General features: G+C 75.2%; 52 protein-coding genes, 1 tRNA gene, 1 pseudogene and 1 riboswitch (1 of these 55 cut by a window edge). Of the genes and pseudogenes, 35 read left to right on the top strand and 19 right to left on the bottom strand.

Annotated features, from left to right (window positions below; genetic code table 11):
* Positions 1 to 11 precede the first annotated feature (11 nt).
* A tRNA-Met gene (locus K353_RS20375) sits at positions 12 to 85 on the top strand.
* Positions 86 to 353: 268 nt separating this feature from the next.
* Here K353_RS20375 and K353_RS20380 read toward each other — a convergent pair.
* The gene (locus tag K353_RS20380) at positions 354 to 1637 is read right to left on the bottom strand and encodes an MFS transporter (protein WP_233533705.1); all 1284 of its coding nucleotides are present in this window, start codon (positions 1635 to 1637) and stop codon (positions 354 to 356) included.
* A 78-nt stretch (positions 1638 to 1715) separates the two neighbouring features.
* Between K353_RS20380 and K353_RS20385 the strand changes: the two genes are divergently transcribed.
* Positions 1716 to 2087, top strand: a complete 372-nt coding sequence (locus K353_RS20385) for a MerR family transcriptional regulator (RefSeq protein ID WP_111555005.1) — start codon at positions 1716 to 1718, stop codon at positions 2085 to 2087.
* Here the strand turns inward: K353_RS20385 and K353_RS20390 are convergent.
* From K353_RS20390 to K353_RS20400, 3 genes are all read right to left on the bottom strand, one after another.
* Positions 2045 to 2809, bottom strand: a complete 765-nt coding sequence (locus K353_RS20390; protein WP_111555006.1) for a class I SAM-dependent methyltransferase — start codon at positions 2807 to 2809, stop codon at positions 2045 to 2047. The genes K353_RS20385 and K353_RS20390 overlap by 43 nt on opposite strands.
* A gap of 348 nt (positions 2810 to 3157) precedes the next feature.
* Complete coding sequence (locus K353_RS20395; protein WP_111555007.1) at positions 3158 to 3856, bottom strand: sensor domain-containing protein; 699 nt, start codon at positions 3854 to 3856, stop codon at positions 3158 to 3160.
* Between the two features lie 219 nt (positions 3857 to 4075).
* Complete coding sequence (locus K353_RS20400; protein ID WP_111555008.1) at positions 4076 to 4645, bottom strand: GNAT family N-acetyltransferase; 570 nt, start codon at positions 4643 to 4645, stop codon at positions 4076 to 4078.
* A gap of 50 nt (positions 4646 to 4695) precedes the next feature.
* Here K353_RS20400 and K353_RS20405 point away from each other — a divergent pair, with 50 nt between their 5' ends.
* Positions 4696 to 5508, top strand: a complete 813-nt coding sequence (locus K353_RS20405; RefSeq protein ID WP_111555009.1) for a hypothetical protein — start codon at positions 4696 to 4698, stop codon at positions 5506 to 5508.
* 86 nt (positions 5509 to 5594) lie between these two features.
* On the opposite strand, the gene K353_RS20410 is transcribed toward K353_RS20405, so the two are convergent.
* Positions 5595 to 6416 carry a M23 family metallopeptidase gene (locus K353_RS20410; protein WP_233533706.1) on the bottom strand — a complete coding sequence of 274 codons (822 nt, stop codon included), beginning with the start codon at positions 6414 to 6416 and terminating at the stop codon, positions 5595 to 5597.
* Positions 6417 to 6426: 10 nt separating this feature from the next.
* A riboswitch (cyclic di-AMP (ydaO/yuaA leader) is annotated at positions 6427 to 6576 on the bottom strand.
* A gap of 241 nt (positions 6577 to 6817) precedes the next feature.
* Here K353_RS20410 and K353_RS20415 point away from each other — a divergent pair.
* The 16 genes from K353_RS20415 (at position 6818) to K353_RS20485 (ending at position 20535) form a co-directional block, all read left to right on the top strand.
* Complete coding sequence (locus tag K353_RS20415) at positions 6818 to 7108, top strand: YiaA/YiaB family inner membrane protein (protein ID WP_100836888.1); 291 nt, start codon at positions 6818 to 6820, stop codon at positions 7106 to 7108.
* A gap of 164 nt (positions 7109 to 7272) precedes the next feature.
* A complete protein-coding gene (locus K353_RS20420) occupies positions 7273 to 8142 on the top strand; it encodes an alpha/beta fold hydrolase (RefSeq protein WP_111555010.1) in 870 nt (289 codons plus the stop codon).
* Complete coding sequence (locus K353_RS36585; protein WP_111555011.1) at positions 8142 to 8726, top strand: TetR-like C-terminal domain-containing protein; 585 nt, start codon at positions 8142 to 8144, stop codon at positions 8724 to 8726. The genes K353_RS20420 and K353_RS36585 overlap by 1 nt, the downstream gene beginning before the upstream one ends.
* Positions 8727 to 8756: 30 nt before the next feature.
* On the top strand, positions 8757 to 8948 hold the full coding sequence (locus tag K353_RS20430) for a hypothetical protein (protein ID WP_111555012.1): 192 nt from the start codon (positions 8757 to 8759) through the stop codon (positions 8946 to 8948).
* A 175-nt stretch (positions 8949 to 9123) separates the two neighbouring features.
* A complete protein-coding gene (locus K353_RS20435) occupies positions 9124 to 9348 on the top strand; it encodes a hypothetical protein (protein ID WP_158585443.1) in 225 nt (74 codons plus the stop codon).
* Between the two features lie 137 nt (positions 9349 to 9485).
* Positions 9486 to 11663, top strand: coding sequence for a SpoIIE family protein phosphatase (locus K353_RS20440; RefSeq protein ID WP_158585444.1), 2178 nt, complete (start codon positions 9486 to 9488; stop codon positions 11661 to 11663).
* A 103-nt stretch (positions 11664 to 11766) separates the two neighbouring features.
* Entirely contained in the window at positions 11767 to 13113 is a 1347-nt protein-coding gene (locus tag K353_RS20445) for a sensor histidine kinase KdpD (protein ID WP_146616522.1), read from the top strand.
* On the top strand, positions 13097 to 13504 hold the full coding sequence (locus K353_RS20450) for a roadblock/LC7 domain-containing protein (RefSeq protein WP_111555016.1): 408 nt from the start codon (positions 13097 to 13099) through the stop codon (positions 13502 to 13504). Before K353_RS20445 ends, K353_RS20450 begins: the two co-directional genes overlap by 17 nt.
* Positions 13501 to 13845, top strand: coding sequence for a DUF742 domain-containing protein (locus K353_RS20455; RefSeq protein ID WP_111555017.1), 345 nt, complete (start codon positions 13501 to 13503; stop codon positions 13843 to 13845). Before K353_RS20450 ends, K353_RS20455 begins: the two co-directional genes overlap by 4 nt.
* Positions 13823 to 14419 (top strand): ATP/GTP-binding protein, encoded by a 597-nt coding sequence (locus K353_RS20460; RefSeq protein WP_111555018.1) that lies wholly within the window; start codon positions 13823 to 13825, stop codon positions 14417 to 14419. Before K353_RS20455 ends, K353_RS20460 begins: the two co-directional genes overlap by 23 nt.
* The gene (locus K353_RS35810) at positions 14416 to 15831 is read left to right on the top strand and encodes a cytochrome P450 (RefSeq protein ID WP_233533707.1); all 1416 of its coding nucleotides are present in this window, start codon (positions 14416 to 14418) and stop codon (positions 15829 to 15831) included. The genes K353_RS20460 and K353_RS35810 overlap by 4 nt, the downstream gene beginning before the upstream one ends.
* Positions 15828 to 16916, top strand: coding sequence for a cytochrome P450 (locus K353_RS20465; RefSeq protein WP_233533708.1), 1089 nt, complete (start codon positions 15828 to 15830; stop codon positions 16914 to 16916). The genes K353_RS35810 and K353_RS20465 overlap by 4 nt, the downstream gene beginning before the upstream one ends.
* 71 nt (positions 16917 to 16987) lie before the next feature.
* On the top strand, positions 16988 to 17245 hold the full coding sequence (locus K353_RS20470) for a hypothetical protein (protein ID WP_111555020.1): 258 nt from the start codon (positions 16988 to 16990) through the stop codon (positions 17243 to 17245).
* 75 nt (positions 17246 to 17320) lie between these two features.
* Entirely contained in the window at positions 17321 to 19054 is a 1734-nt protein-coding gene (locus K353_RS20475; RefSeq protein WP_255410745.1) for a pyruvate dehydrogenase, read from the top strand.
* Positions 19055 to 19703: 649 nt separating this feature from the next.
* Positions 19704 to 20309, top strand: coding sequence for a helix-turn-helix domain-containing protein (locus K353_RS20480; RefSeq protein ID WP_111555021.1), 606 nt, complete (start codon positions 19704 to 19706; stop codon positions 20307 to 20309).
* 46 nt (positions 20310 to 20355) lie between these two features.
* Positions 20356 to 20535, top strand: a complete 180-nt coding sequence (locus K353_RS20485) for a DUF6126 family protein (RefSeq protein ID WP_318551985.1) — start codon at positions 20356 to 20358, stop codon at positions 20533 to 20535.
* A 7-nt stretch (positions 20536 to 20542) separates the two neighbouring features.
* On the opposite strand, the gene K353_RS20490 is transcribed toward K353_RS20485, so the two are convergent.
* Positions 20543 to 21967 (bottom strand): PLP-dependent aminotransferase family protein, encoded by a 1425-nt coding sequence (locus K353_RS20490; protein ID WP_111555022.1) that lies wholly within the window; start codon positions 21965 to 21967, stop codon positions 20543 to 20545.
* 50 nt (positions 21968 to 22017) lie between these two features.
* On the opposite strand from K353_RS20490, the gene K353_RS20495 reads away from it, so the two are divergent.
* The 6 genes from K353_RS20495 to K353_RS20520 all read left to right on the top strand — a co-directional run bounded on the left by K353_RS20495 (position 22018) and on the right by K353_RS20520 (position 28271).
* The gene (locus K353_RS20495) at positions 22018 to 22485 is read left to right on the top strand and encodes a carboxymuconolactone decarboxylase family protein (RefSeq protein ID WP_111555023.1); all 468 of its coding nucleotides are present in this window, start codon (positions 22018 to 22020) and stop codon (positions 22483 to 22485) included.
* Between the two features lie 60 nt (positions 22486 to 22545).
* On the top strand, positions 22546 to 23163 hold the full coding sequence (locus K353_RS20500) for an SDR family oxidoreductase (RefSeq protein ID WP_111555024.1): 618 nt from the start codon (positions 22546 to 22548) through the stop codon (positions 23161 to 23163).
* A gap of 56 nt (positions 23164 to 23219) precedes the next feature.
* Entirely contained in the window at positions 23220 to 23687 is a 468-nt protein-coding gene (locus K353_RS20505; protein WP_111555025.1) for an SRPBCC domain-containing protein, read from the top strand.
* 74 nt (positions 23688 to 23761) lie between these two features.
* Positions 23762 to 24505, top strand: a complete 744-nt coding sequence (locus K353_RS20510) for an HAD family phosphatase (RefSeq protein ID WP_111555026.1) — start codon at positions 23762 to 23764, stop codon at positions 24503 to 24505.
* Positions 24502 to 26904 (top strand): glycoside hydrolase family 65 protein, encoded by a 2403-nt coding sequence (locus K353_RS20515; RefSeq protein ID WP_111555027.1) that lies wholly within the window; start codon positions 24502 to 24504, stop codon positions 26902 to 26904. The genes K353_RS20510 and K353_RS20515 overlap by 4 nt, the downstream gene beginning before the upstream one ends.
* A 164-nt stretch (positions 26905 to 27068) precedes the next feature.
* Positions 27069 to 28271, top strand: a complete 1203-nt coding sequence (locus tag K353_RS20520) for a S8 family serine peptidase (protein ID WP_111555028.1) — start codon at positions 27069 to 27071, stop codon at positions 28269 to 28271.
* 79 nt (positions 28272 to 28350) lie between these two features.
* On the opposite strand, the gene K353_RS20525 is transcribed toward K353_RS20520, so the two are convergent.
* Entirely contained in the window at positions 28351 to 30117 is a 1767-nt protein-coding gene (locus K353_RS20525) for an ABC transporter ATP-binding protein (protein WP_111555029.1), read from the bottom strand.
* A gap of 221 nt (positions 30118 to 30338) precedes the next feature.
* On the opposite strand from K353_RS20525, the gene K353_RS20530 reads away from it, so the two are divergent.
* Together K353_RS20530 and K353_RS36590 are read left to right on the top strand one after the other, a co-directional pair.
* The gene (locus K353_RS20530; protein ID WP_100836909.1) at positions 30339 to 30851 is read left to right on the top strand and encodes a SigE family RNA polymerase sigma factor; all 513 of its coding nucleotides are present in this window, start codon (positions 30339 to 30341) and stop codon (positions 30849 to 30851) included.
* A 29-nt stretch (positions 30852 to 30880) separates the two neighbouring features.
* Positions 30881 to 32227 carry an LCP family protein gene (locus K353_RS36590; protein ID WP_146616523.1) on the top strand — a complete coding sequence of 449 codons (1347 nt, stop codon included), beginning with the start codon at positions 30881 to 30883 and terminating at the stop codon, positions 32225 to 32227.
* 83 nt (positions 32228 to 32310) lie between these two features.
* Here K353_RS36590 and K353_RS20540 read toward each other — a convergent pair whose 3' ends face one another.
* Positions 32311 to 33189 (bottom strand): phosphotransferase family protein, encoded by an 879-nt coding sequence (locus K353_RS20540; RefSeq protein ID WP_111555031.1) that lies wholly within the window; start codon positions 33187 to 33189, stop codon positions 32311 to 32313.
* A 156-nt stretch (positions 33190 to 33345) separates the two neighbouring features.
* Here K353_RS20540 and K353_RS20545 point away from each other — a divergent pair, with 156 nt between their 5' ends.
* The 3 genes and pseudogenes from K353_RS20545 (at position 33346) to K353_RS35830 (ending at position 35791) form a co-directional block, all read left to right on the top strand.
* Positions 33346 to 33894 carry an RICIN domain-containing protein gene (locus K353_RS20545; RefSeq protein WP_146616524.1) on the top strand — a complete coding sequence of 183 codons (549 nt, stop codon included), beginning with the start codon at positions 33346 to 33348 and terminating at the stop codon, positions 33892 to 33894.
* A 217-nt stretch (positions 33895 to 34111) separates the two neighbouring features.
* Positions 34112 to 34624 (top strand): annotated as a pseudogene (locus K353_RS35825) (carbohydrate binding domain-containing protein); the annotation flags it as partial.
* A 246-nt stretch (positions 34625 to 34870) separates the two neighbouring features.
* On the top strand, positions 34871 to 35791 hold the full coding sequence (locus K353_RS35830) for a chitinase (protein WP_233533720.1): 921 nt from the start codon (positions 34871 to 34873) through the stop codon (positions 35789 to 35791).
* Positions 35792 to 35866: 75 nt separating this feature from the next.
* On the opposite strand, the gene K353_RS20555 is transcribed toward K353_RS35830, so the two are convergent.
* The 5 genes from K353_RS20555 to K353_RS20575 all read right to left on the bottom strand — a co-directional run bounded on the left by K353_RS20555 (position 35867) and on the right by K353_RS20575 (position 42078).
* Positions 35867 to 37315: an ATP-binding protein gene (locus tag K353_RS20555; RefSeq protein ID WP_111555034.1), complete on the bottom strand. Its 1449-nt coding sequence runs from the start codon at positions 37313 to 37315 to the stop codon at positions 35867 to 35869.
* A 177-nt stretch (positions 37316 to 37492) separates the two neighbouring features.
* A complete protein-coding gene (locus K353_RS20560; protein WP_111555035.1) occupies positions 37493 to 38836 on the bottom strand; it encodes a GH1 family beta-glucosidase in 1344 nt (447 codons plus the stop codon).
* Positions 38837 to 38934: 98 nt separating this feature from the next.
* Positions 38935 to 39777 carry a carbohydrate ABC transporter permease gene (locus K353_RS20565; RefSeq protein WP_111555036.1) on the bottom strand — a complete coding sequence of 281 codons (843 nt, stop codon included), beginning with the start codon at positions 39775 to 39777 and terminating at the stop codon, positions 38935 to 38937.
* Positions 39774 to 40766: a carbohydrate ABC transporter permease gene (locus K353_RS20570; RefSeq protein ID WP_233533709.1), complete on the bottom strand. Its 993-nt coding sequence runs from the start codon at positions 40764 to 40766 to the stop codon at positions 39774 to 39776. Before K353_RS20570 ends, K353_RS20565 begins: the two co-directional genes overlap by 4 nt.
* Before the next feature lies 1 nt (position 40767).
* Positions 40768 to 42078: a sugar ABC transporter substrate-binding protein gene (locus K353_RS20575; protein ID WP_111555038.1), complete on the bottom strand. Its 1311-nt coding sequence runs from the start codon at positions 42076 to 42078 to the stop codon at positions 40768 to 40770.
* Between the two features lie 143 nt (positions 42079 to 42221).
* Between K353_RS20575 and K353_RS20580 the strand changes: the two genes are divergently transcribed.
* From K353_RS20580 to K353_RS20600, 5 genes are all read left to right on the top strand, one after another.
* Positions 42222 to 43457 (top strand): ROK family transcriptional regulator, encoded by a 1236-nt coding sequence (locus K353_RS20580; protein WP_100836919.1) that lies wholly within the window; start codon positions 42222 to 42224, stop codon positions 43455 to 43457.
* Positions 43458 to 43737: 280 nt separating this feature from the next.
* A complete protein-coding gene (locus K353_RS20585) occupies positions 43738 to 43932 on the top strand; it encodes a hypothetical protein (protein WP_111555039.1) in 195 nt (64 codons plus the stop codon).
* Between the two features lie 166 nt (positions 43933 to 44098).
* On the top strand, positions 44099 to 44299 hold the full coding sequence (locus K353_RS20590; protein WP_111555040.1) for a hypothetical protein: 201 nt from the start codon (positions 44099 to 44101) through the stop codon (positions 44297 to 44299).
* A gap of 163 nt (positions 44300 to 44462) precedes the next feature.
* Positions 44463 to 46352 (top strand): AfsR/SARP family transcriptional regulator, encoded by a 1890-nt coding sequence (locus tag K353_RS20595; RefSeq protein WP_111555041.1) that lies wholly within the window; start codon positions 44463 to 44465, stop codon positions 46350 to 46352.
* 151 nt (positions 46353 to 46503) lie between these two features.
* A complete protein-coding gene (locus K353_RS20600; protein ID WP_111555042.1) occupies positions 46504 to 47499 on the top strand; it encodes a helix-turn-helix transcriptional regulator in 996 nt (331 codons plus the stop codon).
* Between the two features lie 25 nt (positions 47500 to 47524).
* On the opposite strand, the gene K353_RS20605 is transcribed toward K353_RS20600, so the two are convergent.
* The 6 genes from K353_RS20605 to K353_RS36915 form a co-directional block, all read right to left on the bottom strand.
* Positions 47525 to 49249, bottom strand: coding sequence for a DHA2 family efflux MFS transporter permease subunit (locus K353_RS20605; protein ID WP_111555043.1), 1725 nt, complete (start codon positions 49247 to 49249; stop codon positions 47525 to 47527).
* A gap of 49 nt (positions 49250 to 49298) precedes the next feature.
* Positions 49299 to 50471 (bottom strand): hypothetical protein, encoded by a 1173-nt coding sequence (locus tag K353_RS20610; RefSeq protein ID WP_111555044.1) that lies wholly within the window; start codon positions 50469 to 50471, stop codon positions 49299 to 49301.
* Positions 50468 to 51121, bottom strand: coding sequence for a hypothetical protein (locus K353_RS20615; RefSeq protein WP_199528183.1), 654 nt, complete (start codon positions 51119 to 51121; stop codon positions 50468 to 50470). Before K353_RS20615 ends, K353_RS20610 begins: the two co-directional genes overlap by 4 nt.
* A gap of 794 nt (positions 51122 to 51915) precedes the next feature.
* Positions 51916 to 54246: a beta-ketoacyl-[acyl-carrier-protein] synthase family protein gene (locus K353_RS20620; RefSeq protein ID WP_111555045.1), complete on the bottom strand. Its 2331-nt coding sequence runs from the start codon at positions 54244 to 54246 to the stop codon at positions 51916 to 51918.
* A complete protein-coding gene (locus K353_RS36910) occupies positions 54246 to 55274 on the bottom strand; it encodes an aminomethyl transferase family protein (protein ID WP_111555046.1) in 1029 nt (342 codons plus the stop codon). Before K353_RS36910 ends, K353_RS20620 begins: the two co-directional genes overlap by 1 nt.
* 35 nt (positions 55275 to 55309) lie before the next feature.
* Positions 55310 to 56176, bottom strand: partial view of a GNAT family N-acetyltransferase gene (locus K353_RS36915; RefSeq protein WP_111555047.1) — the 3' end only. Its footprint extends 1155 nt past the window's final position; only the last 867 of its 2022 coding nucleotides appear in the window; its start codon lies off the right edge, out of view; it ends in the stop codon at positions 55310 to 55312.

Genomic DNA, 56176 nt, shown 5'->3' on the forward strand with positions numbered 1-56176 from the left:
GTGTTCACCGACGCGGGGTGGAGCAGCTCGGTAGCTCGCTGGGCTCATAACCCAGAGGTCGCAGGTTCAAATCCTGTCCCCGCTACTCAGTAGCACGAAGGCCCGGAGGCAACGCCTCCGGGCCTTCGCCGTGTCCGCCCGGAGGTCGTCCGGAAGGTCGGCCGGATAAATCCGTTGCCTCTTCCGGCGGGCGGTGCCTATGGTGGCGGCACACTGAAAGGAGGTGATCCTGAGTTGAGTTCTTTCAGGATGCGTGAGGTGGCTGCTCGCTAGAGCCGCCCCTGCCTGCGCAGCGGTGAGGCCGTTCGGTCTCCGGCTCAGGCGAATTTCCAGCAGTCACCCGGCCCGTGGGCTCACCGGTACATCCCCGGTGCCTCGGTCGCCGTCCCCAACGGGGCGGTCCGAGGAGCAGCCCGCGGGCCGTCTGCGTTCTCGGGGGTCCCGGGGGTCCCGGGAGTCCCGGGGGCCGTCGCCCCGCGCCGGGGCGGGAAGCCGTGGCGGCGGGCCGCCGCGGTGACGGCGAGGACGGGCAGCAGCAGGGCGAGGGCGAACGGGGGCAGTGCGCCGGGGCCGCCCAGGTCGAGCAGCAGCCCGCCGACGGCGCCGCCGAGGCCCATCGCGGTGTTCCAGGTGGCGACCAGCAGGGTCTGGCCGCGTTCGCCGCCGGCGTCGGCCACCGCGGTCTGGAACAGCGGGGCGGCGCCGCCCCAGCCGAGGCTCCAGAGCGCGGCGGCGAGCAGCACCAGGGGTGCGGCGGGCGCGGGCAGCAGCAGGAGGGCGACGGCGGCGAGGAAGGCGGCGCCGGCGGCCAGCGTGAGCCGCCGCAGCCGCCGGTCGACCAGCGCGCCGGTGGCGGCGAGCCCGACGACGGCGGCCAGGCCGAGGACGAGCAGCAGCAGGTCGCGGCGGTCGGCCGCGCCGTAGTGGCCGAGCAGCGCGGCGATGTAGGTGTAGAGCACGTTGTGGGCCAGGACGTACGCGGCGGTGACGAACAGCACGGGCCGCACGCCGGGCAGGCGCAGGGCGGCGCGGACGGGTTCGGGGCGGCCGGAGCGGTGTCCGGTGGCGTCGGGGACGGCGGCGGCGATCCACAGCAGCAGGGCGGCGGCGAGGACGGCGACCAGCGCGAAGGTGGGCCGCCAGCCGATCAGCCGGCCGGACCAGGTGCCGAGCGGGATGCCGAGGGAGAGCGCGAGCGGGACGCCGATGCCGGTGACGGCGATCGCCCGGCCGTGCAGGGCGGGCGGGGTCAGGCGGCGGGCGTAGCCGACGAGTTCGGCCCAGATCGCGGCGACGGCGACCCCGGCGGCGATCCGGACGGCCATGGTGAGCGGGTAGGACGGGGAGAGCGCGGTGACGGCGTCGGCCAGCAGCAGCACGGCGACGGCGGCCAGCACCAGGCGCTTGCGGGACCAGTGGGCGGTGGCCCGGGCCAGCGGGATCGCGGACAGGCCGGTGGCCAGGGCGTAGCCGGTCAGCGACTGGCCCATCGCGGATTCGCCGACCCGCAGGTCGTGGGCCATCTCGGGGAGGACGCCGGCGGGCAGCGCCTCGGTGACGATGCCGAGGAAGGCCGCGGTGGCCAGGGCCAGCAGCGGGGACCAGCGCAGCCGGGGCGCGGACGGGGTGGTTGCCATGCGGGTATGGTCGAACTCTGACATCGATGTGAGAGTCAAGTCCTTCCGGCGGGCCGGGGACGGCGGACGGAGGAGCCGGTGCGGATCGGTGAACTGGCGGCCCGGACGGGGGTGGCGCCCCGGCTGCTGCGCTACTACGAGGAGCAGGGGCTGCTGGAGCCGGGCCGCTCCGCGAACGGCTACCGGGAGTACCGGGAGCCGCTGGTGGAGCGCGTCCGGCAGATCCGCTCGCTGCTGGCCTCGGGCCTGTCCACCCGCACCATCCGCACCGTGCTGCCCTGCCTGGCGGACGGCCAGTTCCACGTCCGGGACGCCGCGCCGGAGACGCTGGCGGTGCTGGAGCACGAGTACCGGCAGCTGGCGGAGCGGGCGGAGTGCCTGGCCCGCAGCCGGGACGCGGTGGGCGCCTACCTGGGGGCGGTGCGCTCGCTGCGGGCGGCCGGGCGGTAGCCGGGGCGCGGCGGGTGGGCCGGGCGCAGCACCAGCACCCGGCCGGTGGAGCCGGTGCGCAGGACGCGGCTGGCGATCCGGTGGTGGCGCAGCGCGGCGCGCAGTTCGGTCAGGTGCGGGCAGCGCCGGCCGCGTTCGTCGTACAGCGGGAAGACCCGGACCTCGCCGTCGGGGGCGGTGACCCGGACGAGTTCGCGCAGCGCGCGGAGCTGCTCGACGGGGCCGAAGACGGCCGGGTAGGCGAACAGCAGGTAGGAGCTGAGGGTGAGCGCGAAGGTGCCGTCGGCGAACGGGAGCCGGGGCAGCGCGGCGGCCACGTAGCGGTCGGGGTGGGCGGTGGCGTCGGCGGTGAACAGCCGGCGGGCGCGGTCCCAGCTGCGCAGGTACTTCTCGGGGCGGCGCAGGGCGGGCAGGTGGCTGCGGGGGTCGCGGCGGATGGCGGCGGCCATGGTCGCCCGACCGTCGGCGGCGAGCGCGGCGAGGCGGTGCGGGCCGAGCGCGTAGCCCGGGTCGGCGGCGACCACCTCGCAGCCGAGCGCACGGGCCTCGGCGGCGAGCGCGGCGGCCCCGCCGGGACAGTCCAGGACGGGGCCGGGCAGTCGGGCCAGTTCGACCCGGGTGAGGCCGAAGCAGGCGCAGTACTCGTCCAGCGGCCGGGAGGTGACCAGCACCGGCGGAGCCTCCGCGGGCCGGGAGGGCCGGGTGAGGGTGGTCGGGCGCATGCGGGGCCTCCGGACGTTCGACGGGCCCGGGGTGCGGCCCGGGCCCGAGGTCATCCGACCACGGGCCCGGGGGTGTCGCACGTCCAGTCGGTGCCGGGGATGCGGCCGACGCGGAGGAGATCCGCCCGTCGACCGGTCGGCGGCGGAGGTCCGCCCGTCGACCGGTCGGCGGCGGAGGTCCGCACGACCCCGGGGGACCGGGCCCCGGCCGGGGAGCCGACCGACGACCACCGGCTCAGCCACCGGCGAAGAACTCGACCGACGGCAGAGCCCCGGCCGTTCCCGGGAGGACCGGGCCCCGGCCGGGGCATCCGCCGACGGCCGCGAGGGCGAACGGCGGCCGCGGGCTCAGTCGTTGGCGGAGAGGAGGGCCCGGGCGGCGAAGCGGTTGATGCCGGTGAGGCCGCGGATCAGCTGCGGGGTGAGGAGGACGAAGACCAGGCCGAGCACGCAGACGCCGGCGATCTGCCAGGGTTCGGTGAGGTCGTAGACGTGCTGGACGCCGTGGGAGTCGCGCCAGTCGGCGACCCGGTAGCCGTCCCAGGGGGTGTAGCGGCCGAACACCCACTGGTAGGCCGGGAACAGGGCGAGCGACCAGCCGAGGCAGAAGAAGGTCACCGAGAGCGTGAAGCTGAGGATCGCCCAGGGGAGCATGACGAACTGGTGCAGCGCGGCCTTCCAGCCCGCCGGGTCGGCCAGCCGGGCGGTGATCCGGCCCCAGACGCCCTCCCGGCGGACGGTAGTCTCCGGCGGGGCGGGCAGTTCCTCGCCCAGCAGGGTGCGGATCCGCAGCCGCTCGGCGGCGCCGAGGCCGCGGGCGACGGCGAGCAGCAGGGCGAGGACGGGCAGGCCGATCGCGGTGAGGGAGAGGCCGAGGCCGGCGCAGAACAGCGGCACGACCAGGGCGAAGCCGAGCACCGCCATCGGCAGCCCGCTGAGCACGTAGCCGAGCTGCCGGAAGGTGCGCCGGGAGAACGGGGCGCGCCAGAACCCGGGCCGGTCGAGGTGGCCGCCGGGACTGGTGAGGGGGTACGCAGCGGTGGACATCCGGGGTCCTTCGGGTCGTCGGGCGGCCCCGCCGGTCGGCGGTGCCGGGCACGTGCTCCAATCTGCCGCAGCGGCCCGGCCGGGGTAATGACGCCTGCTGCCGAATCCGTGGTGGGGTTAACCCCCGCCCCGCCTGGTAGCCCGCTCCACCGGGCGCGACGAACGCGACGGACGCGACGGACGCACCGAACGCGGCAGGCGCTATGGCCGCGGCAGGCGCTACGGACGCGGCGGTCCGGCCCACGGCGGGCCCGGCCACTCGGGGGCCAGCAGCGAGTACTGGAGCGCGTCGTGCCACCCGCCGTCCCGGTGCGACTCGGCCCGGATCCGGCCCTCGTACCGGAACCCGGCCCGGGCCAGCACCCGGGCCGAGGCGGTGTTGGCGGGGTCGCAGCGGGCCGCCAGCCGGTACAGGCCCAGGGTCTCGAAGCCGAGCGCGCACAGCAGCGCGGTGACCTCGCCGGCGTACCCGCGGCCCCAGGTGTCGCGGCGCAGGACGCAGCCGAGCCGGGCCGCGTGCCCGTCCTCGCGGGTGAGCGCGGCCTGGCCGACCGGCTCGCCCGACGGGTCGTCGACGGCCAGCCGGTAGTGCGTCCGGGGCTCCTCCTCGGCGGCCTCCAGGTACAGCTCGACCTGGTCGGCGCAGTCCTCGAAGTCCCGCACCCCGAACGGGAGGTGGCGGACCGTCTCGGGGTCGCCGTGCACCGCGTGCAGGGCGGCCACCTCCTCCGGGGTGTGCCGGTACTCCCGCAGGGTGAGCCGGGGGCCGCGCAGCCGGAGGGTCTCCATGGCCGCCGACCCTACCGGGCGCCGGTCCGGGGACCGGCTACCGTACCGGGGTGGACGACGACGACCTGCACCTGCTCCCCCGCACCCGTGCCGCCGATCTGCTGAGCTGGGCGGACGGGGCGGGGCTCGACCCGGTGCCCGAGCCGGCGGTGCGGACCGTGCTGACCCTGCTGGAGCTGGGCGGGGCCCGGCTGCACGAGGGCCTTCCCGAACTCACCTCCCCGGTGCTGGAGCACCTGCTCTACGAGCAGCTCCACCTGTACGTGCAGCCGGACGGCGACCCGGCGGCGTACCCGGCGGCGGTGCGGCTGCTGATCGAGTGGCAGCGGGCGGCCCGGCGGCTGAACGCCAAGCGCGCGGAGAAGCTCCGCGCGGAGGCCGACTGGCAGGGCGAGGTGCTGCTCTCCCTGCTGCGCCGCTCCGACCTGGTGACCTGGCCCCGGCTGTACGCCCTGCTGCTGCGCGCGGACGGGGTGCCGACCGCGGACCCCGGCGCGGTCCGGGCCTGGCTGGCGGCGTTCCGCGAACTCCCGGAGGAGGAGCGCTTCGCCGCCTTCGACCGGGTGCCCGGCCTGGACGGGGACGGCCACTGGGACCAGCCGGGACGGCCGCTGCTGATCGGCGTCTCCACCGACGGGGCCCGGCGGCTGCTGGAGCAGGGCCTGATGCGGCGCAGCTACCGCAACCTCGCCGAGCTGAACGCCCGCGGGCTGCCGATGCCCGCCGAACTGACCGGCGCGTTCGAGGAGTTCGAGGAGGCTGTGGCGCAGGCCGCGATCGACCTGTGCGGCGAGTGGACCGTCCCGGGGCTGCCGCGGCTGCTGCTGGAGGAGTTCCCGGAGCTGGCCCCCGAGGAGTACTGAGCCGGTCCGGGGAGGGCTGGGCGGGCCGGGGAGGCCGGGCGCGGGAGCGCCGCGCACCGCCCCGGGCGGCCGACCGGCCGGACGGGCTACGGCCGGAGGCCGAGGTGGTGCAGCCAGGGGAGGGGGTCGACGGGGGCCGCGCCGCCCGGGCGGACTTCGAGGTGCAGGTGGGGGGCGGTGGCGTTGCCGGTGGCGCCGACGGCCCCGAGGACGGTGCCGGGGGCGACCCGGCCGACGGGGGCGGCGATCCGGGAGAGGTGGCAGTACCAGAGCTCGGTGCCGTCGGGGAGGGTCTGGATGACCCGGTAGCCGTAGGTGCCGGACCAGCCCGCCGAGGTGACGGTGCCGGCGGTGACGGCGGTGACGGGGGTGCCGGTGCGGGCGGCGAAGTCCAGGCCGGTGCGCAGGTGGGCCCAGTGCGCGCCGGACCGGGCGGACGGGTCGGTGAGCCGGTGGCCGGCGACCGGCAGGACGGCTCCAGTTCCGGCCCCGGTCTCGCTCCCGGCCTCGGTGGCCGCGGGGTCGGTCGCGGCCGCGGTCTCGGCCCGGCGGTCGGCGTGCCTGGCTTCCGCCTCCTGCGCGGCGGCGACCCGGGCGGACTCCTCGGTGACGGTGCGCTGTCCGTCGGCCTGCTGGAGGATGCGGGCGGCCAGGGCGAGGCCGGGGTCGGCGGCGAGCAGTCCCTCGGAGGCTTCGTCGGCGGCGGCGACGGGGGCCGGGGCCGGTGCGGCGGCCTGGGCGGGGGCGGCGGTGAGGCCGGTGGCGCCGAGGGCGGCGGTCATCGCGGTGACGCCCAGCAGCGGTGCGCCGACGCGGGCCTGGCGGGGCAGCCGGGGCCGGGCGGGTTCGGTCTCGACCGGGTGGTCGAGCAGCTGGGTGCCGGTGCTCTCGGTGTAGGTCGACGCCACGGGGGCGTGCTCCTTCCTTCCCTGCCGCCGACCGGGTTAGCTGACGGGTTCGGAGGTGGAAGGTCTCCTACGGTCGGGCCCAGGGCCGTCCCGATTCACCCCGGTGGAACGTGGTTCCCCGGCTCCCGGGCCCGACCGCGGGGGTGGGCCCGATGGATTAGGCGTGGCGCACGGTGCCGCATGGTTACGGCGTTGCCGACCGCGCTGCGTTATCAAACGTTAATCCTATGGACCCCATGATTCCAAGCGCCTACCGAGGTGCAGTGAAACTTTCCTGACGCCCTATGGGCGATTTGTGACGGTTCGCCAAGGGGCCCGGTTCCGGACATGACGGACCGTGACGGCGCGGTTGAGTATCCGTACTCACGACCCCCCGCCGCCCCCGGCGGGACCCTGGCCCCATGACCGCATCCGTGCCGCACCGCACCACCTCCGCCTACTACCTCCAGGCCGTCGCCTCCTTCGCGTTCGCCACGGCCGCCCTCGTCCTCGGGATCGCCTACCTCCCGGTCAGCGCCTGGATGCGCGCCTTCCTCGGCGTCGGCCTGCTCTACGAGATCACCTCCGCGTTCACGCTGGCCAAGGTGATCCGCGACCGCCAGGACGAGGGCGCGCTCACCAGCCGGGTCGACCAGGCCCGGCTGGAGAAGCTGCTCGCCGAGCACGACCCGTTCAAGGTCGACGGGATCTGACGGGGGCGGAGCCCGGCGGGTTTCGGACGCTCGACCGGTGGGCGGCCGGGGCGGGCCGGTGGCCGGGAGTTGACGGCTAAGGCTATTAGCCTTAGCTTTATGGCTATCGGCAGCAGCCGGGCCCGAAGCGCCCGGAGCGCCGGACGCCCGCCAGGAGGCCCGCGATGAACAGCACCCTCGGCACCACCACCCGGTACCTCGACGTCACCGGCGGCCGGATCGCCTACGACGACGCCCCCGGCCCCGGCGTCCCGGTCGTCCTGCTGCCCGGCATGCTCGACAAGCGGGCCGTCTACCGCCACCTCGCCCCGCTGCTGGGCGCCGCCGGGCACCGGGTGGTCAGCATGGACCTGCGCGGCATGGGCGAGTCCTCGACCGGCTTCACCGACCACAGCCCGGCCGCGATCGCCGAGGACCTGGCGGCCCTGCTGGACCACCTGGACCTGCGCGGCGCCGTCCTGGTCGGCAGCTCGTACACCGGCGCCAGCGTGGTCCGGGCCGCCGCGCTCGCCCCCGGGCGCACCGGCGGCGTGGTGCTGATCGACGCGTTCGTCGAGAACCTGCCGCTGAACGGCTTCCAGAAGGCGCTGTTCGGCCTGGCCGCCCCGCTGGTCACCGCGTTCCCCGGGCTGTGGAGCGCGATGCAGAAGTTCTACTACCCGGGCGAGCGGCCCGCCGACTTCGACGCCTACCGGGCCGGACTGGCCGCGATGCTCCGCGAGCCCGCCCGCAGGGCCGCGCTGCGCGGCTACCTGCGGGGCGACTCCGCGCCGGTCGGCTGGTGCGCGGCGGTCGACGCGCCCGCGCTGGTGCTGATGGGCGACAAGGACCCGGACTTCCCGCGGCCCGGGCTGGTCGCCGACCGGCAGGCCGCCGCGCTGCGCGGCCGCACGGTGATGATCGGCGGCGCCGGCCACTACCCGATGGCCAGTCACCCGCAGGCCGTCGCCGATGCCCTGCTGCCCTTCCTGGCCGGACTGGGCGAGCCGGCCGGGCAGGCCGGGCAGGCCGACGAGAACGGGAACGCCCGCTGATGCCCCGCGCCGGACTCTCCACCGCCGCCGTGGTGGACCACGCCCTCGAACTGATCGACGAGCGCGGCGCCGAGGCGCTCACCCTGGCCGCCGTCGCCGCCCGGGCCGGCGTCGCCACCCCCTCGCTGTACAAGCACGTCGCCGGGGGCCTGCCCGAACTGCGCCGGCTGGTGGCCGTCCGCACCACCGAGGAGCTGGCCGACCACCTGGCCGCCGCCGTGCTCGGCCGCTCCCGGGACGCGGCGGTCCGCGCCCTGCTCGCCGCCTACGCCGGGTACGCGCTGCGCCACCCCCGCCGGTACGCGGCACTGCCGCAGGCGCCGGACCCGGAGCCGGACCCGGCGCTGGCCGCGGCGGCCGAACGGCTGGTGGGGGTGCTGTTCGCGGTGCTGCGCGGCTACGGGCTGGCGGGCTCGGAGGCGGTGCACGCGGTGCGGACGCTGCGGGCCGCGGCCCACGGGTACGCCTCGCTGACCACGGCGGGGGCGTTCCGGCTCGCCGAGGGCACGGACGTCACGCTGGAGCGGCTGACCGGCGTGCTGGTCGAGGGCCTGGCCAACTGGCCCGGCGCGGAAGGGGCGTGACCTCCGGGGCGCTGCCGCGTTCTACCCGGTATGAAGAAGCGCAGCCTGCTCGCCTTTGCCTCGCTCGCCGTCGGCGTGGTCGCCTCCCTCACCGCCCCCGGCGCGCACGCGGCGCCGGAGCACGGGGCCGGGCCCGGTCCGCTCAGGGACGCCGTCTCCGCCCCGGACCTGCCGCTGGACGGGGACACCGTGCGGCCGGACGCCGAGCAGCCCGGGGCGTGACCCGGGCGGCCACCGGTCCGCGGGGGAACGCGCCGGTGGCGTGACGTCCACACCTTTTCGCAACCTGACGCCCACCATTCCGACACCACTGGTGGGTCAGACTGTCCTTCGGTCGGGAAGTCGTACCGCGTGGAGACCTTCCACGGGTGTGACCGACGAGCACGGAGGACAGGACATGCCGCAGGCGACCCAGCGCACCGAGCCCGGCACCGGGCTGATCCCCGTTCCCCGGACGGCGCCGGACGGCGCGCCCGGCGCCGCGCGCCCGACGGCCGCCCCGCCGCGGGAGGGCTGGGGCGCCGCGCTGCTGCGCGGGATCGCGGTGGCGCGTTCGCTGCGCTCGCTGCGGCCGGTCGCCGCGCGCCCGCAGCGCGGGTACGGCGAGGTCGACGGCCAGTAGCCGCGGGCGGTACCGGCAGCGACCGAATGCCGGAAATGCCGGTGGTGTCCCCCGTGTCGTGAAAGCGCCCGGTTGTCCGGTGCGTCCATAAGATGGGCAGCACTGGCACGTCGACCGGAAGGGCCGGGCGCCTCCCCATGGACCAGGACCAGAGCTCCCCGCGCCGCGCCAGCCGGTCCGAGCTGCGGTGCGTACGGGCGCTGCTGCGGGCGTCGAGCGCGGCGGAGCTGCTGGCGGCGCTGCTGGCCGAGGGCCCGGCCTGGATCACCGGCGAGGGCTCGGCGCTGTACCTGCTGGACGACGGCGGGGCGCTGCGGCTGACCGCCTCGCACGGACTGCCCGCGTGGGCGCACCGCAAGTACGCCGTGGTGGACCCGGCGGGCGGGCTGCCGGCGGCGCTGGCGCTGCGGCGGCGGGAGCCGGTGCTGCTGAGCCCGCAGCGGACCAGCGCGGACTACCCGAACGCGGCGGTGGGCCTGGGCACCGGCCTGGTCGCGCTGGCGGTGCTGCCGCTGGTGGTGGACGGGGACCCGGTGGGTTCGCTGGCGCTGGCGCTGGCCCACCGCGGGGCCGTCCCGCGCCGGGACGTGGAGCTGCTGGAGACCTTCGCCGACGTGGTCGCGCACCGGCTCGCGCACCTGCTGGACCACGTGCGGGCGGCCGATCCGGCGGCGGCCGGGCCCCGGCCGGAGATCCCTCCCGCCGACGGGCAGTTGGTGTCGCTGGCGGTGCGCTCGGCGGGGGCCGGGGCGTTCGAGCGGGACCTGGTGACCGGCGAGACGGTGTGGGACGCCCAGGCGTACCGGGTGGTGGGCCTGCCTCCGCCGGGGGCGACCGGGCGGGCGCCGGACCTGGCGGACGTGGTGCACCCGGAGGACCTGCCGGACGTGCAGGCCGCCCTGGCGGAGGCGCTGGCGGCCGGCGGCCCGTACCGGGTCTCGTACCGGGTGGTGCGGCCGGACGGCACCACCTGGCAGGTGGACGAGGCCGGCGAGGTGATGCTGGACGTGCACCGCCGGCCAGTGCGGACGGCGGGGCTGGTGACCGGGCGGGAGTGGCGGCCGGGCCCGGCGGGCGGTCCCGCGGCGGCCGCGGCGGCGGGGGCCCGGTCGACCCTGCTGCTGGCGCTGACCCGGGCGCTGTCCCGGGCGGTGACGGTGCGGGAGGTGACCACGGCGCTGACCGACGTGGCCCGGCCGGCGCTGGGCGCGGCGGGGGTGGTGCTGGACCTGGTGGACGAGGGCCGGCTGACGCCGGTGTCCCCGGCGGTGTTCGGCGGCCCGCACCGGGCGGAGCTGAACCGGCTGCACGACCTGGCGGGCGGGGTGATGGAGCACGTGCTGGCCCGGGCCGCGCCGCTGTTCAGCGAGCCGGGCCGGGAGCGCCGGGGGCCGGAGGAGCCGGCCGCCTGGACGGTGCTGCCGCTGGTGGCCTCGGGCCGGCAGGTCGGCTCCTGCCTGATCACCTTCGCCACCGAGCGGGCGTTCAGCCGCGAGGACCGCACCATGTACTCGGCGTTCGCGGGCATCCTGGCGCAGTCGCTGGAGCGGGCCCGGCTGTACGACGTGCACCACGAGCGGGCCAGCGAGCTGCAGCGGGCGATGCTGCCGCGCTCGCTGCCGGCGCTGCCGGGGATCGCCTCGGCGGCGCGCTACCTGCCGTCCACCGAGGGGATGCGGATCGGCGGCGACTGGTACGACCTGCTGCGGCTGCCGGGCGGCCTGGTCGGGCTGGTGATCGGCGACGTGCAGGGCCACCACGCGGAGGCCACCGCGGTGATGGGGCAGCTGCGGTCGGTGCTGTGGGCGTACGCGACGGAGGGGAACGACCCGGCGGCGGCGCTGGAGCGGACCGGCCGGCTGCTGGCCGAGATGGAGACCGAGCTGTTCGCCACCTGCCTGTACGTGGTGCTGGACCCGGCGAGCGGCCTGCTGCGGGCGGCCCGGGCCGGGCACCCGCCGCCGGTGCGGATCGGGGCGGCCGGGGCGGCCGAGCTGGAGCTGCCGGGCGGCCCGCCGCTGGGGGTGCTGCCGGAGGTGCGCTACCCGCTGGTGGAGGCCCGGTTGGAGCCGGGCGAGACGCTGCTGGCCTACACGGACGGGCTGGTGGAGGTCCGGGACGAGGACTACGACGAGTCGGTGCAGCGGATGCTGGGCGGGCTGGAGCTGTGGACGGCGGAGGCCGGCGGGGCCCGGCGGCTGGGGCGGCCGGGGGCGCTGGAGCGGCTGGCCGACCTGCTGACGCTGAACGTGACCGAGCGCGCGGTGCGGCAGGACGACGTGGCGCTGCTGCTGCTGCACCGGATGGCTAGCTGAGTTCCGCCCGGACCCGCCCGGCTTGTCCGAAATTGACGGAATCTGAACGGCGGAAGTGGGAACCGTTCATACGCAAGTAGTAACACCACCATAAACTCCGCGTGTGACGACCACTCAATGGTGCCTGGCAGCAGCTTCCTTGCTCGCCCTCCTCGCCCTCGCGGCGGCTGCCCGCTCCCGCGCCGTCACCCGGGCCCTGCGCTCCCGGCTGTCCCACACCGAGAACGAACTCGCGGCCGTCCAGCAGCAGTTGGCCGCCGAGCTGGCCGACCGCCGGGCCGGGGCCGAGGCCGCCCTACAGGAACAGGAGATGAACGCGGCGACCCGCCGGGCCTTCCTCAACGTGGCCCGCCGGATCCTGGTGATGGCGCACGACCAGCAGGCCGGGCTGGACGAGATGGAGCGCACCCACGACGACCCGGTGCTGCTCGACGGCCTGCTGCGTGCCGACCACGCCGCCGCCCAGCAGGCCCGCCTCGCCCAGACCCTGGCCGTGCTCTGCGGCTCGCGGGCCGGCCGGACCTGGCCCGAGCCCGTCCCGCTGGAGGACGTGGTGCGCGGCGCCCAGGGCCGGATCCTGCCGTTCCAGCGGGTGGTGGTGCACAGCCGGGTGGACACCGCGGTGCTCGGCGCCGCCGCCGAGGCGCTGATCCACGCGGTGGCCGAACTGCTGGACAACGCCACCCGCTACTCGCCGCCCAGCTCACAGGTGTACGTGACGCTGATGCCGGTGCACAACGGCGCGGTGATCGAGATCGACGACTGCGGCGTCGGCATGACCGACGTGACGGTGGCCAAGGCCGCCGCCGCGCTGGCCGGCGGCGACTCGCTGGAGGTCTCCCGGATCGGCGAGGTCCCGCAGCTGGGCCTGGCCGCGGTCGGCCGGCTCGCCCAGCAGTACGGCTTCCGGGTCACCGTGCACTCCACCCCGTCCCCGTACGGCGGCGTGCGGGTGGTGGTGCTGCTGCCGAACGCGCTGCTCACCGACCCGCTGCCGCACGGCCTGCCGGGCGCCGCGGCCCGCCCGGCGGTGGCGGCGCCCGAACCGCGCCGCGCCGCGCCCGAGCCGCGCCACCGCACGTCCGAACCGCGCCACCGCGCGCCCGAACCGCGCACCCGCGCCACCGACCCGCTGCCCGTCCGCCCGGTCACCCCCCGGACCGCGGCGGCCCAGCCACCCGCGGCGGCCCAGCCCCCCGAAGGGCCGCCGCTCGGCGGCGCCCTGCCGCGCCGCACCAACCGGCGGGGCAGCGCCCCGCAGCACCAGTTCCCCGCGGAGCCGGCGGTCTCGCCGCGCTCCGCCCGCGAGGCCCAGGCCTTCATGTCGCTGTTCCAGAGCGGTACCGCTGACGGCCGCACCGCCGCCCGGCAGGACCGGTGGTCCGACCCGGACCGCCCCGACGTATTCCCCGCTTCCCCCCAGGGAGACTCCCATGACGACCAACCCTGATCTCGGCTGGCTGCTGGCCGACATCGTCTCCGTACCGGAGGTCCGGCACGCCCTCGTGGTGTCCAACGACGGACTGGAGATCGGCCGCAGCCCGCGGATCGACCGGGACGACGCCGAGCGACTGGCCGCCGCCTGCTCCGGGCTCCAGTCGCTGTCCCGGGGGGTGGCGACCGGCTTCGGCGACGGCAGCACCCGGCAGATCGTCATCGAGTACGGCGGCGGCTACCTGTTCGTGGTCGCCGCCGGGGCCGGGGCGCACCTCGCGGTGGTGGCCGGGGAGGCGGTGGACGCGGGCCTGGTGGCCTACCAGATGCAGATGCTGGTCGGGCGGATCGGCGAGCACCTGACCGCCGCGCCCCGGCAGGAGAGCGCCGCCGGGGACCTGCGGTGAGCCGCGGACCGGTACGCCCGTACGTCATCACCGGCGGACGCAGCCGGACCGGCCGGAGCGTGCTGGAGTTCGAGAGCCTGGTGCGGACCGTGCCGGGGGTCGCGGTCGACCCGATGGTGGTGAACCGGGAGCAGTTGGAGATCCTGGAGATCTGCCGCCAGCTGCTGTCGGTCGCCGAGGTGGCGGCCCACCTCGGCCTGCCGATCAGCGTGCTGAAGGTGCTGGTGGGCGATCTGTGGGAGCTGGGCGCGGTCCAGGTGCTGCCGCCCCTACGTCCGGCCGAGCGGGCACCGCTGGCCCTGATCGAGGAGGTGCTGGTTGGGCTCCGTCAGCTCCGTTGAGCCGGCCTACCTGCCGCCCGGCGTGCAGGGCGCGGTGAAGATCCTGGTCACCGGGCCGTTCGGGGTCGGCAAGACCACCCTGGTCGGCGCGCTGAGCGAGATCGACCCGCTGCGCACCGAGGAGACGATGACCGCGGCCGGCGAGGACGTGGACGACCTGACCGGCCGTCCGCACAAGTCGACCACCACGGTGGCGCTGGACTTCGGCCGGATCACGCTCAGCGGCCGGCTCGCGCTGTACCTGTTCGGCACGCCCGGGCAGCAGCGGTTCTGGCCGCTGTGGGAGGACCTGTCGCGCGGGGCGCTGGGCGCGATCGCGCTGGTCGACTCGCGCCGGATCGAGGAGTCCTTCGACGTGCTCGGGCTGCTGGAGGAGCAGCGCATCCCGTTCGCGGTCGCGGTCAACCTGTTCCCCGACACCCCGTCCTACCCGGAGGAGGAGCTGCGGGCCGCGCTCGACCTGCTGCCCGGGGTGCCGATCCTCACCTGCGACGTCCGTGACCAGGGCGCCGCCCACCGCCTGCTGATCGATTTCGTCGACCACCTGCGGGTGGGCGCCCTGGAGCTGTCATGACCGTTCCCGAACACCTGGCGGCCACCACCGGCTGTCCCCACGCCGGCCGCCCGGCCGGTGCCGCGCTGTACGGCTCGGCGGTCGCCGCCGACCCGCACGGCCTGTACGCCCGGCTGCGCGCCGAGCACGGCCCGGTCGCCCCGATCGAGCTGGAGCCCGGGGTGGAGGCGTGGCTGGTCATCGGGTACCAGGAGATGCTCGAACTGACCCGCAACGAGCAGCAGTTCTCCAAGGACTCGCGGGGCTGGCGGGTGCCCGGGGAGGGCCGGCTGCGCCCGGACTCGCACCTGGTGCCGATGACCATGTGGCGGCCCACCCTGCAGAGCATGGACGGCGCCGAGCACCAGCGGCTGAGCAGCGCGGTCGCCGACACCCTGGCCCGGATCGACCACAAGCGGCTGCGGGAGACCACCGAGGCCGCCGCGATGGCGCTGATCGAGAGCTGGGGGCCGGACGGCACCGCCGACCTGGTCGGCCAGTTCACCCGGCGGCTGCCGCTGCTGGTCTTCACCCAGCTGCTGGACCTGCCCGAGGAGGACGGCCCGCACCTGCTCGAACTGATCACCGGGGTGGTGGACAGCAACGCCGACTCGCAGCGGGCCTCCGCCGCGCTGGCCGCGCTGCTGGCCTCGCTGGTGCGGCAGCGGCGCGAGCGGCCCGGCGAGGACCTGACCTCCTGGCTGCTGACCCACCCGGTCGGGCTGACCGACGAGGAGGTGGTGCACCACCTGGTGGTGATCCTGATCGCGGGCAACGAGCCGACCATCAACTGGATCGGCAACACGGTGCGGCTGCTGCTCACCGACCGCCGCTTCCGGACCAGCCTGACCGGCGGCCGGGCGACCGTCGCGGACGCCCTGGAGGAGGTGCTCTGGCGCGACCCGCCGGTGCAGAACTTCCCCGGCCGGTGGGCCACCTCGGACACCGTGCTGGGCGGCCAGTACATCAGCGCGGGCGACCTGCTGGTGCTCGGCCTGGCCGGGGCCAACGACGACCCGTCGGCGCACGGCCCGGACGGCCTCAGCGGCAACCGGGCCCACCTGGCCTGGGGCGCGGGCCGGCACGTCTGCCCGGCCAAGGACCCGGCCCGGCTGATCGTCGAGACCGCGATCGAGACCCTGCTGCACTGCCTGCCGGACCTCCAGCTCGCCGTCCCCGCACACGAGTTGACCTGGCGCCCGTCGCCCTGGTCGCGCGCCCTGACCAGCCTGCCGGTGCTGTACAGCGCCTTCACCCCGCCCCGCCCCGCACCGCCCGAGAGGACCGCATGGACGCCGCAGCCGCAGACCGGGTCTGCCCCTACAGGCTCGACCCCGTCGGAGCAGACCAGCACGCCGAGAACGAGCGGCTCCGCGCTCGCGGACCTGCGACGCAGGTTGAGCTCCCTGGTGGGGTGGTGGTCTGGGCGGTGACCCGGCACGACGCCCTCCAGCGGGTGCTGGCCGACCCCCGGGTCGGCAAGGGCGTCGGGCACTGGTCGCTGTATCGGGAGGGCGGGCTGCCCGAGGGCTGGCCGCTGCTGACCTTCGTCACCGTGCCCGGGATGACCACCTCCGACGGCGCCGACCACCGGCGGCTGCGCGCCCTGTCCGCGCAGGCGCTCACCCCGCGCCGGATCGCCGAGCTGGCCCCCGCCGTCCGGCAGCGGGTCGCCGAGCTGCTGGACGCGCTGCCCGCCGCGCAGGACCCGGCGGCCGGGGTCGACCTGCGCGCCCGGTTCGCCTACCCGCTGCCGATGCACGTCATCGGCCGGCTGCTGGGCCTGGACCCGGACCGGCAGGACCGGCTGCACGAGCTGTCCGACATCGTGGTCAGCTCCTCCGGCGCGCCCGGCGCCAGCGCGGCCGCCGCCCGGGACATCGGCGTGCTGCTGGCCGGCGTGGTCGCCGCCAAGCGGGCCGAGCCCGCCGACGACCTGACCACCGCGCTGATCGCCGCCCGCGAGGACCAGGACCGGCTCAGCGAGCCCGAACTGATCGGCATCCTGCTCCAGCTGGTGGTGGCCGGCCACGAGACCACCCTCAACCTGATCTGCAACGCGGTGCACGCCCTGCTCACCCACCCCGAGCAGCTGCGGCCGGTGCTGGACGGCACCGTGCCGTGGTCGGCGGTGGTCGAGGAGACGCTGCGCTGGAACTCCCCGGTCGGCCAGTTCCCGATGCGCTACGCGCTGGAGGACATCGACCTGGGCGAGGGGGTGGTGATCCGCGCGGGCGACGGGATGCTCGCCTCGTACGCGGCGGCCGGGCGCGACCCGGAGCAGTGGGCGGACGCGGACCGCTTCGACCCGACCCGCTCCCCGCTGCGGCACCTCTCGCTCGGGCACGGGCCGCACTTCTGCATCGGCTCGGCGCTGGCCCGGCTGGAGGCGGAGACCGCGCTGCGCGAGCTGTTCGCGCGCTTCCCCGGGCTGCGGCTCGCCGAGGGCGCGGACCCGCGGCCGATCCCGTCCTTCGTCAGCAACGGCATCAGCAGCCTGCGGGTCCGGCTCGGCTGACGCACCGGGGCGGGCTCCCCCGCCCGGCCGGTCCACGTGACCGGGCGGGGGTCGCCCTCGTTGCACCTGCCATGAAGAAGCTCACCGCACTCGCCGTCCTGTCCGTGGCCGGGCTGGCGCTCGCCCAGGCCCCCGCCCAGGCCGACCCGATCGCCTCGGCCGGCGGCCTCGGCCAGGCCCAGGGCCTGGACACCGGCTACCACGGCGCCCTGCCCTCCACCACCGAGCTGTGCCACCGCGACCTGGCCCAGTACCCGGTGGTCGGCCCGCTCACCGACTCCGCCACCGGCGCCTGCGAGACGCTCGGCGCGGCCGTCGACGGGCAGTAGCCACGCCCCGGACATCCAGAACCGTTATGGTGCGAATGTCCGTTTCTTCCGTGGTTCCTGGCGTGAGGTGATCCCGTGGGCAGCGTGGCCGACCAGATGGTGGAAGTGCTCCGGCAGGCCGGGGTCGAACGCGTCTACGGAGTGGTCGGCGACAGCCTCAACCCGGTCGTCGACGCGATCCGCCGCGCCGAGGGCATCTCCTGGGTGCACGTCAGGAACGAGGAGGCCGGGGCGTTCGCGGCCGCCGCCGAGGCCGAGCTGACCGGGCGGCTCGCGGTCTGCGCGGGCAGCTGCGGCCCCGGCAACACCCACCTGATCCAGGGCCTGTACGACGCCCAGCGCAGCGGCGTACCCGTGCTGGCCCTGGCCTCGCACATCCCGTCCGGGCAGATCGGCACCGGCTTCTTCCAGGAGACCCACCCCGAGCGGGTGTTCACCGACTGCAGCACCTGGTGCGAGATGCTCTCCAACCCCGCCCAGCTGCCCCGGCTGCTGCGGATCGGCATCCAGCACGCGCTCGGCGCCCCGGGCGTCTCGGTGCTGGTCTTCCCCGGCGACGTCGCCGCGCTCACCGCCCCCTCCCCCACCGGGAGCAGCGCCTTCCTCACCGAGCAGGCCGTCGCCGCCCCGCCCTGGTCCCAGGTCCAGGCCCTCGCCGAGGCGCTCAACTCCGCCCGCACCGTGACCGTCTTCGCCGGCGCGGGCGTCCGCGGCGCGCACGAGGAGCTGATGCACCTCGCCGAGGTGCTCCAGGCCCCGGTCGGGCACTCGCTGCGCGGCAAGGAGTGGGTGCAGTACGACAACCCGTACGACGTCGGGATGAGCGGCCTGCTCGGCTACGGCGCCTGCCACGAGGCGCTGCACGAGGCCGAGTTGGTCCTGCTGCTGGGCACCGACTTCCCCTACGACTCCTTCCTCCCGCAGGCCCGCACCGTCCAGGTCGACCACGACGCGACCCGGCTCGGCCGCCGCACCCCGCTGGAACTCGCCGTGCACGGCGACGTGGCCGCCACGCTGCGGGCCGTGCTGCCGCTGCTGGAGCGCAAGACCGACCGCCGCTTCCTGGACGGGATGCTGGACCGGCACTGCAAGGCCCTGGAGACGGTGGTCGGCGCCTACACCAAGGGCATCGAGAAGCACCGGCCGATCCACCCCGAGTACGTCGCCTCGGTCCTCGACGACGTCGCCGACCAGGACACGGTGTTCACCGTCGACACCGGGATGTGCAACGTCTGGGCCGCCCGCTACCTCACCCCCAACGGGCGCCGCCGGGTGATCGGCTCCTTCCTGCACGGCTCGATGGCGAACGCGCTGCCGCACGCGATCGGCGCCCAACTCGCCTTCCCCGGACGGCAGGTGGTCTCGATGTCGGGCGACGGCGGGATCGGCATGCTGCTCGGCGAACTGCTCACCGTGGCGAAGTACCGGCTGCCGGTGAAGACCGTGGTGTTCAACAACGGGGCGCTCGGCATGATCAAGCTGGAGATGCTGGTCTCCGGCTTCCCCGAGGCCGAGATCGACAACGGCGACGTGGACTACGCCGCGATCGCCCGCGCCTGCGGCATCCCCGCCAAGCGGGTCACCGACCCCGCGAAGGTCCGCGAGGTGCTCGTCGACGCCCTGGAACGCCCCGGCCCCGCGCTCGTCGACGTCGTCACCGACCCCAACGCCCTCTCCATCCCCCCGCACATCACCGCCGCCCAGCTCAAGGGCTTCGCCCTCGCCGCCGGCCGCACCGTCCTGACCGGCGGAGTCGGCAAGATGATCGACCTGGCCCGCTCCAACCTCCGCAACATCCCGCGCCCCTGAGAGACCCCCTCCGGGGCGGCGGGGAACGGCGGAGGCCCCGGCCGGGCGAGGAGGGGCGGGCAATCCGGTCTCCTCCGGGGGCAGCGGGCGGAGAACGGGAGCCCTGGCCGGGCGGGCTTCGGAGGGGAGGCGGGGAAAGCCCGGCCCCTCCGGGGCGGCGGGGAACGGCGAAAGCCCTGGCCGGGCGGGCGAGGAGGGGCGGGCAACCCGACCCCCACCGGGGCAGCGAGCGGAAAACGGAAGCCCTGGCCGGGCGGGCCCCGGCGGGCAGGCGGGGAAAACCCGGCCCCTCCGGGCAGGAGGGGGGCGGGGAACGGCGAAAGCCCTGGCCGGGCGGGCGAGGAGGGGCAGGCGACCCGACCCCCACCGGGGCAGCGGGCGGAAAACGGAAGCCCTGGCCGGGCGGGCCCCGGCGGGCAGGCGGGGAAAGCCCGGCCCCTCCGGGCAAGAGGGGAACGGCGAAGGCCCCGGGAGGGCGAGGAGGGGCGGGCGGTCCGGCCCCCGCCGGGGAGCGCGGGGGCGGCGGGAGGGTGGTGGGGTCGGTCGGCCCTGGTGCCGGGGGGCGGGGGGGGAGACTGGGGGCAGGAGGCCGGTTTGCCTGTGGGGCAAGTTTGTTGCCTGCGGGGCACGGAGGGTGTCCACTGGGGGCATGACGGACAGTCCACTCGGTGAGGACCAGGAGGTCGCGGGCCTCGGTGCGCGGCTGCGGGAGCAGCGGGTCTCCAGCCGCTTGACGCTGGAGGCCGCGGCGGCCCGGGTCGGCCTCTCGCCAGCTTACTTGTCGCGCCTGGAGACCGGGCGGCGGCAGCCCTCGCTGCCGGTGCTGCTGGGCCTGGCCCGGGCGTACGGGACGAGCGTGGCCGGGCTGCTCGGGGAGCAGCCCGGCGAGCCGGACCCGGTGATCCGGGGCGGCGGGATCGAGCCCGGGCGGGCCGGCGGCTGGGGGTACCGGCGGGCCGGTGCGCCGGGCCGGGCGATGCAGGCGCTGCGGGTGCACGTGCCGCCGAGCACGCAGGACGCGGTGGTGCGGGTGCACCCGGGCGAGGAGTGGCTGTACGTCACCGAGGGCCGGATGCGGCTGACCCTGGGCGACCGGGTCCACCTGCTGGAGCCGGGCGACTCGGCGCACTTCGACTCGATGACCCCGCACGTGATCGCCGCGGACACCGCCGACGGCCTCGACCTGATCTTCGTCCACACGCTGTTGCAGAGCCCGGCCGGCGAGCTGTGCCTGGGCGACGCCCCCCGCATCTAGGGCCCGTCTTCACACCCCCGTCCGCCACCACCGTCAGGAGACCGCCATGGCCGACACCGCGAAGCACCCCGCCCACGCCCCCGTCCCGAAGTACGCCGAGACCATCGACGCGGGGTACCGCGCCTCGAACCGGGTCTGGATCCGGGTGTGGATCTACATCGTGTCGGGCCACGTCTTCGTGGGCTTCCTGTTCCTGCTGTTCTACGTCGGCAGTCACAAGGGCTGACCGCCCGTCAGGCCGCCAGCAGGGCGCAGAGCGCGTCGAGGGCGGGTTCGAAGGCGTGCTCGGGCGGGGTGCCGTAGCCGATCACCAGGCCGGGGGCCCGGCCCGGGGCGGGGGCCGCGCCGGGGGCCAGGCTCCAGCCCAGGGTGTTCAGGGCGAGGCCGGACGTCCTGGCGCGGCGCAGGAGTTCGTCCTCGCCGGGGCCGTCCGCGGGCAGTTCGAGGACGGCGTGCAGGCCGGCGTTGAGGCCGGTGACCCGGACCTGCGGGGCGCGGGCGGCGAGCACCTCGACCAGTCGGTCGCGGCGGCGGCGCAGCAGGTGCCGGCTGCGCCGGACGTGCCGGTCGTAGCCGCCGGAGTCGATCAGTTCGGCCAGGGTGAGCTGTTCGAGGGCGCCGCTCTGCCCGTCGGCCAGCCGCTTGTGCCGGGCCACCGGTTCGACCAGGGCGGCGGGCAGGGCCAGCCAGGCCAGCCGCAGGCCGGGGGCGAGCGACTTGGCGGCGGTGCCCGCGTACACCACGCGTTCGGGGTCGAGGGCCTGCATGGCGCCGATCGCGTGCCGGTCGTAGCGGAACTCGCCGTCGTAGTCGTCCTCCAGCAGGTAGCCGCCGGTCTGCCGGGCCCAGTCGACGGCGGCGGCCCGCCGGGAGGCCCGCAGCGGGACGCCGGTGGGGAACTGGTGGGCGGGGGTGAGCACGGCCAGCCCGGCGCCGGTGCGGTCGAGGCCGGTGGTCAGGGCGCCGCCCTCGTCCAGCGGCAGCGGGCGCAGGGCCAGGCCGCGGGCGGCGATCGCGGCGTGCTGCGGCGGCAGGCCGTACTCCTCGACGGCGACCTCGGTCAGGCCGTGCTCGCGCAGGGCGGCGCAGAGCAGGCCCAGGCCCTGGAGGTAGCCGGTGCAGACCAGCAGCCGCTCCGGGTCGGTGCGCACGCCGCGGGCCCGGGCCAGGTAGCCGGCCAGGGCGCGGCGCAGTTCGATCCGGCCGCGCGGGTCGCCGTAGCCGAACGCCTCGTGCGGGGCGGTGGCCAGGGCCCGGCGGGCCGCCGCGAGCCAGGCGCCGCGCGGGAAGCGGCTCAGGTCGGGCGAGCCGGGGCGCAGGTTGTGCACGGGCGCGGGCCGGACGGGCAGGCCGGGCGGCGGCGCGGCCGGGGCCGGCTGCGGGCCGCGTTCGGCGACCACGGTGCCCGAGCCCTGGCGGGAGGCCAGCCAGCCCTCGGCGGCGAGCTGGGTGTACGCCTCGGCGATCGTGTTGCGGGCGATGCCGAGGTCGGCGGCGAGCGCCCGGGAGGACGGCAGCCGGGTGCCGGCGGCCAGCCGGCCGTCGCGGACGGCGGTGCGCAGCGCGTCCTCCAGGGCGGCGCGCAGGCCCAGGCCGCGGGCCCGTCCGGCGTCCAGGTCGAGGTGCAGGTCGCCGCCGAAAGTGGCCCAGGAATCCATGCCCCCAATGAACCACGCCGCCGGTCCACCGCGCGCCTACGGTGGGCGGCATGACCGACGAATCCACCGTTCCCGCCCCTGCTCCCCGCATCCTGCTGCACCGCAGCGCCCCCGACTTCCACCGCGCCCTGCTGGAGGCCTCCCGGGCCGCCACCGCCGGCCTGGCCGACCCGGTGGTCACCGAACTGGTCAACCTGCGCGCCTCGCAGATCAACGGCTGCGCGTTCTGCCTCGGCGTGCACGCGCGGGACGCCCGCGCGAACGGCGAGCGCCCGCACCGCCTGGACACCCTGGCCGCGTGGCGGGAGACCCCGTACTTCACCGCCCGCGAGCGCGCCGCGCTGGCCCTCACCGAGTCGGTCACCCTGCTCGCGCAGACGCACGTCCCGGACGGGGTGTTCGACGAGGCCGCCGCGCACTTCTCGGAGACCGAACTGGCCCACCTGATCGGCCTGATCAGCGCGATCAACGCGCTCAACCGGGTCGGCGTGACCAGCCGGCTGACCCCCCGCCCGTAGCGGGGCGGGCGGCGCGTCCCGGCGTGCCGGGGCCCCCGGCCGGAGGTAGCGTCGCGTTCCATGGACGTGGTGATCGCAGGTGGGCACGGAAAGATCGCGCTGCGGCTCTCGAAGCTGCTCTCGGCCCGGGGCGACACGGTCGCCGGGCTGATCCGGAACCCGGCGCAGGCCGGGGACCTGGAGGAGGCGGGGGCCCGGCCGGTGGTGTGCGACCTGGAGCGGGCCTCGGTGGAGGAGCTGGCCGGGCACCTGGCGGGGGCGGACGCGGTGGTGTTCGCGGCCGGGGCCGGGCCGGACAGCGGGGCGGCCCGCAAGGAGACCGTGGACCGGGCCGGGGCGGTGCTGCTGGCGGACGCGGCGCAGCGGGCCGGGGTGCGGCGGTACCTGCTGGTCTCCTCGATGGGGCTGGACCGGATCGGGGACCCGGAGGTCACGCCGGAGTTCGACGCGTACCTGAAGGCGAAGTGGGCGGCCGAGGAGGCCGTGAAGGAGCGCCCGCTGGACTGGACGGTGCTGCGCCCCGGCGGCCTGACCGACGGGCCCGCCGAACGGCACGCGCACCTCGCGCCGCCGCCGAACCGGCCCGGCCGGGTGTCCCGGGACGAGGTGGCGCACACCCTGGTGCGGCTGCTGGACGACGACACCACGGTGCACCAGACCCTGGAGCTCACGACCTGACCGCGGTTGCCCGGCGCCGGGCCGGGCGGGATCGTGGAGGGGGTGAGGTGAGTGCGATGGCCGAGATCGCCCTACAGGTCGACGTCGCGGCGTCCCGGGAGCGCCTGCTCGCGGCGCTGGACACCCGCGAGGGGCTGGCGTCCTGGTGGACCACCGGGGTGGAGCGGGACGGCGAGGACCTGCTGTTCCCGGTGCCGGACACCCCGGGGCCGTTCCGGCTGCGCCGGGAGCGGGCCGACCTGGAGCGGGTGGCCTGGCGCAGCGTCGGGGTGTTCCCGCCGGCCTGGCAGGGCACCACGGTGACCTGGGACTTCTTCGACCACCCGGACGGTCCGCGGCAGTCGGTGCTGCTGCTGCGCCACCTGGGCTGGGCCGCGGACACCGGCCCGGCGGTGGCGGTGGCGGCGGGCCGGTGGGCGGAGCTGCTGGTCCGGCTGAAGGACTACGCGCAGAGCGGCCGCCCGCAGCCGCTGTTCGTCCCGGCCGGCCACCCGCACCCGGGGGCGCACGCGCAGGCGGAGTGAGGGCCCCGCCGGTGCGACGCGCCGGATCGGGCGATGACCGGCATGGAGCGGGCCGGACGGGTGAGACTGGCTGCATGTTGGGACTTCCGGACCGCATCACGGCCTTCCTGTTCGACCTGGACGGGGTGCTCACCCAGACCGCGAAGGTGCACGCCGCGGCCTGGAAGGACATGTTCGACACCTTCCTGCGGGCCGAAGCGGCGCGCACCGGCGGCGAGTTCAGGCCGTTCGACCCCGGCGACTACGACCGGTACGTGGACGGGCGGCCCCGGCTGGACGGCACCCGGCAGTTCCTGGCCTCGCGCGGGATCGACCTGCCCGAGGGCACCCCGCAGGACTCGCCGGGCACCCGGACGGTCAACGGGCTCTCCAGCGCGAAGAACGAGACGGTGCTGCGGCTGATCCGCGAGCAGGGCGTGCAGCCCTACGCGGGCTCGGTGGCGTACCTGCACCGGCTGCGCGAACTCGGGCTGCCGCGCGCGGTGGTGTCCTCCAGCGCGAACTGCCGGGACGTGCTGCGGGCCGCCGGGATCGACGACCTGTTCGAGGTGGTGGTGGACGGGGTCGTGCTGGCCCGTGACCACCTAGCGGGCAAGCCCGCGCCGGACACCTTCCTGGCCGCGGCGCGGCAGTTGGGCGTCGCCCCGGAGCACGCGGTGGTGTTCGAGGACGCGCTGGCGGGCGTCGCGGCCGGGAAGGCCGGCGGCTTCGGCGCGGTGGTGGGCGTGAACCGCACCGGCCAGGCCGACGCGCTGCGCGAGCACGGCGCGAGCATCGTGGTCGACGACCTGTCGGAGCTGATCGAGGAGCACCGGTGAGCCCGTCCGAACTGTTCACCGTCGACCCGTGGGGCATCAGCGAGCACGGCCTGGACCTGCCCGGGCAGGCCCGCGCCGAGTCGGTGTTCGCGCTGTCCAACGGCCACATCGGGCTGCGCGGCAACCTGGACGAGGGTGAGCCGCACGGGCTGCCCGGCACGTACCTGAACGGCGTGTTCGAGCTGCGTCCGCTGCCGTACGCGGAGAGCGGCTACGGGTTCCCGGAGTCCGGGCAGAGCGTCATCAACGTCACCAACGGCAAGCTGATCCGGCTGCTGGTCGACGACGAGCCGTTCGACCTGCGCTACGGCGAACTGCGCAGCCACCGGCGGACCCTGGACTTCCGGGACGGCGTGCTGCGCCGGGAGGCCGAGTGGACCTCGCCGGCCGGGCGGACGGTGCGGGTCAGCTCGTCCCGGCTGGTGTCGCTGACCCAGCGGGCGGTCTGCGCGGTCGACTACACGGTGGAGGCCGTGGACGGGCCGGTGCGGATCGTGCTCCAGTCCGAGCTGGTCGCCAACGAGCAGCTGCCGGGCGGCGCGGGCGACGGCGACCCGCGGGCGGCGGCGGTGCTGGAGGCCCCGCTGGCCGCCGAGTTGCAGCACGCGGACGGCACCAAGGGCGTGCTGGTGCACCGCACCCGGTTCTCCGGGCTGCGGGTGGCCGCCGCGATGGACCACGTGGTCGACGGGCCGGAGCGGATCGACACCACTGCCGAGTCCTCCGACGACCAGGCCCGGATCACCGCCACCACGGTGCTGAACGCCGGTCAGAAGCTGCGCCTGGTCAAGTACCTGGCGTACGGCTGGTCGGCGACCCGCTCGCTGCCCGCCGTCCGGGACCAGGTGGAGGCGGCGCTGACCGCCGCCCGGTACACCGGCTGGGACGGGCTGGTGAGCGAGCAGAAGGAGTACCTGGGCCGGTTCTGGAGCGACAACGACATCGAGATCGAGGGCGACGTCGAGCTCCAGCAGGCCGTCCGGTTCGCGCTGTTCCACGTGCTGCAGGCGGGCGCCCGCAGCGAGGAGCGGGCCATCCCGGCCAAGGGCCTGACCGGGCCCGGGTACGACGGCCACTCGTTCTGGGACACCGAGACCTTCGTGCTGCCGGTGCTCACCTACTGCCTGCCGGACGCGGTCAAGCAGGCGCTGCGCTGGCGGCACACCACGCTGCCGATGGCCCGCGAGCGGGCGGCCCAGCTCGGGCTGGCCGGGGCGGTGTTCCCGTGGCGGACGATCCGCGGCGAGGAGTGCTCCGGGTACTGGCCGGCCGGCACCGCCGCGTTCCACATCGGCGCGGACATCGCCGCCGCCGTGGTCCGCTACGTCCGGGCCACCGGGGACACCGAGTTCGAGCGCACCCACGGCCTGGAACTGCTGGTGGAGACCGCCCGGATGTGGCGCTCGCTCGGCCACCACGACGCCAAGGGCAACTTCCGGATCGAGGGCGTCACCGGCCCCGACGAGTACTCCGCGGTCGCCGACAACAACGTGTTCACCAACGTGATGGCGCAGTCGAACCTGTGGAACGCGGCGGCCACCGCGCTGAAGTACCGGCACGAGTCCTCGCTGCTCGGGGTGGACACCGAGGAGGCGGCGGCCTGGCGCGACGCCGCCGACAAGATGTTCATCCCGTACGACGAGCAGATCGGCGTGCACCCGCAGGCCGACGGGTTCACCGACCACCAGATGTGGGACTTCGAGGCCACCCCGCCGGAGAAGTACCCGCTGCTGTTGCACTACCCGTACTTCGACCTGTACCGCAAGCAGGTGGTCAAGCAGGCCGACCTGGTGCTGGCCATGCAGGTGCGCGGCGACGTGTTCACCGCCGAGCAGAAGGCCCGCAACTTCGCCTACTACGAGCGGCTGACCGTCCGCGACTCCTCGCTCTCCGCCTGCACCCAGGCCGTCATCGCCGCCGAGGTCGGCCAGCTCGACCTGGCCTACGACTACACCGCCGAAGCCGCCCTGATGGACCTGCACGACCTCGGCGGCAACACCCGCGACGGCCTGCACATGGCCTCGCTGGCCGGGGCCTGCATCGCCCTGGTCGCCGGGTTCGGCGGGCTGCGCGACCACACCGAGCAGCTCTCCTTCCGCCCCCGGCTGCCCGCCGGGCTCCAGCGGCTCTGCTTCTCGATGAGCGTGCGCGAACACCTGCTGCGGGTCGACATCACCCACGCCGCCACCACGTACACGCTGCGGCGCGGCAGCGTGCTGCCCGTCCTGCACGACGACGAGCAGCTGCGGGTCGAGGCCGGGAAGCCGGTCAGCCGGCCGACCGCGAAGATCGGCGACCCCGGCGAGCGCCCCGTCCAGCCGCCCGGCCGGGCCCCCGCCCGGCGGCACGGCCAGGCCGGGGTCAAGGTGGGGGCGGTCGACCACCTGCCCGCCGAGTAGCCGCCGCGCTCGGCGCACTCCGCCCGAACGGTGCCCTCCCCCGGCCGGGTGACCGTGCGTGTACCGGTCGGACGGCACGTCAACACTCCCTGCACCCCCCGTGAACCGGCGGGTGCGGGGAGTCCCCGGCGCCCCCGGTTCCGCCGCCCCGAACGGAGGCCCCGTTGCGCCCCCTCGCGCTCACCGCCGCCCTGCTCACCGCGCTCACCGCCACCGCCGCCACCACCGCCGAACCCGCCACCGCCGTCCCGGACGCCCCGGCCGCCCCGCGCTGGGTGCACAGCTGCGCCGCCCCCGCCCGGGCCGACACCGCCTCCTGCGACGCGCTGCGCGTGATCAGGCCCGGCACCGCCGCCACCGCGGGCGACGACGGGTACGGGCCCGTCGAGCTGCGCGCCGCGTACGGGCTGCCCGCGGACGGCGGCGAGGGCGCCACCATCGCCGTCGTCGACGCGTACGACCACCCGCGCGCCGAAGCCGACCTCGGCACCTACCGCGAGCGCTACGGGCTGCCCGCCTGCACCTCCGGCAGCGGCTGCTTCCGCAAGACCGACCAGCGCGGCGGCGACCGGCTCCCCCGCGGCGACACCGCCTGGGCCGGGGAGACCGCGCTCGACCTCGCCATGGTCTCCGCGGTCGCGCCGCGCGCCCGGATCCTCCTGGTCGAGGCCGACAGCGCCGCCGTCTCCGACCTCGGCACCGCCGTCGACACCGCGGTCGCGCTCGGCGCGCGGTACGTGTCGATCAGCTGGGGCACCACCGAGAACGCCAACGCGGCGGCCTACGACAGCCGGTACTTCGACCACCCCGGGGTGGTGATCGCCGCCGCCTCCGGCGACGGCGGCTACGGCGTCGACTTCCCCGCCTCCTCCCCGCACGTGGTCGCGGTCGGCGGCACCACCCTGCGGCCCGACGGCACCGCGCCGCGCGGCTGGAGCGAGAGCGCCTGGTCCACCGGCCCCGACGAGGGCGCCGCGAGCGGCTGCTCCGGCCGCCTCCCCAAGCCCGCCTGGCAGACCGACCCCGGCTGCGACCGCCGCACCGTCGCCGACGTGTCCGCCGTCGCCGACCCCGCGACCGGCGTGGCCGTCTACCAGAGCTACGGCGGCAACGGCTGGTACACCTACGGCGGCACCTCCGCCGCCGCCCCGGTCATCGCCGCGACCTACGCCCTGGCCGGCCGCCCCTCGGCCGGCAGCCGCCCGGCGTCCTTCCCGTACCGGCACCCGGACGCCCTGCACGACGTCACCTCCGGCGCGACGGCCGACTCCTGCGACCCGGCGTACCTGTGCACGGCGGGCCCGGGGTACGACGGACCGACCGGGCTGGGCAGCCCGGACGGGGTGGCGGCGTTCCGGGAGGGGTGAGGGACCGGGGGGAACGGATCGGGGGCGCGGGGACCCGCGCCCCCGGACGTGCCTCCCCCGGTCCGGCCGGGGCCGCGGGTCAGGCGAGTTGGGCGGCCTGGAGGCCCGCGTAGGGGCCGCCGGTGCGCAGGAGTTCGGCGTGCGAGCCGATCTCGGCGATCCGGCCGTCGTGCAGGACGACGATCCGGTCGGCGCCGCGGATGGTGGACAGGCGGTGGGCGACGACGAAGACGGTGCGGCCGCGCACCAGCCGGGCAAGGGCCTGCTGGACCAGGGACTCGGAGCGGGAGTCGAGCGCGGAGGTGGCCTCGTCGAGGATCAGGATGCGCGGGTCCCGGATCAGCGCGCGGGCGATGGCCAGGCGCTGCTTCTGGCCGCCGGACAGGCGGGCGCCGCGTTCGCCGACCACGGTGTCGAGGCCGTCGGGGAGGCGGTCGATGAACTCCATGGCGTTGGCGTCGCGCAGGGCCGCCAGGACGGTCTCCTCGGGGACGTCCTTCATGCCGTAGGTGACGTTCTCCCGGATGCTGCCCTCGAACAGGATCGACTCCTGCGGGACGACGGACAGGAAGGTGCGGTAGGAGCGCAGGTCGAGCTCCTCCATGTCGCGGCCGTCGAGCAGGATGCGGCCCTCGGTGGGGCGCAGGAAGCCGATCACCAGGTTGAGGACGGTGGACTTGCCCGCGCCGGACGCGCCGACCAGGGCGATGGTCTCGCCGGGGCGGACCGACAGGTCGAAGCCGGTGACGGACGGGGCGTCCGCGCCGGGGTAGCTGTGGCCGACGTTCTGGAAGTCGATCCGTCCGGTGACGCCGGCGACGTCCGCCTTGCCGGAGTTCTCCTCCAGGTCGGGGGCCTGGAGCACCTCGCCGACCGAGCGGACCGAGGCCAGGCCCTTGCCGAGCTGCGGGGTGAGGGTGAGCAGGGTGGTGACGGAGCTGGTCAGCGAGGAGAAGTAGGCGCTGAGCATGACGACGGCGCCCGGGGTGACGTTCAGCCAGCCGTAGTAGGCGACCAGCGCGGAGCCGGCCAGGCAGCCGACGCCGATCGCGTTGAGCAGGATCCAGGACATCGAGCCGAAGCGGCCGTTGAGCAGGTCGAGGCGCAGGCCCTCGTCCAGCACCCGGCCCAGGGTGCGGTCGACCCGGCGCAGCGCGGTGCGCTCCAGGCCGTGCGCCCGGGTGATCGGGATGAGGGTGGTCATCTCGCCGATGCGGGAGGAGAGTTGCTCGACCTCGCGGCGGAAGGACTCGTTCTGGCTGCGCAGCCGTTCGCGCAGCCGGACCACCAGCAGGGCGCTGGCCGGGACGACGACCAGGAAGACCGGCAGGAAGGCCGGGGTCTGGACGGCGATGACGACCAGCCCGCCGAGTAGGGTGGCGATCGCGGCCAGGCCGTTGTCGGCGGTCTGCTGGGAGGCGGTCTCGATGCCCTCGACGTCGCGGATCACCTTGGCCTGGAGGACGCCGGCGCTGACCCGGGAGTGGTAGCCGATGGACAGCTGCTGCATCCGGTGGCACAGGGCGGAGCGCAGCCGGGTGCCCATCCGGCGGATCGAGCCGTGCATCCACTGCACGTACAGCATGTGCAGCGGCAGGTTGAGCAGCAGGATGACCAGCAGGACGGCGGAGTTCCACCAGAGCACCGAGACGTCGCGGTGCTTGACCACCACGTCGACGATGTTCGCGGTGATCAGCGGCAGCAGCCAGACGGGGGCGTGCTTGGCGAAGAAGACGCCGACCGCGCCGAGGACGCGGGCGCGGTCGGGACGGAAGAGGAACAGCAGGGTGCGGACGGGGTGCTCGCCGCGGTAGCGGTGGCTGAGCGAGCCGTCGGGCAGGGCCATGGGGGAACTCCAGGACAGGGGGCGAACAGGCGGTGCCGCTCCATCCTTCCAGCGGGCGGGGCCCCTCGGACTGTCCGCAACCGGACAGTGATACTCCCTCGACGGACGATTTTCCGAACGGGTCCGGTCGGGGGTGAAACATCGCGGCGCCCCCGGGCCGTCATAGGGCGGATCAGGGCGAGGGGAGACGGGACGTGGGCACTGCTGGACGGCGGGCCGCCATGGAGGAGGAGTTCGTCGTGTTCGCGACGGCCCGGTCCGGGCAGCTCTACCGCTCGGCGTACTTCCTCACGGGCGGGGACTCCCACCTGTCGGAGGACCTGGTGCAGGACACGCTGGGGCAGATGTACGCGCACTGGCACCGGCTGCACCGGCCGAGCTGGGCCGGCCGGATCGACAACCCGGCCGGGTACGCGCAGACCGTGCTGGTCCGGGCGTACCTGACGCACCAGCGGCGGCGCAGCAGCAGCGAGCGGCCCAGCCAGGCCCTGCCGGAGGTCGCCGAGGACGGGCCGGACTCGGCGCTGCGCCTGGCCCTGGTCGAGGCGCTGGCCCAACTGCCGCCCCGGGACCGGGCGGTGGTGGTGCTCAGGTACTGGGAGGACCGCAGCGTGGAGGAGACCGCGGCGATCGTGAAGGACAGTTCGGCGGCGGTGCGGACCAGGTGCTCGCGGGCACTGGCCAAACTGCGGGGGCTGCTGGGCGGGGACCTGGCGGAACTGGTGGCGCGATGAACCCGGGACGCGACGGACGGAGTGGTGCGGTGGACGGCGGGGCGAGCGGCACGGCGCGCGGCGCGGGCGGCGACCGGGACGGGGAAGGGGCGTTCGAAGTGCAGTTGGGGGCGGCCTTCGGGCTGACGGGCGGCGGGCCGGGCCCGGAGGTGACGGCCCGGCTGGTCGACGGCGGGCTGGCGGCCGGCCGGCGGCGCCGGCGGGCCCGGCGGCGGCGCACCGTGCTGCTGGCGGGGGTGCTGACCGCGGCGGTCGCGGTCGGGGCGGGGGTGCTGACGGTGCCGCGGGGCGTGCCCGGGGAGAAGACCTCCGTGGTGGACCTGGCGCACTCCGGCCCGGACCCGGCGCCGCCGCCGCTGGCCGGCGGGGTGACCGTCCTGCTGGTCGGCCTGGACACCGCGGTCGACACCCGGGGCGGGCCGGCCCCGGACGCGCCGCGGCGCGACGGCCCGCCCGGCTCGTCCCGGTCCCCCGGCTCCACCGACACCGTGATGCTGGTGCACGTCCCGGCGGGCGGCGGCGAGGTCCGGCAGCTGTCGCTGCCCCGGGACGTCTACGTCACCGGGGCCTCCGGCACGGAGGTGCCGCTCGGCCAGGTCTACCCGGACGCCGCGCGCGCCGCGACGGAGCAGCAGCGCGACGCCGGGCTGTCCGAGCAGGAGCTGCGGGCGCGCGGCCAGGGCGCCGGGCGGCAGGCCCTGCTCCGGGCGGTCGAGCAGCTGACCTCGGTGCGGGTGGACCACTACGCGGAACTCTCGCCGGCCGGCTTCTACCACGCCGCCGAGGCCCTCGGCGGGGTGCCGGTCTGCCTGAACCACCCGGTGGACGACGCGTGGAGCGGGGCCCGGCTCCCGGCCGGGCGGCAGGAGCTGGACCCGGCCCAGGCGCTCGCCTTCGTCCGCCAGCGGCGCGGCGTCGGCACCGGCACCGACGTCGAGCGCACCCGGCGCGCCCAGGCGTTCCTGGCCGGGGTGGTGGAGAAGCTGCGCGGCGGCGGCGTGCTGGCCGACCCGGGGAAGCTCGCCGCGCTGTACCGGGCCCTGCAACAGGACCTGGTGGTCGACACGGGGTGGAGCCCGGTGGACTTCGTCCGCCAGGTGCCGGCGCTGGCCGCCGGGAGGGGCACCCTGCGGACCCTGCCGGTGGTCCTCGACGGCTCCCGCCTCCGGGGGGTGCCGGGGGCGGCCCGGGAGCTGCTGGAGGACGGTCCGGCGACGCCCGCGCCGTCGGGGTCGGGGCCGGGGCCGGAGTCGGGGGATCAGGGATCGGCGGGCCAGGGGTCGGCGGATCAGGGGTCGGCGGCGGACGCGGACGCGGAGGTCTCCGGACTGCTGCCGGAGCCGGTCGAGCTGGGCGGGGTGCCCTGCGTGGACTGACGGCCGGTCGGGCGGGCGGCGGACGGCCGGTCGGACGGGCGGCGGACGGCCGGTCGGACGGGCGGCGGGCGGGCGGCGGGCGGTCAGTCGAGTGCCGTCCAGCCCCAGGGGCGGGGGCCGTGCTCGCCGAACAGGCAGGCCAGCCGGTGGCGGGCCTCGGCGCGGTGGCGGGGGTCGGCGTCGGCCTGCTGCCAGGCGTAGCAGGTGAGCCGGAGTTCGCGGATGTCGCGGAGCACCGGGTAGCCGGGCCACTCGGTGACGTCGGCGCCGTAGGCGGCGCAGAACGCGTCGTACGTCCCGGGCGGGACGGTGCCGAAGGTGTGGCGGCCGACGGCGGTGGTGGTCAGGTCCCACTCGGCCGGGCCGAGCGCGGTGCGTTCGAAGTCCAGCAGGTGGGCGGTGGTGGCGGTGACCGCGAGGTTGCCGCTCCAGGCGTCGCCGTGCACGAGGTGCGGCGGCCGGGCGGGGAGGGCGAGTTCGCGCCAGGCGGTGCGCAACTCGGCGAGGCGGGAGCGGAGTCGGCGGCGGCTCGGCTCGTCGAGGGCGGCGGCGGCGATCCGCTCGGGGAGCCGGACGAACGGGTCGAGGGCGCCCAACCCGGCCGGTGGCGGGGGCAGTCGGTGCAGGCGGCGCAGCGCGGTGGCCAGTTCGACCGGGGTGCCGGGGCGGTGCGGCGGCAGCTCGTGCCAGAAGGTGACCGGGCGGCCGTGCACCGCCAGCGGCGCGGCCGGGTGGCCGAGCGGGCGGACGGCCGGCACCCGGTGCCGGTGCAGCCAGTCGGCGACGGCCAGTTCCTTGGCCGCGACCGCGAGTTGGCCGGGGCGGCCGATCCGGGCGACCACTCCGCCGGGCAGCCGCCACAGGGTGTTCTCGCCGGCCCGGATCAGCCGCGCGCCGGCGCTCGGGCGCCCGGCGGCGGCGCAGGCTTCGGCCAGCAGGGCGGCGGGGGTGCGGCAGTCCACGTCTCGGGCTCGTTCCGTTCGACGTCCGGGGGCCGGCCGGGGCCGGGGCCGGCGGGCCGGGGGCCGGGGCCGCTGCCAGTGTGCGCCGCGGGCTCGGCGGGCGGGGAGGGCGTACGGGGGCGCGGGGGGCCGGGGGCAGGCCCTACCATGGCGGCCATGCCACCGGGAGAGCGCCGCGTCAGTGCCGAGTTCGGCATTCCGTTCCTGAAGATCGGCACGGACGACGTGGGTGCGCTGTTCCGGCGCCGGGCCCGCAAGCCGCTGGGGCCGTTCCTGGTGGTCTCGGTGAGCAGCGGGCTGGCGCTGGACACCGCGCTGCGCACCACCCACGACAGCCGCCCGCACCTGTGGCCGGTGCACGGGCAGCCGCACCAGCTGTGGCTGCTCCGGCCGACCGGGCACGCCGGGGAGTTCCACCTGCTCTCGGCGGCCAACAACCTGCTGCTGGACGGCAACGGCGTACCGGACACCGAGCCGGTGCGGATGCGCGACCCGCACCGTACGGACGCGGCCTGGCAGCGCTGGCGGGTGGTGCCGGTCAACGGCGGGCGGGCGCACCGGATCGAGAACGCGGGCACCGGCCTGGTGCTGAACTGCCCGCACGCCGTCGAGGCGCGCACCCCGGTGACGCTCCGGACGCCGCACGGCGGGGAGAACCAGACCTGGCTGCTGGCGGCACCGTTCACCGCCCTCGCGGAGGACTGACCGGCGGCTCCCGCCCGGCGGGGACGGGCGGCGCCCCTCTCCCGGAATGGTCCAGACCCTCGCTAATGGTCCAGACCTATTGACGCCCCCTGCCCCCGCTCCTACGATCCGGCTGGGCACAACCCCCCACATGTCCCCACCTCACCCACAGCCGGGTACCGCGCCCCCACAGCGCCGGTCACGCCCATGACCAGGTGTTCGGCGGGAAGGGATCACCATGTTCCGTCGAAGGTCGTACTCGCCCGTGGAGCGCGCCGCCCAGGCGCCCCGGGTCAGCCACGCCCAGCCGGGTCCGAGCGCCCTGAAGCGGTCGCTGGCCGGGGTCAGCGCCGCCGCCGTGATCGGCGCCGGCCTCGCCGTGGCCGGCTCGGTCACCGCGTCCGCCGACGTCGCCAACCTGGTCGCCAACCCCGGCTTCGAGAGCGGGCTCGCCAACTGGACCTGCACCGCCGGCTCCGGCGCGACGGTCGTCAGCAGCCCGGTGCACGGCGGCACCGCCGCGCTCAAGGCCACCCCCAGCGGCCAGGACAGCGCGCAGTGCTCGCAGACCATCAGCGTGCAGCCCAACGCGCAGTACACCCTGAGCGGCTTCGTCCAGGGCAGCTACGTCTACCTCGGCGCCACCGGCACCGGCGTGAACGCCTCCACCTGGGCCCCCGGCAACGCCTCGTACGGGCAGCTCAGCACCACCTTCTCCACCGGCGCCTCCACCACCTCGGTGACCGTCTTCGTGCACGGCTGGTACGGCCAGCCCGCCTTCTACGCCGACGACCTGGTGCTCACCGGCCCCGGCGGCAGCGGCAGCCCGTCGCCGTCCACCAGCGCCCCCACCTCCCAGCCGCCGACGTCCCAGCCGCCCACCTCGCAGCCCCCGACGTCCAAGCCCCCGACCTCGCAGCCGCCCACCTCGCAGCCGCCGACCAGCAACCCGCCCGGTGACGCCACCTGCGCCACCAAGCCGCGGCCGACCGGCAAGGTGCTCCAGGGCTACTGGGAGAACTGGGACGGCGCCTCCAACGGCGTGCACCCGGGCCTCGGCTGGACCCCGATCACCGACAGCCGGATCGCCCAGCACGGCTACAACGTCATCAACGCCGCCTTCCCGGTGATCCTCTCCGACGGCACCGTGCTCTGGCAGGACGGCATGGACACCGGCGTCAAGGTGGCCACCCCCGCCGAGATGTGCCAGGCCAAGGCGAACGGCGCGACCATCCTGATGTCGATCGGCGGCGCCACCGCGGGCATCGACCTGAGCTCCAGCACGGTGGCCGACAAGTTCGTCGCGACCATCGTCCCGATCCTGAAGAAGTACAACTTCGACGGCATCGACATCGACATCGAGACCGGCCTGTCCGGCAGCGGCAGCATCACCACCCTGTCCGCCTCGCAGTCCAACCTGATCCGGATCATCGACGGCGTCCTCGCCCAGATGCCGGCCGGCTTCGGCCTCACCATGGCACCCGAGACCGCGTACGTCACCGGCGGCAGCGTCACCTACGGCTCGATCTGGGGCTCCTACCTGCCGATCATCAAGAAGTACGCCGACAACGGCCGGCTCTGGTGGCTGAACATGCAGTACTACAACGGCTCGATGTACGGCTGCTCCGGCGACTCCTACTCGGCCGGCACCGTCCAGGGCTTCACCGCCCAGACCACCTGCCTCAACAACGGCCTGACCATCCAGGGCACCACCGTCAAGGTCCCCTACGACAAGCAGGTCCCCGGCCTCCCCGCCCAGCCCGGCGCGGGCGGCGGCTACATGGCCCCCAACCTGGTCTCCCAGGCCTACGGCTCCTACAGCGGCCAGCTGAAGGGCCTGATGACCTGGTCCCTCAACTGGGACGGCTCGAAGGGCTGGACCTTCGGCGACAACGTCAAGTCCCTCCAGGGCCGCTGACACCCCGGCACCGACCGCCGGCCGGGCCCCGGAAGCCTCCACGCTCCCGGGGCCCGGCCCGTGCCGTTCCCGGCTTCACCTCCAGGCGTCGACCAGCCGGTCGGGCCCCCAGACCAGGTCGACCGTTCCGGTGCCGGTGTCCGGTGCGGTGCCGGAGAGGGAGGCCACCACCAGGCCGGTGCGGTCCGGGTCGAAGCCGGGCACCCGGGGTGCCGCCCGGGTGAGGGCCGTGAGGTCGTGGCGGTCGAAGGGGGTGAGGAGCCACTTGGTGGAGCCGACGAAGGAGATCCGTCCCGCGACGGGGGCGCGGTCGGTGCCGACCAGGTCGACCTCCGGGTCGAACTGCCGGTTCCACCAGCCTCCCACCGCCTCCACCCCGTCCCAGGGCAGGTCGCCGTCCGCGGCGGCGAGTTCGAGGGACTGCCGGACGAGCGGTTCGACGGCCCGGCCCCGCCAGGCGGTCCACCGTCGCTCCACGATCCGGAAGGCCGCCTCCGGCCGGCCCCGGCGGACCTGTTCCTGCGCGCCGCGCAGGACCGCCAGGTAGAGGCGCAGGCTGCTGTCGGCGATCCGGTAGAGGGCCGGCTTCCCCGGACGGGTGGACACCGGTTCGTCCACGGCGAGGACGTGCTTCTCCTCGACCAGGCGACGCAGCAGCGGCGACAGGGAGCCCGAGGCCAGGGCGCCCTCGCGGCTGCCGGCCGTCGCGGCGATGTTGGCGTGCGTCCGGTCGCCGCCGCCGACGGCCTCCAGGACGCGGCGGGCCTGGTCGGGGGCCGGGAACTCCGCCAGCAGGGAGGACTCGGGGACGGAGAAGACCGGCGAGGCCGGGTCCGCGCACTCCTGTTCCAGGAAGGGCAGCGCGGGCGTGCCGTGCGGCCACGCCCGCAGGATGCCGGGCAGCCCTCCGGAGACCAGGTGCGCGTCGACCGCGTCGGCCGGGGTCAGGCCGAGGGCGTCGCCGGTCTCGGCGGGGTTGAGCGGCCCCAGCACCAGGTTGTCGGCGCGGCCGTAGAAGGGCCGGTCGTAGGCGGTGAGGCGTTCCATCATGTGCAGGTCGCTGCCGAGCAGGAGCAGCAGGACCGGCCGTTTCGCCAGCAGGCGGTCCCACGCCGTCTGCAGGGCGCCGTCGAAGAGGCCGTCCTGCTCGGCGAGCCAGGGGACCTCGTCGATCACCACGATCGACGGCCGGTCGGGCAGGGCCGCCGCCAGTGCCCGGAACGCGTCCGGCCAGCTTCCGGAGCCCCCGGAGGGCACCAGGTCCGCGTCCCGGGGGATTGAGGACTCCCGCAGATCGGACAGGAACTCGGCCACGGCCTCCACCGGCGAGGCACCCTTGGTGGCGGTGAAGAACAGGTACGGGGCCGCTGCCCGGTCGCAGAACTCCTGGACCAGGCGCGACTTGCCGACCTGCCGGCGACCCCTGATCGCCACCGCCGTGCCGCCGCCCGATTCGGCGACCCGCCGGAGGCGCTTGTCCAGGAGGGCGAGTTCGGTCCGCCGTCCCACGAACGAGGAGACCACGCCAGGCTCCGTTCCGGGTAGGTTCCGTCTACGTAGATTCAATCTACCCACATGCCCGCCCCGGCGCGGGACGGCACGCGGGGACGGCACGCGGGGGACGACGGCGGAGGACGGCACGGGCAGGGCCCCGGGAGCGTTGGTCGCTCTCGGGGCCCTGGGGTGCGGGGGTGGTGGGGGTCAGGCGCGGGCGCGGTGGGCGGCGATGAGTTGGGCGTAGCGTTCGCCGCTGGACTTGAGGGTGCGGACCTGGGTGTCGTAGTCGACGTGGATCAGGCCGAAGCGCTTGTCGTAGCCGTAGGCCCACTCGAAGTTGTCGAGCAGGGACCAGGCGAAGTAGCCGGCCAGCGGGGCGCCCTTGGCGACGGCGCGGGCGCAGGCGGCGAGGTGGGACTCCAGGTAGGCGGTGCGCTCGGGGTCGTCGACGCGGCCGTCGGCGGTGACGGTGTCGCGGTAGGCGGAGCCGTTCTCGGTCACGTAGATCTCGCGGACGCCGTAGTCCTCGGTGAGGCGCAGCAGGAGCTCCTCGATGCCGGGGGCGTGGACCTCCCAGTCCATCGCGGTGCGCTCGGGGTTGGGGCCGGGGACCTGGCGGAAGCCGGGGACCGGGCCGGTGGGGTCGTCCTCGACGATCTGGCGGAAGTAGTAGTTGAGGCCGACCCAGTCGAGCGGGGCCGAGATCAGGTCGAGGTCGCCGTCCCGGACGGGGAGTTCGACGCCGTACAGGTCGAGCATGTCCTGCGGGTAGCCGCGGCCGAGGATCGGGTCGAGCCACCAGCGGTTGATGTGGCCGTCGGCGCGCCGGGCGGCGGCGAGGTCGGCGTCGGACTGCGTGGCGGGCTCGATGGTGGAGAGGTTGTTGACGATGCCGATCCGGGCGCCGGGGACGGCGGCGCGCAGCGCCTGGACGGCAAGGCCGTGGCCGAGGTGCAGGTGGTAGGAGGTGCGGACGGCGGCGGTGAGGTCGGTGACGCCGGGGGCCATCTTGCCCTCCAGGTGGCCGATCCAGGAGGAGCAGAGCGGCTCGTTGAGGGTGCACCAGTCGCGGACCCGGTCGCCGAGGCGCTCGGCGACCACCGCGGTGTACTCGGCGAAGCGCTCGGCGGTGGAGCGCTCGGGCCAGCCGCCGCGGTCCTGCTGGGCCTGCGGGAGGTCCCAGTGGTAGAGGGTCGGGAACGGGGTGAGGCCGCGTTCCAGCATGCCGTCGACCAGGCGGTCGTAGAAGTCCAGGCCGGCCGCGTTGACCCGGCCGTCGGCCTGCGGGACGACCCGGGGCCAGGCGATGGAGAAGCGGTAGGCGTCCAGGCCGAGGCCCTTAGCCAGGTCGAGGTCCTGGGGCCAGCGGTGGTAGTGGTCGCAGGCGGTGTCGCCGGTGTCGCCGTTGTCGACCTTGCCGGGGGTGTGCGAGAAGGTGTCCCAGATCGACGGCGCGCGGCCGTCGGTGCTCGCGGCGCCCTCGATCTGGTAGGCGGCGGTGGCGGCGCCCCAGCGGAAGTTGGCCGGCAGCGCGTCGAGGTGGTTCACGGGGTGGTCCTTTCGAGGGTGAGGGGGCGGCGGTCCGGGCGGTGCGTCACGCGTCGGCACCCTGTCGGTGCGTCAGTTGTCGGCACCCTGACGGTGTCTCACTTGACGGCACCGGCGGTCAGACCGGCCACCAGGTAGCGCTGCAGCAGCAGGAATCCGGCGACCACGGGGAGGCTGACGACCAGCGAGGCGGCCATCACCTGGTTCCAGTAGACGTCGGTCTGCGTGGCGTACCCCTGGAGCCCGACGGCCAGCGTGCGGGTCTGGTCGTTGGTCATGACGGAGGCGAACAGCACCTCGCCCCAGGCGGTCATGAAGGCGTACACGGCGACCGCGATGATGCCGGGCAGGGCGGCCGGGACGATGATCTGGACGAGGGTGCGGATCGGGCCGCAGCCGTCGACCGCGGCGGCCTCGTCGAGGTCGCGCGGGATGGAGTCCAGGTACCCGGCCAGCATCCAGATCGAGAACGGCAGCGAGAAGGTCAGGTAGGTGAGGATCAGGCCGCCGCGGCTGCCGTACAGCGCGATGCCGGTGGTGTTGCCGATGTTGACGAAGATCAGGAAGAGCGGCAGCAGGAACAGGATGCCGGGGAACATCTGGGTGGACAGCACGGTGATCGTGAAGATCTTCTTGCCGCGGAACCGGTAGCGGCTCACCGCGTAGCCGGCCAGCAGCGCGATCAGCACGGATAGGCCGGTGGCCGAGCCCGCGACGATCAGCGAGTTGGTGAAGTACTTCGCGAGCGGGACGGTCTTCCAGATGTCGACGTACGGCCGGAAGGTCAGGTGGCTGGGCATCCAGCGCCACGGGCCCTGGACGTCCTGGAGCGGCTTGAGCGAGGAGCTCAGCATCACCGCGACCGGGGTCAGGGTGAAGACGGCCAGCACCAGCAGCACGATCCGGCGCAGCCAGCGGAAGGAGGCGGGCGGGTTGATCATTCTGCGTCCCCCCGACGGCGGTTGGTGGCGAACAGGTAGACCGCGGTCACCAGCAGCAGGAACAGCAGCAGCAGGACGGACATCGCCGAGCCCTGGCCGAAGTTCCAGGTGATGAAGGAGGACTGGTAGATGTGGATCGAGATCAGGTCCGCGGCCTGCGGGGCGGACTTGCCGAACAGCACGAACGGCGTGTTGAAGTCGTTGAAGGTCCACAGGAACAGCACCAGCACCAGCACCAGGTTGACCGGGCGCAGCGAGGGCAGGGTGATCCGGCGGATCTGCTGCCACACGCCGGCGCCGTCCAGCGCGGCGGCCTCGTACAGCTCGCGCGGGATGTTCTGCAGGCCCGCGGTGAGGGTGAGGAAGGCGAACGGCCAGGACTTCCAGACCGAGACGGTCAGCAGCGCCCAGAAGCTGTTGTCGCCGATCAGCCAGAACGGCTTGTCGCTGGTCAGGTGGAGCTGGTCGTGCAGCACGTGGTTGATCAGGCCGGTGTCCCGCTGGAACATGAACGACCAGGTGATCACGGCCGCGAACACCGGCAGCGCGTACGGCAGCATGAACGCCGCGCGCAGCAGCCCGCGGCCGCGGAAGGCGTCCTGGGTGAAGACCGACGCGGTGACGCCGATCAGCCAGGACAGGCCGACCGACAGCACGGTGAAGGCGCAGGTCACCCAGAACGAGTGCAGCAGCGCCTTGCCGACCGGGGCGTCGAACTCCAGCGCGACCTTGAAGTTGTCGAAGCCGGACCAGGGAGCCGAGCCCCAGTCGCGGATGAAGAACTGGGTGAGCTGCTTGAACGCCATCACGATGCCGGTGACCATCGGCACCAGGTGGATCAGCAGTTCGGCCAGCAGGGCCGGGAGCAGCAGCAGGTAGGGCAGTGCGCTGCGCCCGAACTTCGCACGGGTGCGCCGGCGGGCGGGGGCCGCCCCCTGCGGGGCGGCCTCCGGTCCGGCGGTCTGGCGGTCGATCACTTTCTCGGGCACGTCAGCTGGCCGGCATCTGCTGCTGGGCCTTGGACAGCTCGTCCTTGACCGTGGCCTCGGTGATCGGCTTGCCCGCGGCGGCGGACGCCAGCAGGTTCTTCACGGCGGTGCCGATCAGGGTCTCGAACTGGCTCTCGGTGGGGACCTGCGGGAGCGGCGCGGCGCTCTTCTGCAGGACGCCCGCGAGGGTCTGGAGCTCCGGGGTGGAGAACGCGGCGTCGGACTGCGCGGCCTTCACCGGCGGCAGCGAGCCGTAGGTGCCGTTGAGGGTCTTCTGCTCCTCGTCGCTGGTCATGAACTTCACGAAGTTCAGGGCGCCGTCGAGGTTCTTGGTGTTCTTGAAGACCGCCAGGTTGATGCCGGCCACCATCGAGGTGGTGGCCTTGTCGCCGGTGGCGCCGGCCGGGGCCGGGACGGGGACGACGCCGTAGTCGTCCGGGTTCATGCCGTGCGACTTGAGGTTGGCGCCCGCGGACTGCCACATCAGCATCGCGGCCTTGCCGGTGGCGAAGTCGGTCACCGACTGGTTGGCGGCGTACTCGGCGTTGCCGGGGGCGGCGATCTTGTCGTTGGCGATGAAGTCGACGTACTGCTTGACCGCGGCGACGGCCTCCGGGCTGTCGAAGGTCGGCTTGCCCGAGGCGTCGTAGAAGCCGGTGCCGTGCTGCATGCCCAGGGTGAAGGCGTGGTGGACGTTCTCCGAGACGTTGCCGCCCTCGATCGCCAGGCCGTACTTGTCGCCCGAGGTCAGCTTCTTGCCGTCCTCGACCAGCTCCTCCCAGGTGGCGGGCGGGTTGGCGATCCCGGCGGCCTGGAACAGCTTCTTGTTGTAGTACAGGCCGTAGGCCATCGAGTACAGCGGGACGGCCGCCGGGTCCTTGCCCTTGGCGCCGGCCGAGGCGATGGTCGACTCCAGGAAGCGGTCCTTGCCGCCGATCTTGTCGAAGGCGGCCTGGTCGAACGGGAGCAGCGCGCCGGTCGCCTGGAGGGAGGCGGACCAGGTGTTGCCGATGTTCAGCACGTCCGGGCCCTGGCCGGACGCGGTGGCGGCGAGGATTCTGTTCAGCAGGTCGGACCAGGGGATGACCTCGAGGTTGACCTTGATGCCGGTCTGCGCCTCGAACTTCTTCAGCTCGGGCTCCAGCACCTGCTTGTCGTTCTCCAGGCTGCTGCCCTGGTTGGAGGCCCAGTACGTGAGCGTCTTGGGGCTGGAGTTGCCGCCGCTGCCGCTGTCGCCGCCGCCGCAGGCGGAGGCGGTCAGGACGATCGCGGCGGTCAGGGCGAGGGCGGCGGAGATCCGGTGGGTGCGCATGGGAGGAGCCCCTCTCGGGCTGTCGTCTCGTGGGGGTGAAGAGGCAGTCAGGACTGCTTACTTCACGCCGAGATTTAACGTCTGAGAAAAGTAGACGTCAAGAGGCGCGACGGCGTAGATTCTGCAACGGAGAAGGGACACCGATGACACCGCGAGGCAAGCAGACCGTTCGCGACCTGCGCCGGAGCAGCCGTTCCACGCTACTGCGACACCTGTACTTCAACGGTCCGCTGAGCCGCCAGGAGCTGGGCACCGCGACCGGCCTGAGTGCCGGATCGGTCAGCAATGTGACGGGCGAGTTGCTTGCCGACGGGCTGATCGAGGAGTGCGGATCGGTCGAGTCCGACGGCGGCCGCCCGCGCATCCTGCTCCGGGTCACCCCCGGCCAGGCCCACCTGGTCGGCATCGACATCGGCGAGACCCAGGTCCGGGTCACCCTCTTCGACCTCGCGCTCACCGAACTCGCCTCGGCCGACCAGCCGTTGCTCGCCGCGCACGACCCCGAGCGGGTGGTGCGGATGATCGCCGGCGGCCTCGACCAGGTGCTCGCCGCGGCCGGCGTCGCCGCCGAGAACGTGCTCGGCATCGGGATAGGGGTGCCCGGCATCGTCGAGCAGGGCACCGGCGCCGACCCCGGCGCGGGCATCGTCGTGCACGGCCAGACCTTCGGCTGGGACGCCGTCCCGTTCGGCCGGATGCTGCGCGAGCACACCCCGCTGCCGCTGTACGTCGACAACGGCGCCAAGACGCTCGGCCAGGCCGAGATGTGGTTCGGCGCCGGGCGCGGCAGCCGGCACGCGGTGGTCGCCCTGTTCGGCTCCGGCGTCGGCGCCTGCGTGATCGCCGACGGCGTCCGCTTCCGCGGCGCGACCAGCTCGGCCGGCGAGTGGGGCCACACCAAGGTGCACGTCGGCGGCCGCCCCTGCCGGTGCGGCTCCCGCGGCTGCCTGGAGGCGTACGTCGGCGCCGAGGCGCTGGTCGAGCGCTGGGACGGCACGGTGCCCGACACCAGCGAGAAGGCCGGCCTGGCGGCCCTGCTGCGGGCCGCCGAGGACGGGCAGCCGAGCGCCGTCGCCCTGCTCGACGAGGCCGCCGAGCTGTTCGGCGCGTCCATCGCCGACCTGGTCAACCTGTTCAACCCCGAGCGGATCGTCATCGGCGGCTGGGCCGGCCTGCTGCTCGGCCCCCGGCTGCTCCCCGCGATCGGCGAGGCCGCGACCCGCTACGCCCTGTCCTTCCCCCGCTCCCGCACCACCATCACCCTCTCCGACCTCGGTCCGGACGCGGTGACGCTCGGCGCGGCGACGCTGCCGCTGACGCACTTCCTGGACAGCGGCGGCGAACTGCCCGACCACCTCGCGGCGGTCGCCGCCGTCTGACCGGCGCCCGGCCCGCGCGCCCGGCCCGTCCGGCCGCACGCGTCCCGCGCGTCCCGTCCCGTCCCCGCCGTCCCGCTCACCGGCCGGCGCGGGCGGGACGGTTTGTGCCACGGCACAAAGAGACCACCCGGAAGTCGTTCGGGTACTTAGCGGCAGGGACGAAGATGGGACCATGTATCTGGTTCACGCGAGGTTGCGCATGCCGGCCGGCGGTGGAGTTCCCCCGGGCCTGGCGGAAATAGTCCACTCCCATGCCCGGGAGGCGGACGCCCTGGAGCACGTGAGCGTCCACCAGGACGGGACGGGCGAGGTCACCGTGGGCGTGTTCAGCCTGTCGGCCGGGCTGGCCGAGGCGGAGGAGCGGGCCGCCGCCCTGCTGGGGCGCGCCGTCGGCGAGGAGCCCGAGCTGGCCGGCGTGGACGTGCTGGCCGTGGGCGCGGCCCTGGTTCCGGGCCCCTGGTGGGACTTCGACTGAGGTCGGCCTGGACGGCTTAGGTCAGTGCATGTTCCGTCCAGCCGGAGTCTGTTCCCTCCCGCCGCCGACGGGAGCAGAGTGGAGGTGTCGGGGGGAGCGAGAGCCCCGGCCAGGAACCCCGGGGGGGAATCCCGGGAAATCCCCACCACTTTCCGAGGAGAATTCCGTGCTGGTCACCCGTGTCTCCAAGTTCGCCGCTTCCGTGGTTTTCGCCGTCGCCGCCCTGGCCGTTTCGGCGAGCGCCGTGGAATTCTCCGGAAACGTCGCGGACGGCGCCGGGACCGTCCAGGTCGGCTCGACCCCGACCGCCACCGCCACCCCGCACCCGAACGCCTCCCCGCAGGGCGACGTCACCTGGGGCGGCTGAGCCGACCGGCCGCACGGCACCCGCCGACGGGCCGGCGAGGCCCGTCCGCACCGACCGACCGCAGGTCGGCACAACAGCACAGCGCGACCGCACCGCACCGCACGAGCGGTGAGCGGCGGGCGGCGAGTAGACGGACCGATCGGATTCACGGGGGTGAAGGACGATGGAATTCCTGGTGCTGGGCGCCCTGGAGGCCCGCCAGAGCGGTGTCCCCGTGGACGTCCGGGGCATGCGGCAGCAGAGACTCCTGGCACTGCTGCTGCTGAACGTCGGCCGGGTGGTGCCGATGGACTTCCTGGTGGACGAGCTCTGGGAGGACCCGCCGACCTCGGCCCGCCCCCAGGTGCACAACGCCATCCGGGACCTGAGACGGGTGCTGGCCGCCGGCGAGCACCGGCTGGTGACGGCCGACGTCGGCTACCGGCTGGCCGCCCCGGAGGACGCGGTGGACGCCAACCGCTTCGCCCGCAAGGTCCGGGAGGCCCGGGCCGCCGAGCGGGACGGGCGGTTCGCCGAGGCGATCCGGCTGCTCCAGTCCGCGGTCGACCTGTGGCGCGGCGAGGCCTTCGCCGGAATCCACTGCCCGGCGGTGACCAGCGCCGCGGTGAAACTGAACGAACAGCGGATCGCCGCCGTCGAGGACCTGATGGCACTGCGCCTGAAGGTCGGCGAAACCTCCTCGCTGGTGGGCGAGTTGACGGCGCTGCTGGCCGAGTACCCGCTGCGCGACTCGCTGCGGCGGAGCCTGATGACGGCCCTGTGCCGCAGCGGCCGGCAGGCCGACGCACTGGCCGTGTACGACGAGGGCCGGCGCTTCCTGGCCGACGAACTCGGCCTGGAGCCCAGCCCCGGGCTGCGCGCCCTGCACGCCGAGATCCTGGCCGACGGCCCCGGCGTGCACGGCGCCGCCGCCGCGCCGGCCGAACCGCCCGCGCCGCGGCCCGCCCGGGGGCAGGAGCCGCCCGGCCGCCCCAACTGCCTGCCGCACGACCTGGCGGACTTCACCGGCCGGGCCGCCGAGTCGGCCCTGCTGCTGGAGGCGGTCGGCCGGCGGGCCCCCGGCGCGCCGCTGATGCTGGCCGTCGACGGCATGGGCGGGGTCGGCAAGACCACCCTGGCGGTGCGGCTCGCCCACCAGTTGACCGGGCAGTTCCCGGACGGCCAGTTCTTCGCCGCGCTGGACGGCTTCGACGAGACCCGGCCGCCGGTGCCGCCGATCCGGGCGCTGGCCGCGCTGCTGCGGGCGGACGGCCTGCGGCCCGAGGAGGTCCCGGCCTCGCTGGAGGAGCGCAGCGCGCTGTGGCGGGCCCGGCTGGCCGGCCGGCGCTGCCTGCTGGTGCTGGACGACGCCGCGGACAGCGCCCAGGTGCGCCCGCTGCTCCCGGGCGCCGGGGAGACCCTGGTGCTGGTGACCGGGCGGCGCAAGCTCAGCGCCCTGGACGGCGCGGTGGCGCTGCCGCTGGACGTGCTGCCGCCGTCCGACGCGGTCGAGCTGCTGGCCCGGGTGGCCGGCCGGGCCCGGGTGGCCCGGGAGCCCGCCCGGGCCGCCGAGGCCGTCGCGCTGTGCGGGTACCTGCCGCTGGCGGTGCGGATCGCCGCGACCCGGCTGCGCGACCGTCCGGCCTGGACGGTCGCAGACCTGGTGGAGCGGCTGGCCGACCCGGTCCGGCGGGCCCGCTTCCTGCGCACCGCGGACCGGGACCTGATGGCGCTGCTGCGCGCCTCCTACCAGTACCTGGACCGGGCGCAGCAGCGCTTCTCCCGGCTGATGAGCCGGCAGGGCGCGGAGAGCTTCGACGTGCAGCGGGCGGCGGCGCTGACCGGGGTGAGCCCGGACGAGGCCGAGTGCTTCCTGGACGTCCTGTTCGAGCACAACCTGGTCCGGCAGGAGGCGTCGGCGCTGTTCTCCTTCCACAGCCTGATCCGGGACTGCTCCTCGGCCCTGCCCGAGCCGCCGGCCGAGCCCGTTCCCGGGGCCGTCCCGGGGGCCGTTCCCGAAGCCCCCGAGGTCACCGAGCTGGTCGGCCGCCTGCTGCTGACCGCCGCGGTGTGAGCCCCCGGTGCCGGGCCGCGGTCCCGGTGGTCCGGCGTCCGCCGCCCGGCCACTTCTCCGGAACATGACGGTCAGTGCGTGGTTGCCCCGTATCAGTAAGCTCTGAGCCCGAGCAAACGTTACTGGCGCTGATCGAAACGGGGATCGATTCATGCTGGACGCACTGGGACTCGACACCGAGGCCGAATCCATCTACCGCCGGATGCTGGCCGAGCCGCAGTCCGGGGTCGCCGCCCTGGCCGGGTCGCTGGGCATCACCGAGGAGAGAGTGCGCGCCGGGCTCGACCGGCTGAGCGAACTGGCCCTGGTGCAGCCCTCCGCCCGGGAGGGCATCGGGTTCCGGGCGATCGGCCCGGAGACCGCGATGGAGGTGCTGCTGGCCCGCCAGCAGGCCGAACTCGCCGCCCAGCAGCTGCGGGTGGAAGCCTCCCGGGCCGCCGCCGCGCAGCTGATCGCGGAGTGCTCGGCGTTCCGGCCGACCGCGACCGACGCCGACTCGGAGCAGTTGAGCGGCCCGGAGGCGATCCGCGAGCGGCTGGCCGAACTGGCCGGCTCGGTGCGCCAGGAGGTGGCGACCTTCGCCCCCGGCGGCGCGCACACCGAGGAGGACCTGCGGGCCAGTCGGCAGCCGAACGCGGCGCTGCTGGAGCGCGGCGTCCAGATGCGCACGGTCTACCTGGACAGCGTCCGCAACCACCGGCCCACCCTGGACCACGTGACCTGGCTCAACCTGCACGGCGGCCAGGTCCGGACGGTGCCCGAACTCCCCATCCGCATGATCATCTTCGACCGGCGGCAGGCCGTGCTGCCGATCGACACCGAGGACGCCCGGGCCGGCGCGGTGGTGCTGCGCGGCGCCGGCACGGTGGCCGCGCTGTGCGCCCTGTTCGAGGGCGTCTGGGACCACGCGATCCCGGTCGGCGACATGCCGAAGGTCGACGCGCACGAGATGCCGCCGCAGGAACTCGCGGTGCTCAAGATGCTCGCCCAGGGCCACACCGACGAGGCGATCGCCAAGCGGATGGGCGTCTCGCCGCGCACCGCCCGCCGGTTCGCCGCCAACCTGATGGAACGGCTGGACGCCCGCAGCCGCTTCGAGGCCGGGGTGCACGCCGTCCAGGACGGCTGGCTCCCCGCCACGCGCTGACCGCGGGCGTCCCGCCGACGCACCGTCAGGCCGTCCGCGCCGCCGGTTCCGCCGGTGCCGCAGGTGCCGTCCGCGCCGCCGGTGCCGCCTGCGCCCGCTTCTCCCGCAGGTCCGCGAGGAGCAGCGCCAGCGCGGGCAGCAGCGTCACCCCGTACACCCCCAGCAGCCAGCCGAAGGAGTGCGCGAACGCGGCGGGCACCATGCCGCGGTGCTCCTTCGCGGAGTCGGTCAGGACCACCGTGACCACCGCGATGGCCAGCGCGCCGCCGATCCGCTGGGTCAGGTTGAGCTGCGAGGAGGCGTCCGGGATGGACTCCTGACGGATCGACTGGAACGCCCGGGTCATCGTCGGCACGATGGTCAGGCCGGTGCCCAGGCCGCGCACCACCAGGCTCGCGCAGATCAGCGGGTACGGGGTGGTGCCGGTCAGGCCGGTCATCGGCAGCGTCGCCAGCATGGTCAGGCCGATGCCGATCAGCACCGTCGCGCCGCCGCCGATCCTGCGCAGCAGCACCCGGGACAGCCAGGCCGCGGACACCACGCCCAGGCCGCCGGTCGACATCAGCAGGCCGGTGGCCACCGCGGACTCGCCGCGGGCGTCCTCGAAGTACAGCGGGATGAGCATCATCGGCGAGTACAGCACGAAGCCCAGGCAGAAGATGTTCACCACCGCGGTCGCGTACACCGGGATGCGGAACAGCCGCAGGTCCAGCAGCGGCGCCTTCGCCCGCAGTTCGCGCAGCACGAAGACCACCGCGCCCAGCACCGCCAGGCCGACCGGCACCAGCAGCGCCGCGCTCGCCCGGGCGCCTTGCTCGGCGTACTCGTGGATCGCCAGCACCGTGGAGACCGTCGCCGTCGCCGAGGAGACCAGGCCCAGCACGTCCAGCGGCCGGGCGCTCCCGGCCGGCGGCGCGTCCTTGCGGACCCAGCGCAGCGCCGCCGCCAGCAGCACCGCGCAGAACGGGACGTTCACCACGTATACCGCCGACCAGCCGCCCCAGCCCACCAGCAGACCGCCGATGGTCGGGCCCAGCAGCGGGCCGATCAGCATCACCGAACCGTTCAGCGCCTGCACCCGGCCCAGGTGCTCGCGCGGCACCCCGCGGGTCAGCAGGATCGTCGACACCGGCGTCAGCACGCCCGCCGCCGCGCCCGAGAGGCCGCGCGCCGCGATCAGCTGGTCCAGCGACTGCGCGGCGGCGCAGCCCAGCGAACCCAGCGCGAACAGCGTCACCGCGGCGGCGAACACCCGCTTCGTCCCGAACCGGGTGGCCAGCCAGCCGGTGGCCGGCATCACGGCCGCCAGCGCCAGCAGGTAGGCCGTCACCACCCACTGCACCTGGTTGATGCCGCCGAACCGGGCCGTGGTCTCCTGCATCGAGACGTTGACGATGGTGGTGTCCAGCAGCGCGATGAAGCCGCCGGCCACCGCGATCACCATGGTGAGCAGCGCGGCCTTCGACGGCGCCTCGGCGGGGGGAGGCGCCTGGCCGGCGGGGGGCGCGGCCTGCTCGACGGGGGTGGGCTCCGCCTCGACCGCGACGGCGGTGAGAGCGGGCTCCGGCGCGTCCTTCTCGGTGACGGCGGCGGTCGGCTTGGTGGTGGCGGTCGGCTTGGTGGTGGTCGACTTGGCGGTGGCGGTCGTCTTGGCGGCGGTGGTGGCGGCGGGCTTGCGGGCCGGGGCCGGCTTGCGGCGGGCCTTGCCCCTGGCCGCGTTCACCGTGGTGCGGGCGGGTGTGGTGGGCATCTTCGCGGGTCCTTCATCAGCGGGGAGGAGGAGTGGGGGCCGGACCGGGTCAGTCGACCGTGAGCAGGGCGCGCTCGACCTCGTCCAGCACGGCTTCGGCGGCCGGGCGGGCGTCCGGGCGGTTGCGGCAGGACAGGGTGAGCTCGGTGCGGTCGTCGATCTGGCAGGTGCTCAGGAACATCTCGGCGTACGGGACGAGCATCGGCAGGGTGTAGTACTCGGTCGGGCGGAAGTGCGCGGTGCGGTACAGGCCGGTGTCGATCCGGCCGTGGTCGGTGAGGATCGCGGTGCACGGGAAGCGGGTGCCGTCCAGCTCCTGGGCCTCGCGCAGCGAGTTGGCGAACGGGTTGTTGCGGAGGAAGTCCCGCTCCAGGGAGGCGACTTCGCGCTTGCGGAGCATGGCGGCGAGCAGCTGGCTGTGCAGCCGGTTCCAGCGGTCCTCGCGGTGCAGGTCGAGCACCAGCTGGGAGGTCAGGTTGGCGGTGGAGCGCACCTCGCGGTCGTGCCGGCGCAGGTCCACCGGGATGATCAGCCGGCCGGTGTCGGCGGTCAGCAGCCGGGAGATGGCGGCGCCGACCCGGGCGGTCACCGCGGTCGGGGTCGCCGCGACCGAGCGGCGCAGCCACAGCGCGGTGCCGTCGGCCGCGCCCCGGCCGAGGATCGCCGGGAAGCCCTCCACCCGGGCCGGGACGGGCGCCGCCGGGACGGGGGCGGCGGCGGCCCGGAAGTGCGTGTCGTCGACGGTGGAGTCGGCGCCGAGGAGCTGCTCGCCGCGCAGGGCCCGGAACAGGTCCTCGATCCAGTGCCGCAGCCCGCGGCCGTCGGTGACGATGTGGCTGGCCCGCACCACCAGCCGGGTCACCGGCCCGTTCGCCAGGCCGAGTTCGCAGACCGGTCCGGTGACGACGTCCAGGTCGCGGTGGAAGAACGGGTGCTCGAACCCGGCCCCGGCGGGCAGTTCGGTGACCGGCGGCAGGGCGGCGTCGTCGGCCCGCCAGTTCGGGCCCTTCCGGCGCACCGCGAGACCGGGGTTGACGGCGGTGGACTTCCGTACCGCGCCGGCGAGTTCGGCCGGGTCGATCCGCCCGCTGCCCTCGATCACCATCTGGATCAGCTGCGGGGTGCCGGTGGCGTTGGCGTTCAGGTAGCCGCGCTCGATCTGCGAGATCCGCCGGGTGTAGGCGCGCCCCGGGGCGGCGGTGGGAGTGGCGGTGGGGGTCATGCGACGGGCTCCGGTCTCGGGATGGCGGTGCGGACGGGGCGGGCGGCGGGCTCCGGCTGCCACCACCAGCGGACCTGCGCGGGGGCGTCGGTGGCCAGGGCCAGTTGCAGACCGTCGCCGAGGTCGGTGGAGCGGACCAGGTGGCCGACGTTGGTGGGACGCCAACCCGGCCGCCAGTCCGGGAGCCGGACGCCCGCGAAGGTCTCCTTGCGGAGGTGCGACGCCTTGATCAGCGCCTCGCACTCGGCGAAGTCCCGCATGGTGGCGGGCTCGCCGTCCGGGCGGCCGAGCAGCGCGCCCAGCCACTGCATGGCGAACGGCCGGTCCCGGTGGTCCTGGAGGTCCACCCCGACGGTCTGCCCGGCGACCAGCGCCACCGTCGAGTACGCGGCGCAGTGCGCGACCGAGGCGGTCAGGCCCCACTCCTTTACGCTCCACCGCCGGTGCTCATCGCGAGCCAGCTCGCGCGGCGAGATCCGGACCCCGTACAGGTGGGTCACCGCCTCGGCGATCAGCCACCGTCCGGCGTCGTTCAGCCGGTGGCCCATCCGGTCCCGGGGCAGCCGCGGATGGTGGGTGACGAGACAGTCGACCACCCCCCGCTCCGCACCGGGCACCACCCGCTCGACCGCGACGACCGGCACCGGCACGACCCGCCCGCCGTCGATCCCCGGGCGGCGCCCGGCCCCCCGGACCGCCGACCGGACCGCCGCGCCGGCGGCAAAGGCGGAGAGGGGGGCGGCGGAGTGGGCGGCGGGACCGTCCTCCACCGTCGGCGGTACGGACCCGGTGGCGGGGAGGGCCGGAGCCGTCCGTCCCGTCCCCACCAGCCGGGCCGTCAACCGCCGCGCGGCGAAGACCGTCCCGGCCACCCGCCGCCCGGCCGCGCCGGACCGGACCGCTCCCCCACCGGCGACCGGAGCGGGTTCACGCTCCGCCGCACCGGCAGCGGACTCGGTCCCGGCCCCCGCGACGCGACCGGCACCGGAGCCGGACCGCACCCGACCGGGGGCCGCCAAAGCACCTGCCGTCGGGGCGAGTTGCGCTCCCAGCGGGGCCGCCGCAGGCACGGCACCGACCGCCGGACGGCCGCCTCCCGGCCCCGCCCCGGCGCCACCGGCACCACCCGACGCCAACGCCCCTACCAGAGAGGACAGTTGCCCCCACAACGGGGACACCGCAGGCTCGGAGCCGACCGCCGGACGGCCGGCACTGTCCGACTCCACCCCCCCTGCCACCGAGCCCGGTTGCACCCCCGGCGGGACCGCCGCAGGCTCGGCACCGACCGCCGGACGGCCGCCTCCCGGCGGAGCGGGGTGCTTCCCCGCCCCGCCGTGCTCCGCCCCCGCCGGGAGGCGGGTGGCGGCGTGCAGGGCCGGGCCCAGGTGGAGGGACCAGCTGGCGGTGAGGGCGGTGGGGGGCCGGGGTGTCCGCAGGCGGGTCATCAGGGCCTCGCGTCGATGACCGCGGCGGCGTAGGAGCCGCCGTAGGCGAAGCTGGAGAGCAGGAGGCGTCCGGCGGGGGCGTCGCCCGCGAGGGCGGCGACCAGGCCGAGGGCGCCGGCGGAGCCGTAGGTCTCGCCGAGTTGGGCCTTGGGGGTGTGGGTGGGGCGTTCGGCGAGGCCGGCCAGGGCGAGGGCGCGGCGCTGGGCGAGGTCGACCAGGCGGTAGCCGGAGGCGGCGGAGACCACGGTGTCGATCTGCTCGGGGGTGGAGTCGGCTTCGGCGAGGGCGGCGCGCAGGGCGCGGGCCCAGGCTTCGCCGTCGCGGCCGATCCGGCCGATGCCGACGGACTCGCCGGAGGCTCCGAAGCCGCGGACGTCCGCCAGGACGCTCGCGCCGCGGGCGGCGGCGGAGGCCTCGGATTCGAGCAGGATCGCGGCGGCGCCCTCAGAGAGGACGGTGCCGGTGCCGCCGTCGGGGACGACGTGCGCGGTCTTCGCGTACCCGGGCAGCCGGGCCTGGGTGGCCAGGGCCTGGGCGGGGAACTCGTCGGCGACCACGACCATGATCCGGTCGGCCATGCCGCGGGCGATGACCCGGGCGGCGAGTTGGAGGGCGAGGACGGAGGAGGTGCCGCCGTTGGCGATGGTGGCGGTGTAGCCGCGGTAGCGGTGCAGCATCGCGACGTGGCCGGCGGCGGCGTTGACGACGGTGTTGGCGAACATCGCCGGGTTGGCGCCGGTGATGCCCTGTTCCAGCACGCCCTGGTGGAAGTTGAGGACGGAGGTGACCGGGCCGTAGCCGGTGGCGAAGACGATGCCGGTGCCCTCGGCCTCGGCCCGGGAGGGCTTGCCGTGGCGCTCGTACAGGTCGCCGACGGCGCCGGCGGCGAGCACGCCGAGCGGGTCCATCCGGCGGGCCTTGCTGGGGTTGAGCCGCTTGGTGACGGCCTTGACGTCGGTCCGGCCGATCGGGCGCTCGCCGATCCCGGCGACCTGCTCCAGGGTGTCGAAGCCGGTCCGGCCCTCGGCGAGGGCGGCGGTCAGTTCGGCGGTGGAGCCGGCCGAGCCGGCCAGTCCGGCGACGCCGGTGACCACGACGTGGTGCACGGGCTGGGTGTGCCGGGCCGAACGGGCGGGCCGTCCGGGCTTGTTGAGGACGACGGTGGCGTTGTTGCCGCCGAACGCGAAGGAGTTGGAGGCGACCACCTCCAGCGGCGCGGGCCGCCCGTTGTCGGGGACGATGTCCAGGCCGAACGGGGAGGCGGTGCCGCGGGTGTTGACGGTCGGCGGGATGACGCCCCGGTCGATGGCCAGGGTGGAGACGATCGCCTCGACCGCGCCGGCCGCGCCCAGGGTGTGGCCGAGCATCGACTTGGTGGAGCTGGCGGGCGGCAGTTCGGCGCCGAACAGCAGCTTCACGGCCTTGGGCTCGGAGACGTCGTTGGCGGGGGTGCCGGTGCCGTGCAGGTTGACGTAGTCGACGTCCTGCGGCTCCAGCCCGGCGGTGCGCAGGGCCTGGGCCATCGCGGCGGCGGCGCCCTTGCCGCTCGGGTCGGGGGCGGTCTGGTGGTAGCCGTCGCAGGAGAGGCCGTAGCCGCCGAGTTCGGCGAGCGGGGTGGCGCCGCGGGCGGCGGCCCGTTCGACGGACTCCAGGACCATGAAGCCCGCGCCCTCGCCGAGGGTGAGCCCGGTGGAGGCGGACATCGGCGCGCACGGCTCGGGGTCGAGCGCGCCGAGGGCGGAGAAGCCGTACGCGGAGAGTTCGGCCAGCGGGTCGACGCCGCCGCAGATGACGTGGTCGACCTCGCCCTTCCAGAGCAGTTCGGCGGCGTAGCCGAGGGCCACGGCGCTGGCCGCGCAGGCGTTCGAGAGGACGATCCGCGGGCCGCGCAGGTCGAACTCGGCGGCGATGTAGTCGCCCACGCAGGGGAGTTGGGAGGCGGCGGCGGCCGGGGCGTCCAGTTCGCCGTCCTTGACCAGGCCGCGGTGGACGTTCTCCAGGGTCGGCATCGCGCCGAGGCTGGAGCCGACCACCACGGCGACCCGGTCGCGGTCCACGGTGTCCAGGTCGAGGCCGGAGGTGCGCAGTGCCTCGCGGATCGCGGTGGCGGCCAGCGCGTAGCAGCGGTCGAGGTCGGCGGGCTGCTCGGCGGTGACCATGCCGGCCCAGTCGGTGAGCAGCTCGGTGGTGTCGAACAGGGTGTTGGTCTTGATGCCGGAGACGCCCTGGGAGATCGCGGACCAGCTCTTCTCGGCGTCGTCGCCGGCGCCGGTGATCAGGCCGACCCCGGTGAGGGCGATCCGCTCGGTGGTGGTGGTGTGGTCGGTCATCAGTGGATCCGGGTGGTGAGGGAGCGGGCGATGACGCGGGGCTGGGTGACGGTGCGCAGCGGGGTGCCGTCGGCGTCGTCGGCGGCCAGCTCCAGGCCGGGGACCCAGAACGGGGCGTCCAGCAGGGCGACGACCAGTTCCTCCTCGGCGTTGGCGGACGGGGCCTGCCAGACGACGGTGCCGATCCGCTGCCCGCCGGCGGTGACGGGGGTGCCGGCCGGGACGACGGCGCCGGCCGGGGCGGCCAGGGCGGTGGTCTTGGCGGTCTCGGAGGTGGGCTTGACCAGGTCCTCGGAGCCCTGGAACTCGCCGATCCGGTTCCAGTCGACCATCCAGGCGAGGTCCGCCTCGTGCACCGGCAGTCCGCCGAAGCCGGCCGCGTAGACGGCCATCCCGGCCTCGGCCTGGACCCGGGCCAGGCCCTGCGGGCCGACCTCGGCGCCGTTCTCGGCGGTGACCGCCTCGACGACGGCGGCGTGGGCGGCCTCGGGGGCGTTGGAGAGCAGCAGGTAGCCGTACTCGCCGGTGGTGCCGACCCGGGCGAGGTGGGCCAGCGCGGCGGGCTCGCCGGGGACGGCGGACTCGGTGACGCCGTGCAGGGTCAGGCCGGAGATGTCGAACTCGACGAACGCGGCGGCGGCGGCCCAGGCGTGCGGGCCCTCGAAGGCGCTGGCGCCCCAGCCCTCGGGGGCGACCTCGACGGTGACGTCGGACGGGGCGTCGACGGCGTCCAGGTAGGCGGTGAGCTGCTCGGCGGTGACGGGGGTGCGGGGCAGCAGCCAGGAGTCGTCGCCGATCTCGAAGTGCAGCAGGACGGCGAACGGGGAGCCGTCGGTGTGCAGGGCCAGGGCCTCGCGGACGCTGTCCGGCTCGACGTACTCGCTGGACTTGGCCAGGAACAGGTCGAGGAACTCGTAGCGGTCGCCGCCGGAGACCCGGACCAGCGGGGCGGTGATCCGGTAGGCGCCGATGGCGGTGCGGACGGTGGTGTAGTCGTCCTGCGCGGTGCGGGCGGGGGCGGTGGTCATGGTTCTTCGGTGTCCTTTCGGGGAGTGACGGGGTATCAGAGCGCGGGTGCGGGGTGGACGGACAGCTGCCAGGCGGCTTCGGTGCCGGTGGCGGCGCAGCCGATCAGCAGTCCGGAGGAGGTGGTGCGCAGGACGATCTCCTGGGTGGGGCTCCCGCCCGCGGGGGCGAGGTGCAGCCAGTGGCCGCTGCCGAGCCGGACCGCCGCGGCGGCGGCCCAGACCTGCCGGAAGCCGGCGCTGTCCAGCTCCCGGCGGGTGCCGGCGGAGTCGATCACCACGGCGGTGCCGGCCGGGGTGTCGGGGGTGAGCCACAGGACGGTCTCCTCGTCCGCGCCGGGGGCGTGGACGTCGATCCGGACCGGCTCGGCGGACCGCTCGGGGGCGGTGACCTCCCAGCTGATCCGCTCCTGCGGGGCGGCCAGGCCGAGCGGGTGCTTCTGCTCCCACTCGGTGGACGGGACGCCCCAGCCGAGGCCGGTGGCGAGGCTGTGCCGGTGGTGCTCGCGGGTGACCCACGCCCCGGCGCTCCAGCGCGGGTTGCAGCCGAAGGGCCGGGTGCGGGGGGCGGGGCTGCGCAGCACCCTGGTGCCGTCCTCGGTCCAGCCGGTGATGCCGCCGGCCGCGGCCTTGACGGTCAGCTTCCGCCGGCCGTCCAGGGGTTCGGCGTCGGTGACCGGCCGGGTGGCGGCGGCCCGGGGGCCGGTGGCGAGCTCGGTGCGCAGGCGGGCGGTGCCGTCGGCGTCGGGCTCCAGGTGGCGTTCGACCAGGGTGGTGGTGATCAGCCGGACGGGGTGGCCGGCCGGGAGGGCCACCCGGGTGGCGCCGTCGGTCCAGGCGAGGGTGCTGCCGGCCGGGGCGGTGCGGGCGGCCGCGACCACCTCGGAGGTGTCGCGGACGCCGAG

Source organism: Kitasatospora sp. SolWspMP-SS2h (genome assembly GCF_003259315.1).
Classification (GTDB): domain Bacteria; phylum Actinomycetota; class Actinomycetes; order Streptomycetales; family Streptomycetaceae; genus Kitasatospora; species Kitasatospora fiedleri.

Bases quoted from the DNA above. Each gene is read 5' to 3' on its own strand.
- K353_RS20380 (WP_233533705.1), bottom strand. From the start codon at position 1,637: ATGGCAACCACCCCGTCCGCGCCCCGGCTGCGCTGGTCCCCGCTGCTG.
- K353_RS20390 (WP_111555006.1), bottom strand. From the start codon at position 2,809: ATGCGCCCGACCACCCTCACCCGGCCCTCCCGGCCCGCGGAGGCTCCG.
- K353_RS20395 (WP_111555007.1), bottom strand. From the start codon at position 3,856: ATGTCCACCGCTGCGTACCCCCTCACCAGTCCCGGCGGCCACCTCGAC.
- K353_RS20400 (WP_111555008.1), bottom strand. From the start codon at position 4,645: ATGGAGACCCTCCGGCTGCGCGGCCCCCGGCTCACCCTGCGGGAGTAC.
- K353_RS20415 (WP_100836888.1), top strand. From the start codon at position 6,818: ATGACCGCATCCGTGCCGCACCGCACCACCTCCGCCTACTACCTCCAG.
- K353_RS20420 (WP_111555010.1), top strand. From the start codon at position 7,273: ATGAACAGCACCCTCGGCACCACCACCCGGTACCTCGACGTCACCGGC.
- K353_RS36585 (WP_111555011.1), top strand. From the start codon at position 8,142: ATGCCCCGCGCCGGACTCTCCACCGCCGCCGTGGTGGACCACGCCCTC.
- K353_RS20430 (WP_111555012.1), top strand. From the start codon at position 8,757: ATGAAGAAGCGCAGCCTGCTCGCCTTTGCCTCGCTCGCCGTCGGCGTG.
- K353_RS20435 (WP_158585443.1), top strand. From the start codon at position 9,124: ATGCCGCAGGCGACCCAGCGCACCGAGCCCGGCACCGGGCTGATCCCC.
- K353_RS20440 (WP_158585444.1), top strand. From the start codon at position 9,486: ATGGACCAGGACCAGAGCTCCCCGCGCCGCGCCAGCCGGTCCGAGCTG.
- K353_RS20450 (WP_111555016.1), top strand. From the start codon at position 13,097: ATGACGACCAACCCTGATCTCGGCTGGCTGCTGGCCGACATCGTCTCC.
- K353_RS35810 (WP_233533707.1), top strand. From the start codon at position 14,416: ATGACCGTTCCCGAACACCTGGCGGCCACCACCGGCTGTCCCCACGCC.
- K353_RS20470 (WP_111555020.1), top strand. From the start codon at position 16,988: ATGAAGAAGCTCACCGCACTCGCCGTCCTGTCCGTGGCCGGGCTGGCG.
- K353_RS20480 (WP_111555021.1), top strand. From the start codon at position 19,704: ATGACGGACAGTCCACTCGGTGAGGACCAGGAGGTCGCGGGCCTCGGT.
- K353_RS20485 (WP_318551985.1), top strand. From the start codon at position 20,356: ATGGCCGACACCGCGAAGCACCCCGCCCACGCCCCCGTCCCGAAGTAC.
- K353_RS20490 (WP_111555022.1), bottom strand. From the start codon at position 21,967: ATGGATTCCTGGGCCACTTTCGGCGGCGACCTGCACCTCGACCTGGAC.
- K353_RS20495 (WP_111555023.1), top strand. From the start codon at position 22,018: ATGACCGACGAATCCACCGTTCCCGCCCCTGCTCCCCGCATCCTGCTG.
- K353_RS20500 (WP_111555024.1), top strand. From the start codon at position 22,546: ATGGACGTGGTGATCGCAGGTGGGCACGGAAAGATCGCGCTGCGGCTC.
- K353_RS20505 (WP_111555025.1), top strand. From the start codon at position 23,220: ATGGCCGAGATCGCCCTACAGGTCGACGTCGCGGCGTCCCGGGAGCGC.
- K353_RS20510 (WP_111555026.1), top strand. From the start codon at position 23,762: ATGTTGGGACTTCCGGACCGCATCACGGCCTTCCTGTTCGACCTGGAC.
- K353_RS20525 (WP_111555029.1), bottom strand. From the start codon at position 30,117: ATGGCCCTGCCCGACGGCTCGCTCAGCCACCGCTACCGCGGCGAGCAC.
- K353_RS20530 (WP_100836909.1), top strand. From the start codon at position 30,339: ATGGAGGAGGAGTTCGTCGTGTTCGCGACGGCCCGGTCCGGGCAGCTC.
- K353_RS20545 (WP_146616524.1), top strand. From the start codon at position 33,346: ATGCCACCGGGAGAGCGCCGCGTCAGTGCCGAGTTCGGCATTCCGTTC.
- K353_RS20565 (WP_111555036.1), bottom strand. From the start codon at position 39,777: ATGATCAACCCGCCCGCCTCCTTCCGCTGGCTGCGCCGGATCGTGCTG.
- K353_RS20575 (WP_111555038.1), bottom strand. From the start codon at position 42,078: ATGCGCACCCACCGGATCTCCGCCGCCCTCGCCCTGACCGCCGCGATC.
- K353_RS20580 (WP_100836919.1), top strand. From the start codon at position 42,222: ATGACACCGCGAGGCAAGCAGACCGTTCGCGACCTGCGCCGGAGCAGC.
- K353_RS20595 (WP_111555041.1), top strand. From the start codon at position 44,463: ATGGAATTCCTGGTGCTGGGCGCCCTGGAGGCCCGCCAGAGCGGTGTC.
- K353_RS20600 (WP_111555042.1), top strand. From the start codon at position 46,504: ATGCTGGACGCACTGGGACTCGACACCGAGGCCGAATCCATCTACCGC.
- K353_RS20605 (WP_111555043.1), bottom strand. From the start codon at position 49,249: ATGCCCACCACACCCGCCCGCACCACGGTGAACGCGGCCAGGGGCAAG.
- K353_RS20610 (WP_111555044.1), bottom strand. From the start codon at position 50,471: ATGACCCCCACCGCCACTCCCACCGCCGCCCCGGGGCGCGCCTACACC.
- K353_RS20620 (WP_111555045.1), bottom strand. From the start codon at position 54,246: ATGACCGACCACACCACCACCACCGAGCGGATCGCCCTCACCGGGGTC.
- K353_RS36910 (WP_111555046.1), bottom strand. From the start codon at position 55,274: ATGACCACCGCCCCCGCCCGCACCGCGCAGGACGACTACACCACCGTC.